57 protein-coding genes and 2 pseudogenes (1 of these 59 only partly in view) are annotated in these 56532 nt (G+C 69.5%); 40 read left to right on the top strand and 19 right to left on the bottom strand.

Features of this window, described 5'->3' with window-relative positions; genetic code table 11:
- From BM362_RS00290 to BM362_RS00280, 3 genes are all read left to right on the top strand, one after another.
- Positions 1–5 carry the final stretch of a hypothetical protein gene (locus BM362_RS00290; protein WP_093571858.1) on the top strand. 355 nt of this gene lie to the left of the window's left edge, so 5 of the gene's 360 nt are visible here — the last part of the coding sequence; its start codon lies beyond the left edge, outside the window; its stop codon occupies positions 3–5.
- A 241-nt stretch (positions 6–246) separates the two neighbouring features.
- Positions 247–570 (top strand): WXG100 family type VII secretion target, encoded by a 324-nt coding sequence (locus BM362_RS00285; protein WP_009072357.1) that lies wholly within the window; start codon positions 247–249, stop codon positions 568–570.
- A 62-nt stretch (positions 571–632) separates the two neighbouring features.
- Positions 633–923 (top strand): WXG100 family type VII secretion target, encoded by a 291-nt coding sequence (locus BM362_RS00280; protein ID WP_067587928.1) that lies wholly within the window; start codon positions 633–635, stop codon positions 921–923.
- A 180-nt stretch (positions 924–1103) separates the two neighbouring features.
- On the opposite strand, the gene BM362_RS00275 is transcribed toward BM362_RS00280, so the two are convergent.
- Both BM362_RS00275 and BM362_RS00270 read right to left on the bottom strand, forming a co-directional pair.
- Positions 1104–1820: a DUF4333 domain-containing protein gene (locus tag BM362_RS00275; RefSeq protein ID WP_093571857.1), complete on the bottom strand. Its 717-nt coding sequence runs from the start codon at positions 1818–1820 to the stop codon at positions 1104–1106.
- Between the two features lie 40 nt (positions 1821–1860).
- Positions 1861–2727, bottom strand: a complete 867-nt coding sequence (locus BM362_RS00270) for a hypothetical protein (protein ID WP_232791834.1) — start codon at positions 2725–2727, stop codon at positions 1861–1863.
- Positions 2728–3017: 290 nt separating this feature from the next.
- Between BM362_RS00270 and rplM the strand changes: the two genes are divergently transcribed.
- The 6 genes from rplM (at position 3018) to BM362_RS00240 (ending at position 8782) form a co-directional block, all read left to right on the top strand.
- The gene (gene rplM / locus BM362_RS00265) at positions 3018–3470 is read left to right on the top strand and encodes a 50S ribosomal protein L13 (protein ID WP_009072361.1); all 453 of its coding nucleotides are present in this window, start codon (positions 3018–3020) and stop codon (positions 3468–3470) included.
- An 11-nt stretch (positions 3471–3481) separates the two neighbouring features.
- Positions 3482–3970 carry a 30S ribosomal protein S9 gene (gene rpsI, locus BM362_RS00260; protein WP_067587935.1) on the top strand — a complete coding sequence of 163 codons (489 nt, stop codon included), beginning with the start codon at positions 3482–3484 and terminating at the stop codon, positions 3968–3970.
- A gap of 246 nt (positions 3971–4216) precedes the next feature.
- On the top strand, positions 4217–5554 hold the full coding sequence (glmM, locus tag BM362_RS00255) for a phosphoglucosamine mutase (protein ID WP_067587938.1): 1338 nt from the start codon (positions 4217–4219) through the stop codon (positions 5552–5554).
- A 79-nt stretch (positions 5555–5633) separates the two neighbouring features.
- Positions 5634–6071, top strand: a complete 438-nt coding sequence (locus BM362_RS00250) for a hypothetical protein (RefSeq protein WP_093571856.1) — start codon at positions 5634–5636, stop codon at positions 6069–6071.
- 27 nt (positions 6072–6098) lie between these two features.
- Positions 6099–6416, top strand: a complete 318-nt coding sequence (locus BM362_RS00245) for a hypothetical protein (RefSeq protein WP_067587945.1) — start codon at positions 6099–6101, stop codon at positions 6414–6416.
- A 2-nt stretch (positions 6417–6418) separates the two neighbouring features.
- On the top strand, positions 6419–8782 hold the full coding sequence (locus BM362_RS00240; RefSeq protein WP_093571855.1) for a hypothetical protein: 2364 nt from the start codon (positions 6419–6421) through the stop codon (positions 8780–8782).
- On the opposite strand, the gene BM362_RS00235 is transcribed toward BM362_RS00240, so the two are convergent.
- Positions 8783–9619 (bottom strand): dienelactone hydrolase family protein, encoded by an 837-nt coding sequence (locus BM362_RS00235; RefSeq protein WP_093571854.1) that lies wholly within the window; start codon positions 9617–9619, stop codon positions 8783–8785.
- A 194-nt stretch (positions 9620–9813) separates the two neighbouring features.
- Between BM362_RS00235 and glmS the strand changes: the two genes are divergently transcribed.
- From glmS to tsaE, 8 genes are read left to right on the top strand one after another with little or no spacing between them, the layout of a single operon-like run.
- Positions 9814–11676, top strand: coding sequence for a glutamine--fructose-6-phosphate transaminase (isomerizing) (gene glmS, locus BM362_RS00230; protein WP_093571853.1), 1863 nt, complete (start codon positions 9814–9816; stop codon positions 11674–11676).
- A 12-nt stretch (positions 11677–11688) separates the two neighbouring features.
- On the top strand, positions 11689–13131 hold the full coding sequence (locus BM362_RS00225) for an NAD(P)H-hydrate dehydratase (protein WP_093571852.1): 1443 nt from the start codon (positions 11689–11691) through the stop codon (positions 13129–13131).
- A 50-nt stretch (positions 13132–13181) separates the two neighbouring features.
- Positions 13182–14006 carry a DeoR/GlpR family DNA-binding transcription regulator gene (locus BM362_RS00220; RefSeq protein ID WP_093571851.1) on the top strand — a complete coding sequence of 275 codons (825 nt, stop codon included), beginning with the start codon at positions 13182–13184 and terminating at the stop codon, positions 14004–14006.
- Complete coding sequence (gene xylB, locus BM362_RS00215; RefSeq protein WP_093571850.1) at positions 13996–15429, top strand: xylulokinase; 1434 nt, start codon at positions 13996–13998, stop codon at positions 15427–15429. The genes BM362_RS00220 and xylB overlap by 11 nt, the downstream gene beginning before the upstream one ends.
- 3 nt (positions 15430–15432) lie before the next feature.
- Positions 15433–16533 carry an ABC transporter ATP-binding protein gene (locus tag BM362_RS00210; protein ID WP_067587965.1) on the top strand — a complete coding sequence of 367 codons (1101 nt, stop codon included), beginning with the start codon at positions 15433–15435 and terminating at the stop codon, positions 16531–16533.
- A gap of 29 nt (positions 16534–16562) precedes the next feature.
- Positions 16563–17684 (top strand): alanine racemase, encoded by a 1122-nt coding sequence (gene alr, locus BM362_RS00205; protein ID WP_093571849.1) that lies wholly within the window; start codon positions 16563–16565, stop codon positions 17682–17684.
- Positions 17681–18769, top strand: a complete 1089-nt coding sequence (locus BM362_RS00200) for an alpha/beta fold hydrolase (protein WP_167545172.1) — start codon at positions 17681–17683, stop codon at positions 18767–18769. The genes alr and BM362_RS00200 overlap by 4 nt, the downstream gene beginning before the upstream one ends.
- The gene (gene tsaE / locus BM362_RS00195) at positions 18757–19221 is read left to right on the top strand and encodes a tRNA (adenosine(37)-N6)-threonylcarbamoyltransferase complex ATPase subunit type 1 TsaE (protein ID WP_425285677.1); all 465 of its coding nucleotides are present in this window, start codon (positions 18757–18759) and stop codon (positions 19219–19221) included. Before BM362_RS00200 ends, tsaE begins: the two co-directional genes overlap by 13 nt.
- Positions 19222–19287: 66 nt before the next feature.
- Here tsaE and BM362_RS00190 read toward each other — a convergent pair whose 3' ends face one another.
- The 7 genes from BM362_RS00190 to BM362_RS00160 all read right to left on the bottom strand — a co-directional run bounded on the left by BM362_RS00190 (position 19288) and on the right by BM362_RS00160 (position 27003).
- On the bottom strand, positions 19288–20691 hold the full coding sequence (locus BM362_RS00190; RefSeq protein ID WP_067587974.1) for an MFS transporter: 1404 nt from the start codon (positions 20689–20691) through the stop codon (positions 19288–19290).
- A gap of 364 nt (positions 20692–21055) precedes the next feature.
- Positions 21056–22372: a carboxyl transferase domain-containing protein gene (locus BM362_RS00185; RefSeq protein ID WP_093571847.1), complete on the bottom strand. Its 1317-nt coding sequence runs from the start codon at positions 22370–22372 to the stop codon at positions 21056–21058.
- Positions 22369–23790: an acyl-CoA synthetase gene (locus tag BM362_RS00180; protein WP_067587980.1), complete on the bottom strand. Its 1422-nt coding sequence runs from the start codon at positions 23788–23790 to the stop codon at positions 22369–22371. Before BM362_RS00180 ends, BM362_RS00185 begins: the two co-directional genes overlap by 4 nt.
- A gap of 109 nt (positions 23791–23899) precedes the next feature.
- Positions 23900–24646, bottom strand: a complete 747-nt coding sequence (locus BM362_RS00175; protein WP_067587983.1) for an ESX secretion-associated protein EspG — start codon at positions 24644–24646, stop codon at positions 23900–23902.
- A gap of 2 nt (positions 24647–24648) precedes the next feature.
- Positions 24649–25908, bottom strand: coding sequence for a hypothetical protein (locus tag BM362_RS00170; protein ID WP_093571846.1), 1260 nt, complete (start codon positions 25906–25908; stop codon positions 24649–24651).
- Positions 25908–26507 carry a DUF3558 domain-containing protein gene (locus BM362_RS00165; RefSeq protein WP_208865082.1) on the bottom strand — a complete coding sequence of 200 codons (600 nt, stop codon included), beginning with the start codon at positions 26505–26507 and terminating at the stop codon, positions 25908–25910. Before BM362_RS00165 ends, BM362_RS00170 begins: the two co-directional genes overlap by 1 nt.
- Positions 26508–26511: 4 nt before the next feature.
- Positions 26512–27003 carry a hypothetical protein gene (locus tag BM362_RS00160; protein ID WP_093571845.1) on the bottom strand — a complete coding sequence of 164 codons (492 nt, stop codon included), beginning with the start codon at positions 27001–27003 and terminating at the stop codon, positions 26512–26514.
- A gap of 493 nt (positions 27004–27496) precedes the next feature.
- Here BM362_RS00160 and tsaB point away from each other — a divergent pair, with 493 nt between their 5' ends.
- Genes tsaB through tsaD form a run of 3 tightly spaced genes read left to right on the top strand, consistent with a single transcriptional unit; the run spans position 27497 to position 29687 of the window.
- On the top strand, positions 27497–28162 hold the full coding sequence (tsaB, locus tag BM362_RS00155; protein ID WP_067587997.1) for a tRNA (adenosine(37)-N6)-threonylcarbamoyltransferase complex dimerization subunit type 1 TsaB: 666 nt from the start codon (positions 27497–27499) through the stop codon (positions 28160–28162).
- Positions 28159–28641, top strand: coding sequence for a ribosomal protein S18-alanine N-acetyltransferase (gene rimI, locus BM362_RS00150; RefSeq protein WP_093571844.1), 483 nt, complete (start codon positions 28159–28161; stop codon positions 28639–28641). The genes tsaB and rimI overlap by 4 nt, the downstream gene beginning before the upstream one ends.
- Entirely contained in the window at positions 28641–29687 is a 1047-nt protein-coding gene (gene tsaD / locus BM362_RS00145) for a tRNA (adenosine(37)-N6)-threonylcarbamoyltransferase complex transferase subunit TsaD (protein WP_067588003.1), read from the top strand. Before rimI ends, tsaD begins: the two co-directional genes overlap by 1 nt.
- Here tsaD and wecB read toward each other — a convergent pair.
- The 3 genes from wecB to BM362_RS00130 all read right to left on the bottom strand — a co-directional run bounded on the left by wecB (position 29668) and on the right by BM362_RS00130 (position 31868).
- Positions 29668–30831: a non-hydrolyzing UDP-N-acetylglucosamine 2-epimerase gene (gene wecB / locus BM362_RS00140; protein ID WP_093572671.1), complete on the bottom strand. Its 1164-nt coding sequence runs from the start codon at positions 30829–30831 to the stop codon at positions 29668–29670. The two genes, tsaD and wecB, sit on opposite strands and share 20 nt — an antisense overlap.
- A gap of 69 nt (positions 30832–30900) precedes the next feature.
- Positions 30901–31080, bottom strand: coding sequence for an LPXTG cell wall anchor domain-containing protein (locus BM362_RS00135; RefSeq protein WP_067588006.1), 180 nt, complete (start codon positions 31078–31080; stop codon positions 30901–30903).
- Positions 31081–31100: 20 nt separating this feature from the next.
- A complete protein-coding gene (locus BM362_RS00130) occupies positions 31101–31868 on the bottom strand; it encodes a choice-of-anchor protein CoaP (protein ID WP_067588009.1) in 768 nt (255 codons plus the stop codon).
- 377 nt (positions 31869–32245) lie between these two features.
- Between BM362_RS00130 and xrtP the strand changes: the two genes are divergently transcribed.
- Positions 32246–32752: an exosortase P gene (gene xrtP / locus BM362_RS00125; protein WP_067588012.1), complete on the top strand. Its 507-nt coding sequence runs from the start codon at positions 32246–32248 to the stop codon at positions 32750–32752.
- Positions 32753–32805: 53 nt separating this feature from the next.
- Positions 32806–34134: an XrtP-associated glycosyltransferase gene (locus BM362_RS00120; RefSeq protein ID WP_067588167.1), complete on the top strand. Its 1329-nt coding sequence runs from the start codon at positions 32806–32808 to the stop codon at positions 34132–34134.
- A gap of 32 nt (positions 34135–34166) precedes the next feature.
- Here BM362_RS00120 and BM362_RS00115 read toward each other — a convergent pair whose 3' ends face one another.
- Entirely contained in the window at positions 34167–36080 is a 1914-nt protein-coding gene (locus BM362_RS00115; RefSeq protein WP_093571843.1) for a peptidoglycan recognition protein family protein, read from the bottom strand.
- A 336-nt stretch (positions 36081–36416) separates the two neighbouring features.
- Between BM362_RS00115 and groES the strand changes: the two genes are divergently transcribed.
- Both groES and groL read left to right on the top strand, forming a co-directional pair.
- The gene (gene groES, locus BM362_RS00110; RefSeq protein ID WP_009072407.1) at positions 36417–36710 is read left to right on the top strand and encodes a co-chaperone GroES; all 294 of its coding nucleotides are present in this window, start codon (positions 36417–36419) and stop codon (positions 36708–36710) included.
- 98 nt (positions 36711–36808) lie between these two features.
- Entirely contained in the window at positions 36809–38422 is a 1614-nt protein-coding gene (groL, locus tag BM362_RS00105; protein ID WP_067588018.1) for a chaperonin GroEL, read from the top strand.
- A gap of 321 nt (positions 38423–38743) precedes the next feature.
- Here the strand turns inward: groL and BM362_RS00100 are convergent, their stop codons facing one another.
- On the bottom strand, positions 38744–39484 hold the full coding sequence (locus BM362_RS00100; protein ID WP_067588021.1) for an SDR family NAD(P)-dependent oxidoreductase: 741 nt from the start codon (positions 39482–39484) through the stop codon (positions 38744–38746).
- Positions 39485–39577: 93 nt separating this feature from the next.
- Between BM362_RS00100 and BM362_RS00095 the strand changes: the two genes are divergently transcribed.
- Complete coding sequence (locus tag BM362_RS00095) at positions 39578–40219, top strand: TetR/AcrR family transcriptional regulator (protein ID WP_067588024.1); 642 nt, start codon at positions 39578–39580, stop codon at positions 40217–40219.
- 6 nt (positions 40220–40225) lie between these two features.
- On the opposite strand, the gene BM362_RS00090 is transcribed toward BM362_RS00095, so the two are convergent.
- Complete coding sequence (locus tag BM362_RS00090) at positions 40226–40528, bottom strand: WhiB family transcriptional regulator (protein ID WP_067588170.1); 303 nt, start codon at positions 40526–40528, stop codon at positions 40226–40228.
- Positions 40529–40775: 247 nt separating this feature from the next.
- On the opposite strand from BM362_RS00090, the gene BM362_RS00085 reads away from it, so the two are divergent.
- The 7 genes and pseudogenes from BM362_RS00085 to BM362_RS00060 all read left to right on the top strand — a co-directional run bounded on the left by BM362_RS00085 (position 40776) and on the right by BM362_RS00060 (position 45725).
- Positions 40776–41681, top strand: coding sequence for a MerR family transcriptional regulator (locus BM362_RS00085; RefSeq protein ID WP_198545480.1), 906 nt, complete (start codon positions 40776–40778; stop codon positions 41679–41681).
- 69 nt (positions 41682–41750) lie between these two features.
- A pseudogene (locus BM362_RS50435) lies at positions 41751–41960 on the top strand (hypothetical protein); the annotation flags it as partial.
- Between the two features lie 21 nt (positions 41961–41981).
- Positions 41982–42806, top strand: a complete 825-nt coding sequence (locus BM362_RS48635; RefSeq protein ID WP_425285688.1) for a hypothetical protein — start codon at positions 41982–41984, stop codon at positions 42804–42806.
- A 131-nt stretch (positions 42807–42937) separates the two neighbouring features.
- Positions 42938–43534 carry a response regulator transcription factor gene (locus BM362_RS00075; RefSeq protein ID WP_020662719.1) on the top strand — a complete coding sequence of 199 codons (597 nt, stop codon included), beginning with the start codon at positions 42938–42940 and terminating at the stop codon, positions 43532–43534.
- A 323-nt stretch (positions 43535–43857) separates the two neighbouring features.
- The gene (locus BM362_RS00070; RefSeq protein WP_067588030.1) at positions 43858–44430 is read left to right on the top strand and encodes a sigma-70 family RNA polymerase sigma factor; all 573 of its coding nucleotides are present in this window, start codon (positions 43858–43860) and stop codon (positions 44428–44430) included.
- Positions 44431–45369, top strand: coding sequence for an anti-sigma-D factor RsdA (locus tag BM362_RS00065; protein WP_067588033.1), 939 nt, complete (start codon positions 44431–44433; stop codon positions 45367–45369).
- 62 nt (positions 45370–45431) lie between these two features.
- A complete protein-coding gene (locus BM362_RS00060) occupies positions 45432–45725 on the top strand; it encodes a hypothetical protein (RefSeq protein WP_067588036.1) in 294 nt (97 codons plus the stop codon).
- A gap of 115 nt (positions 45726–45840) precedes the next feature.
- Here BM362_RS00060 and BM362_RS00055 read toward each other — a convergent pair whose 3' ends face one another.
- Positions 45841–46236 (bottom strand): DUF5319 domain-containing protein, encoded by a 396-nt coding sequence (locus BM362_RS00055; protein WP_009072430.1) that lies wholly within the window; start codon positions 46234–46236, stop codon positions 45841–45843.
- 139 nt (positions 46237–46375) lie between these two features.
- Here BM362_RS00055 and guaB point away from each other — a divergent pair, with 139 nt between their 5' ends.
- The gene (guaB, locus tag BM362_RS00050) at positions 46376–47887 is read left to right on the top strand and encodes an IMP dehydrogenase (RefSeq protein WP_067588039.1); all 1512 of its coding nucleotides are present in this window, start codon (positions 46376–46378) and stop codon (positions 47885–47887) included.
- Positions 47888–48119: 232 nt separating this feature from the next.
- The gene (locus BM362_RS00045; RefSeq protein WP_167545171.1) at positions 48120–48245 is read left to right on the top strand and encodes a DUF3574 domain-containing protein; all 126 of its coding nucleotides are present in this window, start codon (positions 48120–48122) and stop codon (positions 48243–48245) included.
- Here the strand turns inward: BM362_RS00045 and BM362_RS00040 are convergent.
- A complete protein-coding gene (locus BM362_RS00040; RefSeq protein WP_093571840.1) occupies positions 48197–49432 on the bottom strand; it encodes an MFS transporter in 1236 nt (411 codons plus the stop codon). The two genes, BM362_RS00045 and BM362_RS00040, sit on opposite strands and share 49 nt — an antisense overlap.
- 171 nt (positions 49433–49603) lie before the next feature.
- Here BM362_RS00040 and BM362_RS00035 point away from each other — a divergent pair, with 171 nt between their 5' ends.
- The 4 genes from BM362_RS00035 to BM362_RS00020 all read left to right on the top strand — a co-directional run bounded on the left by BM362_RS00035 (position 49604) and on the right by BM362_RS00020 (position 53521).
- Complete coding sequence (locus BM362_RS00035; protein WP_067588045.1) at positions 49604–50743, top strand: GuaB3 family IMP dehydrogenase-related protein; 1140 nt, start codon at positions 49604–49606, stop codon at positions 50741–50743.
- Positions 50744–50867: 124 nt separating this feature from the next.
- Positions 50868–51050 carry a hypothetical protein gene (locus BM362_RS00030; RefSeq protein WP_093571839.1) on the top strand — a complete coding sequence of 61 codons (183 nt, stop codon included), beginning with the start codon at positions 50868–50870 and terminating at the stop codon, positions 51048–51050.
- Between the two features lie 60 nt (positions 51051–51110).
- A complete protein-coding gene (locus tag BM362_RS00025) occupies positions 51111–52817 on the top strand; it encodes a GMC family oxidoreductase N-terminal domain-containing protein (protein ID WP_093571838.1) in 1707 nt (568 codons plus the stop codon).
- A gap of 14 nt (positions 52818–52831) precedes the next feature.
- Positions 52832–53521, top strand: a complete 690-nt coding sequence (locus BM362_RS00020) for a maleylpyruvate isomerase family mycothiol-dependent enzyme (RefSeq protein WP_093571837.1) — start codon at positions 52832–52834, stop codon at positions 53519–53521.
- A 176-nt stretch (positions 53522–53697) separates the two neighbouring features.
- On the opposite strand, the pseudogene BM362_RS50430 reads toward BM362_RS00020, so the two are convergent.
- Positions 53698–53967 (bottom strand): annotated as a pseudogene (locus BM362_RS50430) (ester cyclase); the annotation flags it as partial.
- A 74-nt stretch (positions 53968–54041) separates the two neighbouring features.
- Here BM362_RS50430 and BM362_RS00010 point away from each other — a divergent pair.
- Both BM362_RS00010 and BM362_RS00005 read left to right on the top strand, forming a co-directional pair.
- Positions 54042–54686 carry a TetR/AcrR family transcriptional regulator C-terminal domain-containing protein gene (locus BM362_RS00010; protein WP_067588059.1) on the top strand — a complete coding sequence of 215 codons (645 nt, stop codon included), beginning with the start codon at positions 54042–54044 and terminating at the stop codon, positions 54684–54686.
- A complete protein-coding gene (locus BM362_RS00005) occupies positions 54683–56146 on the top strand; it encodes an FAD-binding oxidoreductase (RefSeq protein WP_093571836.1) in 1464 nt (487 codons plus the stop codon). Before BM362_RS00010 ends, BM362_RS00005 begins: the two co-directional genes overlap by 4 nt.
- The last annotated feature ends 386 nt before the right edge of the window (positions 56147–56532 follow it).

Raw genomic sequence — 56532 nt, 5'->3', positions numbered from 1 at the left:
TCTGAAAGTTTCCGGAAACCGGCTGTGCGTGTGCTAACCACGCTGGTGGACAAGGTTTTTTGGCGAGCACCGGTCAGCCGTTCACCCGGCCGTTGCCGGGCGGTTCCCCGATGGCGCGTTCACGCAAGCAACTACTTGCGAAGAAGTCGCGACAAGTGTGAACCGAACTGGCAATGTCTTCGTCGTAGGTGCAGTGCCGGAAACACCAGCCGGCGCGCACAACCACTGACGAAGGGGGTAGCTCCCATGGCTGCTGGCGGTTTCACTGGGGATCCGAAGGAATTCACCGCGGCGGAAGGGCGCGTCGTCGACGCGACCAGCCGGATGAACAAGAACCTGAGCGACCTGCGCTCCAACATCGAAGCGACCCGCGCGGGCTGGGAAGGCGACGCCCAGCGTGCCTTCGACAACGTCATGCGCCGCTTTGACGACTGCGGTCGCGGCCTGAACGACGCGCTGCACCGCATCGGTGAGCTGCTCCAGGAAGCGGGATCCACCTACGCCAAGAGCGAGGCGGCTCAGCACGAGCACATCAACTCGCTCAACAAGGGCTTCGGCGTTCTCGGCTGATCCAGTCCCTTTCCGTATCAGATTCGCCTTTCTTCCATTCTTTCTTCTGATAGGAGTTCGACATGCCTGACGGCCGCATTGTTGTTGATCCGGGCACCATCCACCGCGCCGCGGAGGACTGCACCTCCACCGGCGGCGAGCTGCGGACGCTCTTCGACAACCTGCAGAGCGACCTCGCCCCGCTGACCAACAGCTGGACCGGTGAAGCGAAGGACCAGTACCACCAGGCCCAGAACGAGTGGAACCAGAAGTTCGAGGAGTTCGGCCAGCTGCTCGCGCAGATCGCCGCCGTGCTGCCGCAGATCGCGGACGGCTACCAGGCGACGGACCGCTCGGTGCAGAACCTGTTCTGAGCCAAGCTCCGAAACCACGGCGGGCCAGGCACCTTCGGGTGTCGGCCCGCCGTTTTCGTTTTCTGGAAAGGCTTTCGCGGAAGCCGCGCCGACGGAATATTCTGGCCAGTCGTCGAGCGCGCGTACGGTTGCCGCCCGGGCGGAAAGCTCCGGTTCCGGAAAGACTCTCGCTGTCGCCGCTTAGTGCGGAGCGCCGACAGAATATTCCGGCTTGTCGTTGAGCACCCGCACGGTCACCTTCTTCGGCTGCCCGCCGACCTGCACCGTGCAGTCGAACGTGGTGCCGTTCTCGATCTGCTGCCCCGACGGGCACGCGACGTTCTTCACGTCCGGCTCGCCGTAGTTCTCGTTGAGAACCCGGGAAACGCCTTCCTGCAACGACTTCTGGTCAAGAGTGTCCCCGCGGAACACTCCGGTCGCCCACGTGATTCCGCCCGCGGCGGCCAGCACCACGACAACCGCCCCGGCGATCAGGAACGGTTTCTTCGACCGCGGTTTTCCTGGCTTGGCGGAGGAAAACGCGCCGAGCCCGCCGTATTCGGACGGCTGGAACCCGCCGCCGTAAGGATTTCCCGGCGGCTGCGGGACCGGGGTCGGCTGGCTGGGCGCCTGCCCTGGTCCGCCGTAGGGCGCGGGCGTCGGCTGACTCTGCGGCTGACCGTAGGGCACGGGCGTCGGCTGACTCTGCGGCTGACCGTAGGGCTGGGCCGGATAACCCTGCTGCGGATACTGCGCCTGCGGAAACTGTTGCTGCGCCGGAGGTTGCGTCCACTGGCCGCGCTGCCAGCCGGAGCTGTCCGCTTCGGCCGGGTAGCCCGGCTGCTGCTGCGGCGCGTTCGTCCCCGGCTGCCACCACTGCGGCTGCCCTTGCGGGTGCTGGTCGGGGGGCTGGGTCATCAGTGCTCACCTCGGAGATCGATCGGCGGAAGGGCGCGCATCAGCGCCCCTGCAGTTCGCCGAGCCTGCGGTAGAAGTCCTGTTTGGCCGCGTCGTCCGCGAGGACGGTGACCTGCGAGGCGTCCGGCACCGTCGGCAGGTCCGAGGAGGTGGCCTCTCCGGTGAACTTGAACTCGTAGCGCAGTTCGACCTTGTGCCCGTCGCCCTCGAACTTGGCTCCCATGGTGAACGCGGCGAGCGAACCGTCCGGCTTGAGCGTGATCGTGCTCGGCACGACGGCCTTGCGCAGTTCCGGCCCGACCTGGTTGAGCACCTTGTCCGGGAGCAGTTCGACGCGCCGGTCGAGGAAGATCGGGAACGGCACGTTCACGGTCAGCTGCTCGGTGCCGTCCGCGGAGCTCTTCGCCCCGCGCAGCGCTTTCTTGTCCGCCTTGTACGCGCTGTCGACCGCGTCGCCCATCTTGCACGCGATCTGCACCCCGCCCCACGCGCACGGCTGGACGAGGCCGGCCTCCGGCTTGGGCATCGAGACCCACGGCGTCGGCGCGAGCGTTTTGTAGGCCGGGCCGAGGTAGAGGTACTCGACGGCGCCGTCGGCCGGGGTGAACGAGTCGAGGAACTCGTTGGGGTTCTTCTGCGACCGGTTGTGCACGATGCGGCTCTCCGGGCTGCCGGTGCGCGCGGAGGTGACGATGTTGTGCAGGTACTTGTCGTCGAACTTGAAGTACCGGTCAGCGGAGTTGGTCACATTGCGCGGCTCGACGATCGTGTCCGCGAGCTTCGACATGGCCTTCTCGAACTTCGCGCCGACGTACGCGGCGGCCTGGTCGCCGTCGGGCAGCGCCGTGCCGGCGCGAGCCTGCCCGCACGCGGTCGCGAGTGCCAGCACGGCGGCGACGGCTCCCACCGTCCGTGCGGCACGGATCGTCCTCGCTCGTGTCTTCAACTGCTGTCCCCAGGTCTCGTCGTACTCGCGCGGCCGCGCGCCGGAATCGTCTCATCCTGGTACGACCCGCGCGGCGGCGTGGTGGTTCCGGGAACCGGTCGGGTACGCTGTGACCGGCCGACGAGGCGTCTTCGCACCCCCGCTGCACAACAGGCGGGACCACAGGGGTATCTTCATATGTCGTTGTGCGTTGCGGCGCGTCAGCGCTCGGCCCGCACATTACCCACACGCAATGACGACGAGGTAGACCCTTGCCCACGTACAGCCCCAAGCCCGGCGACGTCACTCGTGCCTGGCACGTGATCGACGCCGAGGATGTCGTGCTCGGACGGCTCGCGACCGAGGTCGCCACGCTGCTGCGCGGCAAGCACAAGCCGACCTACGCCCCGCACGTGGACACCGGTGACTTCGTCATCATCGTCAACGCCGAGAAGGTCGCTCTCACCGGTAACAAGCGCGAGCAGAAGTTCGCGTACCGGCACAGCGGTTACCCCGGCGGTCTGCGGAAGCGCTCCTTCGGCGAGCTGCTCGACACCAAGCCCGAGCACCTCGTTGAGAAGGTGGTCAAGGGCATGCTGCCGAAGAACAAGCTCGGCCGCGCCATGGCCAAGAAGCTGAAGGTGTACGCCGGCCCGCAGCACCCGCACGCCGCGCAGCAGCCGCAGGCGCGCGAGATCACCAAGATCGCGCAGGTCGCGCAGTGAGTGAGGAACAGTTGACCAGCACCGAGACCGAGGTCGTCGCTTCGACCGAGACCCCCGCCGAGGCCGTGGCGACCAGCGAGTCCGCCGCCGCCCCGCGCCCGTCGCGTGCCGCCGGTGGCAACGCGCAGACGGTCGGCCGCCGCAAGGAGGCCGTGGTCCGCGTCCGCGTCGTGCCGGGTACCGGTGAGTTCAAGCTCAACGGCAAGTCGCTTGAGCAGTACTTCCCGAACAAGGTGCACCAGCAGCTCATCCGCGAGCCGCTCGTGACCGTCGAGAAGCCGGACGCCTTCGACATCTTCGCCAACCTCAAGGGCGGCGGGATCTCGGGCCAGGCGGGCGCGCTGCGTCTCGCCATCGCCCGTGCGCTGGTCGAGGTCGACGCCGACGACCGCCCGGCGCTGAAGAAGGCCGGCTTCCTGACCCGTGACGCGCGCGCCACGGAGCGGAAGAAGTACGGCCTCAAGAAGGCCCGCAAGGCTCCGCAGTACTCCAAGCGCTGATGCTTCGTTCGTGGGCGAACCCTGCTCGCGCCTGACGGCGCTTCGCCGGGCTCACTCCGCGATCACAGTGGGGGTCGAACCCCCAAGCCCCCGCCAGGGGCAAGCCCCTGGACCCCGGCGGCGCACGAGGTCTCACCTCGTGCGCCGCCGGTTGCGTTTGCGGCCCCGGTCGCACCCCTGCCCTTCGGCTGGGCAGCCGAGTCGAGGGCTAGACTTCCGGTCTTGCGGTTCGAGGAGAGGGATCAGATGGCTCGACTGTTCGGCACCGACGGGGTACGCGGTCTGGCCAATGCCGACCTGTCCCCGGAGCTGGCCCTGTCGGTCGCGGCGAGCGCCGCCCGAGTGCTGGCGGCGCACGACCGTTCGCACCGTCCGGTGGCCGTGGTCGGCCGCGACCCGCGCGCCAGTGGCGAGATGCTGGAGGCCGCCGTGGTGGCGGGCCTCGCGTCGGCCGGTGCGGACGTCCTGCGGCTCGGCGTGCTGCCGACGCCCGCCGTCGCATACCTCGTCGGTGCGCTGGAGGCGGACCTCGGCGTGATGATCTCCGCCTCGCACAACCCCATGCCGGACAACGGCATCAAGCTTTTCGCCGCCGGCGGGCACAAACTGCCGGACAGCATCGAGGACGAGATCGAATCCGGCCTCGGCGCGACGGGCGTCATCCGCCCGACCGGCGACGGCGTCGGCCGCGTCACCGATGTCCCGGATGCGCTCGACAAGTACATCGAGCACCTGGTCGCCGCGACGCCGCATCCGCTGGCCGGCCTGAAGGTCGTGGTGGACTGCGCGAACGGAGCGTCGTCCGCGGCCGCCCCGGAGGCGTACCGCCGGGCCGGTGCCGAGGTCGTGGCTCTGCACGCGGAGCCGGACGGCATCAACATCAACGACAGCTGTGGCTCGAACCACCCTGACCTGCTGCGCGCGGCAGTCGTCGAACACGGTGCCGACCTCGGCATCGGTCACGACGGAGACGCCGACCGCTGCGTGGCCGTCGACGCGGCAGGCGAACTGGTGGACGGCGACCAGATCATGGCCGTCCTGGCGCTGGCGCTGGCCGAAGAAGGCGCGCTGGTGAAGGACACCCTGGTCGCGACCGTGATGAGCAACCTCGGCCTGCACCTGGCGATGAAGGCACACGGCATCACGGTCGTCACGACCGCGGTGGGTGACCGCTACGTGCTCGAAGAACTGCGCGCCTCGGGCCTGGCCCTCGGCGGCGAACAGTCCGGCCACGTGGTCCTCCCTGCCCACGCCACCACCGGCGACGGCCTCCTGACCGCGATGCGCTTGATGGCCCGGATGGCCGCGACCGGCAAACCGCTGGCCGAACTGGCCGCGGTGATGAACCGGCTGCCGCAGGTACTGGTCAACGTCCCGGTCGCGGACAAGGCAGCGGTGGCGGGCTCGGCCGAGGTCCGCGACGCGGTCGGCGAGGTCGAAGCCGAACTCGGCGAGGAGGGCCGGGTCCTGCTGCGTCCCTCGGGAACCGAGCAGCTGGTGCGGGTGATGGTCGAAGCCCCGGCCCATTCCACGGCCCAGGCGGCGGCGGACCGGTTGGCCGGGGTCGTGTCCGCGGTCTCCTGACCGAAATATGGTGAATACTCTGCGCCACCAGTGATCCGGCAGGTACATTCCGCAATGCGGGACTGACCGGGGAGGGGCGATGTACAACCAGAGTGAGGTGCCTCCGTATTTCGCCAGAAGCCTGGCGGCGATGGAGGAGGTGCGCGCACAGTACAGCGCCGACCACGAGCGCGCGATCGCCGACGACGAGACCAGGCAGGCCGCGTTCGCGAAGCTTGTCGAGGAACACCGCGCTCAGGACGCCCAGTCGCAAGCCGACCGCGAGGCCGCGATCGCCGCTGCCGCAGCCGAGGGAACCGGGGAAGACCGGGCTGCGTCGGAACAGGCAGAACGGACCGCCCAGCGGCTTGCCAAACAGGTCGCCGAGGACGCCGCGGCCGCCGCGATGTTCCGCGTCGAGGACGACACCGAACCGGTCGCTCCGCCGGCGGCGCCTCCTCCGCCTGCTTCGGCGGCCCGGCACCGGGCATGGGAGGACGACGACTTCTCGGCCACCAACTGGATTGACGCAGAGTAGCCGCGGGCGCGAGGGGAGAGGGCGACGATGGCGAAATTCCACATTGAGCCGGACCAGGTCAAAAAGGTGGCGAACGATGTCTCCACGATGAGCACCTCGTTCAAAGAGATCAAGACTTACACCGCGCAGTCCCAGCTGACGCCAGCGCATTTCGGGAAAATCCCCGGCCTGTCCGAGGCGGCCGGAGCCTACGTCGCGAAGATGCAGGCGCTCGGCGACTCCGCCGCGAAGGGCAGTACTTTTCTCGGCGGTTTCGCCGAGCGGCTCAACACCTCGGTGACTCTGCACAGCGAGAACGAGCAAGAAAACGCCTGGGGCGTCACGAACGCCGGCAAGGGAGCCTGACCGTGACTCCTCCGGCGGACCAGGGCACTGGTCGTCTCGGCGACACGATCATCGCGCCCCTGCAGCCTCCCGCGGACGTCCATCTCGACGACACGTCCGACAACATTCTCAAGCCGCTCGCCGGTTTCCGGGAGAAGATGACCGGCAAACTCGTGCAGCCCTACACGCGGTGGATGCAGCATCCGTCGCGGAACCTCGGGCTGCGGTTCGCCCCGCCGTACGGCCAGGGGGACGAAGAGAACCGGATGCTGAACGAACTCGGCGGGTTCGGATTCGGCTATCTCTGGGGAGCGCAGGGCCGCGCGGCGAACCTCGGCAAGGCGGCGAAGGCCGCGCAGGACGACACCGCTCAGGTCAAGCAGGGCCTGACCGCTGCGTGGCAGGGCAAGGCCGCTGATTCGGCCGCCGAAAAGCTGGACGATTTCAGCAAGGCCTCCGGCGAGTACCTCGGCACGGTCAACGGTTTCAGCCAGCTGCTTCAGCAGCTGTGGCAAACGGTCCGCAAGCCGATCGTCGATTTGGGACAGGTGCCCGAAAACGGCGGACAGGCGCCCAAGAAGTTCCTGGACGCGCACAAACCTGAGGACACCGACGGGCTGCTGATGTTCATGGACCGTCTCGACGAAGCGATCAAATGGGGTCGGCAAGACGACAACGATCGCGAAGTCATCAACCCACGGAGCAGTTCGGAAGTCGCGCGTAACCAAGAGGACGGCACTGGCCCGATCAACGCGCAGGACATCCGGAGCATGTCGGTGGACCTGGACACCGGTTACGACTCCAAGTGGTCCGACATGTTCTGCCGCCAGATGGACGAGTACTGCCAGCAGTACTCGGACGCGATGGACGCCTACCGGCAGTACATCCGCAACGCGCACACGGCCGCGACGAACGCGCTGCGCGCGTTTTCCGATGGCCTGAACGTGCCGACGGATCCGTTCGGCCGCCTGCAACTCGGCGCCGACAGCGGCGGGCAGGACAAGGGATCGTCCGGCCGGAACGACGGCGGTGGCGGGGACACCAAACCGCGCTCCTCCGGCGGCGGGGGCGACACGAAGCCGCAGGAGGCCACTGCGGCGCCGCAGGTCGGTCCGACCCCGGCGCAGCCGCAGACTCCTCCCGCGCAGCCGGAGCCGAACCAGAATCCGGTCACGCACAAGCCGCTCGAGGTGGATCCGTCGACCGGGCAGCCGTACCCGATCGACCCGCGGACCGGGGAAGCGGTCAAGACCGGGCACGAAGCGCCGGACACCGTGACGGTCCAGCACGGCGATCACAAGATCACCATGTCCGAGCCGGACGACCACGGGAAGATGGCGGTCTCGGTCGGCGACGGGACCGGTCACGACAAGGCGTACCAGCTCGATTTCGGCGACCAATCCGACCAGGCCCCCGGAACTGCCGCTGACGCGGCGCAAGGGGACCCGGCCCGTCCTCACGACGGTAAACACGACCCGGCGCAGCCGCACGACGCTGCCGGCGGCCCGGTCCATAAACAGCCGGACGGCACCGCGCCGACGACAGACCCGAACCAGGTGCACCGTCCCGGCCCGGACGGAAAGATCCACATCGAGGACGGCACCCTCGACATCACCGCCGAGCGCCCGAGCGGGCCGGACGGTCCGACCGTGGTGACGGTGGACGACGGATCCGGCGAGCCGACGAAATACACCCTCGACGACCACGGAAAGATCGATCCGGCCACCGGACGGCCGGTCGACGGATTGACCGCTCAGCAGCACGGCGGCGGGGCCGGAAGCCCCGCCGAGCCCGTCGAACACCTTCGCGACGGTCAGCGGGTCGTGGCGGACGGTGGCGTGGCGGCGGCTGGGCATGCCCAGCCGGTGGCCGAGCATGCTGCCGCGATGCCGGGGCAGCCGACGAGCGGGCAATCGGCAGCAGCCGACGGGCACGACCCCGGCGCTGGCGAGCAGACGGGACGGCACCACGTCCAGCCGGTTGCCGCGCAGGCAGACGCGACCCCGGCCTACGGAACGCCCGTGGCGAGCGGTCCGGACGAGTCCACCACGGCGCAGTCGGTGCTGGACCCGTTCAGCAGTGACCCCGGGCTGGGGCATGTCCCGTCGGATCCAGGGCTCGGGGACTCGGCGGTTCCGGCCGGATGGCAGCAGGACGAACCGGGGCACCCGGCTGAACTGGGCACCGCGCCGACCACCACCGACCAGCAGCAAGGCCAGTCGATGGGCATGATGGGCAGCCCGATGATGGGCGGCGGGCAAGGCAACTCCGGCGACCAGGAACGCGGGACCAGCGGTTACCGGGTCGACGGCGGCCTGTTCGGCACCGCGCCGGGCGGCAGCCGGATCAGCGGATCGCTCGCCGAAGAGGACGAGGGGCGGCGCTGATCAGGCAGCCGGTTCCGCATCCTCTGGAACCTCGATCGGCGCGCGCTTCGCGTCGGCGTCCAGCAGCGGCAGGTACTTCTCCGTGCCCGTCAGATGCGTGAGAAAGAACGCAGTGAACAGCGCCTTCGTCAGCTGCTGAGTCGCCCGCTGCGGTTTGCCCTGCAGCAGCAACTGGCTCCAGTGCCGGCCCTCCGTCACCGCCAGGTGGGACGACTTCGCCAGCGTCCGCAGCTGTACCGGACCGGCCCACGCCTGCGCGATCGCGTCCGCGTGGCCGACCGCGGGCGCGACCAGGTCGCCGTCCACCGCCAGGTGCAGGCCGGGGGCACTGATCAGCTTCGCGGCTTCCGTCGCGGGCGGGAACGTCTGCGCCGCGGCCACCGTCGCCACCGCGCGGACCTTCGGGCGGGCGTCGCCGCCTGCTTCGGCGGACTGGGCGGCTGCCAGCACTGCCGAACCGCCGCCGGTGGAGTGGCCTGCCAGGCCCAGTTTCTCCGGGTCGACGCTGATGCCGTCCGGGCCGAGGCGGACTGTGCTGACGACGTCGAGCGTCGTCAGCAGGTCGCCGGCCAGCAGGCGGTGCGACGGGAGCGGGCCGAGCTGGGTCGCGGGGGCCGCGGCGACCACGCCCCAGCTCGCGAGGTGGTGCAGCAGCTGCCGATAGCGGGTGGCCGGCTGCATCCAGCCGTGCCCGAACGCGATGGCGGGCAGGCCAAGGCCTTGGCGCGGGGTGAACACGACGCCGGGCAGTCCGACCAGGGCGAGGTTGCCGCGCAAAACCTCGTGGGGTCCCGGGTGGGACAGCTCCGTGAGCAGCTGTTTGGGCTTGCTGGCCATGCGCGTGACCTTACTGCCCGTGCCCCGTCCCGGCCCGGTGCGCCACCCCGAGCGGTTCAGGGGTCCGCCGCCGCACTGCGCGAAGACCCGGTCAACGGTGGTCCGGGACGTCGCTCGCCCAGCTCAGCGGCACTGAAAACCCCGCTCCAGGGACCGGAGTAGGGGACTGGACTTGTCTCGTTACGCTAGTTCGCGTGTGTGGAATCGTGGGATACGTCGGACACCGCCCGGCTCTGGACGTCGTGCTCGGTGGGCTCCGCCGCATGGAATACCGGGGCTACGACTCGGCGGGCGTGGCGGTGCTGGACGGTGCCGGCGCGCTGACCGTCGAGCGCAAGGCCGGCCGGCTGGCCAACCTGGAAGCCCGGCTCGACGAGGTCGGCCGTGACGCGTTCGAGGGCACCGCGGGCATGGGCCACACCCGCTGGGCCACGCACGGGGCTCCGATCGACCGCAACTCGCATCCGCACCGGGACACCACCGGGCGCGTGGCCGTGGTGCACAACGGGATCATCGAGAACTTCGCCGCGTTGCGCGCCGAGCTTGAGGCCGCGGGCATCGAGATGGCCAGCGACACCGACACTGAAACCGCCGCGCACCTGGTTTCCCTCGCCTACATCGAGGGCGAAACCAAGGGCGACCTGCCGGCCAGCGTCGCCGCGGTCTGCCGGCGGCTGGAGGGCGCGTTCACGCTCGTCGTGACGCACGCCGGCGAGCCGGACACGATCGTCGCCGCGCGCCGGTCGTCGCCGCTGGTGGTCGGGGTCGGCGAGGGCGAGCATTTCGTCGCGTCCGACGTCGCCGCGTTCATCGAGCACACCCGCGAGGCCGTCGAACTGGGCCAGGACCAGCTGGTCGTCATCACCCGCGACGGTTACCAGGTCACCGACTTCCACGGCGACGCCGCGCAGGCCAAGCCGTTCACCGTCGACTGGGACCTGTCGGCCGCCGAGAAGGGCGGCCACGAGTACTTCATGCTCAAGGAGATCGAGGAGCAGCCGGAGGCGCTGGCGAACACGCTGCGCGGGCACTTCGAGGCCGGCCGGATCATCCTCGACGAGCAGCGCATTTCCGACCAGGACCTGCGCGACGTCGACAAGGTCTTTGTCATCGCCTGCGGTTCCGCCTATCACTCCGGCCTCGTCGCCAAGTACGCCATCGAGCACTGGACGCGGCTGCCGGTCGAGGTGGAGCTGGCGTCGGAGTTCCGCTACCGCGACCCGGTTCTCGACCGCGACACGCTCGTCGTCGCCGTCTCCCAGTCCGGCGAGACCGCGGACACCCTCGAAGCCGTTCGGCACGCGCGTGAGCAGAAGGCCCGCGTCCTGGCGGTCTGCAACACCAACGGCGCGCAGATCCCGCGCGAGTCCGACGCGGTGCTGTACACGCACGCCGGGCCGGAGATCGGCGTCGCGTCGACCAAGGCGTTCCTCGCGCAGATCGCCGCGAACTACCTCGTCGGCCTCGCGCTGGCGCAGGCGCGCGGCACGAAGTACCCGGACGAGGTCGCCCGCGAGTTCGCCGAGCTGGAGGCCATGCCGGCCGCGGTGCAGAAGGTGCTGTCCACTGTGGAGCAGACGCGCGAGATCGCGCGGCGGATCTCCGACTCGCGCGCGGTGCTGTTCCTCGGCCGCCACGTCGGGTTCCCGGTGGCGCTGGAAGGTGCGCTCAAGCTGAAGGAACTCGCGTACATGCACGCGGAGGGTTTCGCGGCGGGCGAGCTGAAGCACGGTCCGATCGCGCTGATCGAAGAGGGCCTTCCCGTCGTCGTCGTGATGCCGTCGCCGAAGGGCCGCGCGGTGCTGCATTCGAAACTGGTGTCGAACATCAGCGAGATCCAGGCGCGGGGCGCGCGCACGATCGTGATCGCCGAGGAGGGCGACGAGACGGTCCGCCCGTTCGCCGACGAGCTGATCGAGGTGCCCGCGGTGCCGACGCTGCTGCAGCCGCTGGTTTCCACCGTGCCGCTGCAGGTGCTGGCCGCGGAGATCGCCAGTTCGCGCGGGTACGACATCGACAAGCCGCGTAACCTGGCGAAGTCCGTCACCGTGGAGTAAGGAGCCGCCGCCGTGCAGGGAATCTGGACTACAGAACGGATTCGCGCGGCGGAGGACCTGCTGCTCGCGCGCACTCCGGACGGCGAGCTGATGCGCCGGGCCTCCTTCGGCCTGGCCGCCGAGGTGGCCGGGCTGCTGGCCGAGGACACCGGCGGTGTCTCTGGCCGGCGGGTGGTGCTGCTGGTCGGTTCCGGCAACAACGGCGGCGATGCGTTGTGGGCTGGCGCTTTCCTGCGTCGGCGCGGAGTCGCGGTGGCTGCGGTGCTGCTGAAGCCGGAGAAGGCTCATCCGGCGGGATTGGCTGCGCTGCGGCGATCCGGCGGTCGCGTGGTGTCCATAGCGGACAGTGCACCATGGATCGAACAGGCGGATGTCGTCGTGGACGGCATCATCGGCATTTCGGCTCGCGGCCCGTTGCGCCCGGAAGCGGCCGAACTGGTCGCGCGGATCGAAGCGCCCGTGGTGGCGGTGGATCTGCCGAGCGGTGTCGACCCGGACACCGGCGCGGTCGACGGCCCGCACGTCACCGCCGCGCGCACGGTCACCTTCGGGGCGCTCAAGCCCGTGCATGTGCTGGCCCCGGAGGAATGCGGCGAGGTCGTGCTGGTGGACATCGGCCTGCGGCCCTGGCTGGACGAGCCGGATCTGCACCGCCTTGACCTGGCCGACGTCGCCGAGGTGTGGCCGATCCCCGGCCCGGAGGACGACAAATACACCCAGGGCGTGGCTGGCATCGCGGCCGGATCGGCGACCTACCCCGGCGCGGCGGTGCTCGCGTCCGGGTCCGCGGTCCGCGCGACGGCGGGCATGGTCCGCTACGCCGGGCACGCCGCGGACGTTGTGCGCTCGCGCTGGCCGGAAATCGTCGCGACCGGCTCGGTCACCGACGCGGGCCGGGTGCAGGCGTGGGTGGTCGGCCCTGGCATCGGCACCGGCGGGGAGGGCCGGGAAATCCTGCGGCACATCCTCGGCCAGGGCGTCCCGGTGTGCGCGGACGCCGACGCCACCACGATCATCGCGAACACCCCCGAAGTCCTCGACGCCCGCGACCCGGACACTCCGCTCGTGCTCACCCCGCACGCCGGCGAGTACGAACGCCTGATGGGCCGCCGCCCGGGCGCGGATCGCGTCGCGGCCGCACGGGAGGCGGCGAAGAAGTACGACGCTGTCGTGCTGCTGAAAGGCCACTGCACGGTCGTCGCCGCACCGGACGGCCGCGTCGCGGTGAACACCCCGCGTGGTTCGTGGCTGGCCACCGCCGGTTCCGGCGACGTGCTGACCGGCCTGGTCGGCTCGCTGCTGGCCGCCGGGCTCGATCCGTGGCTGGCCGCCGCGGCTGCCGCGCAGGTGCATTCGCTGGCGGGTGCGCTCGCCGCCGAGGACGTGCCCACCTCCGCGTCCGGCCTCGTCGATGCCATCCCCGCCGCACTCCGGCTGATCCGCGCGACCGCATAGTTATCGAGTTACGTGTTAACTCGGCTCGCGATATCTGGTAAGAACGAGATGTGAGTCGAGACACGCCAGGACGGCCGAAGGCGCGCCCGTCCGACGCCGCGGTGGAGCAGCGGCGGCAGGAGATTCTCGACTACGTCATTGACCAGGGCGAAGCCCGCATCGACGACCTCACCGCCCGGTTCGGCGTGAGCCTCATGACGATGCACCGCGACCTCGACGAACTCGCCGACAAGCGGCTGCTGCGGAAGCTGCGAGGCAAGGTCGAGGCCTATCCGGCGCTCACGATGGAGACCGCCAGCCGGTTCACGCTGCACTCGGCCGAGAAGGAAGCCCTCGCTGACCTGGCGATCCAGCAGGTCGAGCCCGGCCAGGCGGTGTTCGTGGACGACTCCACCACGCTGTTCCCGCTGGTCGAGCGGCTGGCCCGGATCGAGCGCCGCACTGTCATCACCAACTCGCTGCAGGTCGCGCGGCTGCTGGGCACCGGCGTCGAGGTGGTTCTCGCCGGCGGGCATTACGACCCCGAGTACGACTCCTGCTCCGGTCCCGACGTGCTCGCGCTGCTTGAGCGTGTTCGCGTGGACATCGCGTTCGTCTCGGTGAGCGCGGTCGCGGTCGGCAGGCTGTTCCACCCGGTCCGCGACTACGCCGAGCTGAAGAAGGCCGTGCTACGCGCCGCGAACCGCAATGTGCTGGTGCTCGACCATTCGAAGTTCGGCCGCACCGCGACCTACGCGCACGGCACCGTCGGCGATTACGACCTCCTGATCACCAGCGAAGCCACTCCCACCGAGGAGATCGAGGCGGCGCTGAACGAAGGAACGGCGGTCGAGACCGCGGAGTACGTCGAGGAGGGGCAGCCCTATGACAGCTGAGCTGGTGGCCGGGGTCGATTCGTCGACCCAGTCAACCAAGGTCGTGGTCTGCGACGCACGCACGGGCGAGATCGTGCGCACCGGCCGGGCACCGCACCCGGACGGCACCGAGGTCGACCCCGCAGCGTGGGCGCAAGCGTTTGCGGACGCCACTCGCGACGTCCTCGACGGCGTGCAGGCCATTGGCGTCGGCGGTCAGCAGCACGGCATGGTCACGCTCGACGAGGCTGGCGAGGTTGTCCGGCCGGCGTTGCTGTGGAACGACACCCGCTCCGCGCAGGCGGCCAAGGACCTCACCGACGAGCTGGGCGGACCCGGGGTCTGGGCGAAGTCGGTCGGACTGGTGCCGGTCGCGAGCTTCACCGTCACCAAGCTCCGCTGGCTCGCCGAGCACGAACCGGAGAACGCCGACCGGGTCGCACGCGTTCTGCTGCCGCACGACTGGCTCACCTGGCGGTTGCTCGGCCAGCCGGAAACCGCGGTGACCGACCGCGGCGACGCCTCCGGCACCGGCTATTTCTCGCCCACGGACAACACTTACCGCCCCGACGTGCTCGCGCACGCGTTCGGCGGCCGCACCCCGGATCTGCCGACGGTGCTCGGTCCGTCCGACGTCGCCGGGCACACCAGCGACGGCATGCTCGTCTCCGCAGGCACCGGCGACAATATGGCCGCCGCCCTCGCGCTCGAACTGGCCCCGGGCGATGCGGTGATCTCGATCGGCACCAGCGGCACGGTTTTCGGCGTCACCGAGACCGGCGCGGCGGACGCGAGCGGCCTGGTCGCCGGATTCGCCGACGCCACCGGCCGGTTCCTCCCGCTGACCGCCGCCCTCAACGCCGCCCGCGTGCTGACCGCGGGCGCGGCGATGCTCGGGGTCGACCTGGCCGAGTTCGACCGGCTCGCGCTGGCCGCCGAACCGGGCGCAGGCGGCCTCACGCTGCTGCCGTACCTCGATGGCGAGCGCACCCCGAACCTGCCCGGCGCGACCGGTTCGCTGCACGGTCTGACCAGGGCGAACATGACGCCGGAGAACGTCGCGCGGGCGACCGTCGAGGGCATGGTCTGCGGGTTGGCCGCCGGACTCGACGCGGTGCGCGCGCAGGGCATGGCCGTGAAACGCGTGCTGCTCATCGGCGGCGGCGCGCAGTCCGCCGCGGTGCGGGCGATCGCGCCGATCGTGCTCGGCCTGCCCGTCGTGATCCCCGAGGTCGGCGAGTACGTCGCGCTCGGCGCCGCCCGGCAAGCCGCCTGGGCGCTCGGCGGTGCCACCGAGCCGCCCGCGTGGGCCGGGACCAAAAACCAGCTCGTCTTGGGCGAGCCAGCCGGGGCGCTGCGCGCCGCGGGCATCGAGATCCAGCAACGCCACCTCGACGCGCGCGAGGCCGCGCACGGGGTTTCCGCGAAATTGGGAGAGGACTGACCGATGGCCAGCATCACCTACGACAAGGCGACCCGGCGCTACTCCGGGACGGAGCGTCCCGCGGTCGACGCGCTGGACCTGGAGATCGCCGACGGCGAGTTCCTCGTGCTGGTCGGGCCGTCGGGCTCGGGCAAGTCCACCGCGCTGCGGATGCTCGCCGGCCTGGAGGACATCGACGAGGGCGCGGTCTGGATCGGCGACCGCGACGTCACCCAGCTGCCGCCGCGTTCGCGCGACATCGCGATGGTGTTCCAGAACTACGCGCTGTACCCGCACATGTCGGTCGCGCAGAACATGGGCTTCGCGCTGAAGATCGCCGGGCGGCCCGCGTCGGAGATCAAGCAGAAGGTGCTCGACGCGGCGAAGCTGCTGGACATCGAGCAGTACCTGGACCGCAAGCCGAAGGCGCTGTCCGGCGGTCAGCGGCAGCGCGTCGCGATGGGCCGTGCGATCGTGCGCGAGCCGCAGGTCTTCCTGATGGACGAGCCGCTGTCGAACCTCGACGCGAAGCTGCGTGTCTCGACCCGTACGCAGATCGCCGCGCTGCAGCGCCGGCTCGGCGTCACCACCGTGTACGTGACCCACGATCAGGTCGAGGCCATGACGATGGGTGACCGCGTCGCCGTGCTGTCGGACGGTCTGCTCCAGCAGTGCGACACCCCGCGCGCGCTGTACGACCGGCCCGCAAACGTTTTCGTCGCGGGCTTCATCGGCTCCCCGGCGATGAACCTGGTCGCCGCGAAGCTCACCGCGGACGGTGCCGAGGTCGGCGGCGTGCAGGTGCCGCTCAAGCCCGAGGTCCGGTCCGCGGCCGACGGCGACATGGTCACCATCGGTTTCCGCCCGGAGTCGCTGGAGGTCACCACCGACACCGACGGCTCGCTGCCGATCAAGGTCGAACTGGTCGAGGAGCTGGGCTCGGACGCTTACGTCTACGGCAAGCTCGGCGCCGGCGTCGAGGAGAGCGCCGAGGGTTCGTCACGCAACGTGGTCGCCCGCGTCGACCCGCGTACGCCGCCCGGCATGGGCGACACCCTGCACCTGCGGATCCGTCCGGACGAGCTGCACGTGTTCTCCGGCACGTCCGGGCAGCGTCTCTCCTGAGCCGATAGCGTGGGAAACTGGCAGTCGTTATGACTGCCAGTTCTCCGCACGCCGAGACCGTGGTCGATCTCGGCGCAGTGCGCCACAACGTTTCCCTGCTGGCCGCCCGGGCCACCGGCGCGGCCGTGATGTGCGTGGTCAAGGCCGACGGATACGGCCACGGCGCGGTCCCCGTCGGGCGCGCCGCGGTCGAGGCCGGGGCGAGCTGGCTCGGCACCTGCTCGCTGCGGGAAGCCCTCGACCTGCGGGCCGCGGGCCTGTCCGTGCGGCTGTTCAGCTGGCTGGACGTGCCGGAACTGGATTTCGCGCCCGGCATCGAGGCGGATATCGACCTTGGCGTCAGCTCGCTCGGCGAGCTGGCCCGGGTCGACGCCGCGGCGACGCGTGCCGGAAAGCGCGCCCGTGTGCACCTCAAGATCGACACCGGGCTGAGCCGCAACGGCTGCCCGCCCGCCGACTGGCCGGCACTGGCCGAGGCGGCGGCCACGGCGCGCGGTGTCGAGGTCGTGGCCATCTGGTCGCATCTGGCCTGCGCTGACGAGCTGGGGCACGCGTCGATCGACGCACAGGCGAAGCTGTTCGCCGAGGCCTACGACGCGGCGCGTGCCGCTGGTCTCGACCCGATCCGGCATCTGGCGAACTCCGCGGCCACGCTCACCCGGCCCGACCTGCATTTCGACCTGGTCCGCCCGGGTATCGCGATGTACGGCCTCAACCCGGTGCCCACCGACGACGACCTGCGTCCGGTGATGACCTTCCGTTCCACCGTGGTGCTCACCAAGCCGCTGGCGGCTGGCGAGTCCGTCTCCTACGGGCACACCTGGACCGCGCAGGAGGACACCACGCTCGCGCTCGTGCCCGCCGGATACGCCGACGGGGTGCCGCGCACGCTGTCCGGCCGGATGGACGTCTGGCTGGGCGGGAAGCGGCGGCCGGTCGTCGGGCGGGTCTGCATGGACCAGCTCGTGGTCAACGTCGGCAACGAGGACGTGCCTCAGGTCGGCGACGAGGTCGTGCTGTTCGGATCAGGCCGCTCCGGCGAGCCGACCGCGCGCGAATGGGCGGACAAGCTCGGCACCATCGACTACGAGATCGTCACCTCGATGTACCGGCCGCGCGTGCACCGCCGATACGTGGGGGAGCGGGAGTGACTCCTTCGGCCCGGCTGTGGGCGATTGCTGGCGGAGTCGGAGCGGTCGTGACGGGTGCGGCAGCGGCAGTCGTCGCTTCGCAGCAACGCAAACCGACCGAGGACCCGTTCGCCGAGGAGCCGCTAGGCGAGCTGAAGCCGGACAGGACGTCCACTGTCGCGGCTGAAGACGGTACGCCGCTGTCGGTCGAGGAGATCGATCCTGAGGACGGCGAGAAGCCGGAGCTGACTCTCGTCGGCGTACACGGCTTCGCGCTTTCACGGCGCTCGTGGCACTTCCAGCGCCGCGACGTCGCTTCGCTGCGGCTGCCGCGCGTACGGCAGGTCTACTACGACCATCGCGGCCACGGTCTGTCCGGCGAAGCCTCCACGGAGACGTCGACGATCGAACAGCTCGCGCACGATCTCGACAGCGTGCTGCGCGCGATAGTGCCCGAAGGACCGATCGTCCTCATGGGACATTCCATGGGCGGCATGGTCATCATGGAGCTGGCCGCGCAACGGCCAGACCTCTTCGCGGACCGCGTGTGCGGAGTTGCCTTCATCGCGACCGCGGCGGGCGAAGTGGGTGCGCGCGGGTTGCCGAGGCCGTTGCTGTCCAAGTACAACCCGCTCACGCGCGGCGTCGGCGAGCTGGCCGGGTGGCAACCCGGGTTGGTGGAGTTCGTGCGCGCAGCCGGTGGTCAGCTGACCCGGCAGGCAGTGCGCCGGCTCGCGTTCGGCAGCCGCGACGTCTCGCCGCGCCTGGTCGACTTCATGCTGGAAATGCTCGCGGTGACGCCGGTGCGCGGGCTGATCAACTTCGTGGACACTCTCGGCAGCCACCACCGCTACGCTGTGCTTGCCGGGCTGAAACACGCGCAAGTGCTGGTCATCGGCGGCGATTCGGACCGCTTCACGCCGTTCGCGCACGCCGAGCGCATCTTTGAAGAGCTGCCGGACGCCGAGCTGGTGCGCGTGCGCGGAGCCGGGCACATGGTGCAGCTCGAACAGCCCGAGCTGGTGAACAGCCATCTCATCGACCTGCTGCAGCGCTGTGGGGGCAGCGCCGCGCCGAACCGGCGAAACTGGTGGTGGACAAGGTGATTCTGGAAACCCCCGAGGACACGATGGCCTTCGGGCGGACGCTGGGCGCGGCCCTGCGTGCGGGCGACCTGGTGCTGCTGGACGGTCCGCTCGGGGCCGGGAAAACGACGCTGACCCGCGGGATCGCGGACGGTCTCGGCGTCGGCGGCCGGGTCAGCTCGCCGACCTTCGTGCTGGCGCGGGTGCACGCCGCGGGGGCGGCCGGGGTCCCGCTGATCCACGTGGACGCGTACCGCCTCGGCGGCGACCTGTCCCAGTTGGACGACCTCGATCTGGACACTGACCTGCAATCGTCCGCGGTGGTCGTCGAGTGGGGCGAGGGCAGTGCGGAGCGGCTGTCCGAGAACCACCTGGTCATCCGCCTGACCCGGCACGACGACGACACCCGGACCCTCGTGCTGGAACCGCACGGCTCCTGGACCGCCCGGGTCGACGAGCTGCAAGCGGCCTGAAAGCCGGGAAGGACTCCTTGCCGGAATCAGATTCCCGCAAGGAGTCCTTCACCGCTGGTCAGGCGATTACCGCCCGGCCGTGGCTTCCTCGCTGGCGGACAGCGAAGGAGCCGAGCCCGGCAACGGTTTCCTCGCCGTCTCCTTCAGCTTCAGCAGCGTGAGCACGCCGACCACGCCGGCGATCATCAGGTAGTACCCCGGCCACTTGAGATCCCCGGTGGCCAGCACCAACGCGCTCATCACCAGCGACACCGTCCCGGCGAACGCGGACACGAAGATGTTGAACGAGATCGACAGCCCCCCGTAGCGGACCTCGGTCGGGAACAGTGCGGGCAGCGTGGACGGACAGGTCGAGGAGAAGCAGATCAGCAGCAGGCCCATCAGGACCAGGCCGAGCAGCACCGAGATCAGCGAGCCGCTCTTGAGCAGCAGCACCATCGGCAGGCCGAGCACGATCAGCCCGCCCGCGCCGACCCACAGGATCGGCTTGCGGCCGTACTTGTCGCTGAGCTTGCCGAGCAGCGGGATCAGCAGCACGCCCAGCCACAGCACGCCGATCTGCAGCCATTCCGCGGCGGTGGCCGAGATCGCCTGTCCGCCGTTCTCGGACATGGTGCGGTCGTCCTTGAGATAGGTCGGCATGTAGCTGGTGAGCATGTAGTTGGTGACGTTCCAGGTCACCACGAGCCCGCCGGCCAGCAGCATCGTCGGCCAGTACTTCGAGAAGATCGTCCGCACCACGTGCTTGGCCTCGGAGTCCTCGCGCTTGCCGGACTCGTCGAGCAGCTGCTGGAATGCCGGCGTCTCCTCAAGCTTGGTCCGCAGGTAGACCCCGACGATGCCGAGCGGGAGCGCCACCATGAACGGGATCCGCCAGCCCCAGGTGTCCATGAAGGCCGGGGTGGAAACCAGCGGGAGCACCGACGAGACGGTCGCGCCCAGCGCGTACCCGATGAAGGTGCCGAACTCCAGGAAGCTGCCGAAGTAGCCGCGGCGGCGGTCCGGGCTGTACTCGGCGATGAACGTCATCGCGCCGGCGTACTCGCCGCCGGTGGAGAAGCCCTGGAGAACCCGGGCGCAGACCAGCAGGATCGGCGCGGCCAGCCCGATCGAGGAGTACGACGGGATCAGTCCGATGAGGAACGTGCCGGTGGCCATCAGGATGACCGTCACCGCGAGCACCTTGGTCCGGCCGATCCTGTCCCCGAGCGGGCCGAAGAACAGGCCGCCGAGCGGACGCACCAGGAACGCCACGGCGAAGGTCGCGAACGTCGCGAGCTGGGCCAGCGCGGGATTGCCGGGTGGGAAGAACTGCGCCTCGATGGTGGTGGAGAGGTAGCCGTAGACCCCGAAGTCGAACCACTCGGTGATGTTGCCGACCGCGGCCGCGCCGACCGCCCGGCGCATTGTCGCGTCGTCCGTGACGGTGGCGCCGCCCGACGGCCCCCTCCCGTCTGCTGCCTCTGTCACATCGCTCCCTTCGCGTTTGCAGGACTCCCTGCGCAGAGCCCCCGACCTCACCTACCGCGAGCAGCCCAAAGCCTAACGTGATACGTCTCACTCCCGCTCGGGGGTAGCGCAGGTAACGCAGACCGGGGAGCATGCGTTATAGCAGGTAGATACCTGTAAAACCCCATCAACTCGCACACGTCGGCCAGCGGATCACCCGGATTCGCCGACGGTATCGACGTGTGCAACCCGTGAGGAGGAGCCGCAATGACGGCAGTATTCGTGGCCATCGCAAGCTGTGCAACCGCGGGAGTCGCTGTAGCGGCCACCCTCGCGTCCTACGCGCAGCGCAAGTGGCGGGTCCGCGCCGTCGAGGCGTGACCCGTCAGGACTCGACGATTCCGAGTGCCAGGCCGAGGCCGACCAGATCCTGCGGGCGCAACCGCAGCTGGTCGGCCACGGCCGGCACTTCGGTCATCGGGCGTTTCAGGATCGCCGCCGCGGCTTCCGGGGAAGTGACCGAGAAGTAAGCGTCCGGGGCGATCCACGTCGCGCCCGAAGCGGCGAAAGCCAGCGCGCCACCCGAACCGCCCTCGCCGATCACCAGCGTCGTGACCGGCACCGCGGCGGTGGCGATCGCCTCGAACAGCTCCGCGATCGCTGGTCCGATCCCGCCTTCTTCCGCTTCCGTGTCGTTTGCCGCGCCGGGAGTGTCCACCAGAGTCAGCACCGGAATCCCTAACCGGGACGCCAGCCGGACGAGTCGCGCTGCGGTGCGGAAACCGGCCGGACGCGTCGCGGTGCCGCACTGTGCTGCGTACGCGATCGCGCGGCCGTCTCGCCAACCGAAGCCACATTGGACGCCTTCGTCCACGTGACCGGCACGGTCGCCTTGTACGTTCTCTCGCCAGTCGAAGTACGCGTCGAGGTACTCGGGTGCACGCGCTCGCGAAGAAGCGCGCGCCGCACGTACGGCGTCCCAGCCGGTTTCGGGCAGCGCGGTGTCGCGACGGGCGTTCGGCGGGGGAGCAGGCTCTGTCGACGGCGAAGCCAACAGCTGTAGCCAGCGCGCGAGTACGTCTCCCAGCTCCGCTGTTTCAACGAGACGGTCGACTTGGCCCCACTCAAGCTTCGCTTCGACGGTGTACGCCTCTGCCGGAGACGTTGCAGGCCGTACGCGGGAGCCTGCGAAGCCCACTTGCGCGTCCGGCAGTCCCAACACGACGTCGGAACCGGCGCCGAGCGTCGCCCAGCCGCCGCCGGTCGAGGGGTCGCGGAGAACGGAAATCTGCGGGATGCCCGCCGCGCGTGCTTCCGCGGAGGCGCGCGCGATTCGTTGGAGCTGGGAAAGCGCGCGCATGCCGTGCTGCATCCGGCTGCCGCCAGTCGCGACCAGCGAAACCACTGGCAGTCCACGCTCTTTCGCGTGGGCGAAGGCGGCTTCGACGCGGTCGCCGGTCTGCTGTCCGATCGAACCGCCGAGGAAACCGAACTCCCAGGCGATCAGCACCGTGGGCACGTCGCCGATGCGCGCTTCCCCGACGACCACCGATTCGGTTTCGCCAGTGCGCGCGGCGGCTGCGGCGCGAGCCTCCGGATACCCCGGCCAGCCGAGCGGATCGTCCGCCGGGGTGTCCGCGACGGGCAGATCGGTGAACCCGGTGGAGAGGCCGGCCAGCAGCTCGCGCGCGGTGGTCCTCATCCCAGCGCTCGCTTCATGACTTTGCCCATGTCGTTGCGCGGCAAGGCATCCAGGTATCGCACGACGCGCGGCCGCTTGTGCGGGGCGAGCAGCTTCGACACGTGGCCGGCGAGGTCTTCCACCGTCGGGCGTTCGCCGTCCGGCACGACCCACGCGACGATCCGCTCGCCGAGGTCGTCGTCCGGTTCGCCGGTCACCGCCACCTCGGCGACGTTCGGATGTTCCAGCAGCGCGTTCTCGATCTCGCCCGCGCCGATCTTGTAGCCGCCGCTCTTGATCAGGTCGGTGGCCTTGCGGCCGACGATCCGGACGTAGCCGTCGGGGTCGCGGGTGGCCATGTCGCCGGTGCGGAACCAGTCGCCGTCGAGCGCGGCGGCGGTCGCGTCCGGGCGGTTGAGGTATTCGGTGAACAGATTCGGCCCGCGGACCTGGATCTCGCCGACCACGCCGGGTTCTTCCACCGCGGCCCCGGACTCGTCGACCAGCCGAAGCTCGACCCCGGCGAGCGGGACGCCGACCGAACCCGGCTTGCGCTCGCCGTCGGCGCGGACGCTGGTGTTCATCAGGGTTTCGGTCATGCCGTAGCGCTCCACGACCTGCTGTCCGGTCGCGGCGGTGATCCGCTGGTGGTCGTGCACCGGCAGCGCGGCCGAGCCGGAGACCAGCAGCCGCGCGGACTTGAGCGCGTCAGCGAGGGCTTCGTCGGCCGCGACCGCTTCGGCGATCCGGTGATACATCGTCGGGACGCCGAACAGCATCGTCGCGCCGTTCGCGAGTTCCTCGGTGACGCCTTCGAGGGAGAACCGGCCAAGGTGGCGGACCGAGCCGCCGCGGCGCAGCGGACCGAGGATGCCGAGGATCAGGCCATGGACGTGGAACAGCGGCAGGCCGTGGACGAGCACGTCGTCGGCCGTCCACTGCCAGGCGTCCTCAAGCGCGTCGAGTGTGGTCGCGATCGCGCGACGGGGGAGTACGACGCCCTTGGGCGGACCGGTCGTGCCCGAGGTGTAGACGATGAACGCGGGCGCTTCGGCGTCCGGCTCGCCGGCCGGCGGCTTCCCGTCGCCCGCCAGCGGAATGTCGTGTCGCGGCAGGTCAAGCGCGGCAGGCAGTTCGACGCCGGGCTCGGCGAGCACCAGCGCGGGCTCGCTGTCGGCGAGGATATGGCCGAGTTCGCGTTCGCCGATCTTGGGGTTGAGCGGCACCACCGGAACCCCGGCGAGCAATGCGGCGACCACCGCGACGCTGGTGTGCGGCGTCGGCGTCGCCCACACCGCGACCCGGCGGTCTCGCGGCAGCTCGGCGGCCAGCGCCCCGGCGACCGCGCCGAGTTCGGCGTAGCTGAGTTTTCGGTCGCCGAAGCGCAGCGCTTCCTTGCCGGATCCGGCGGCGACTGCGGGAAACAGCGGATCGGGCACTTTCGCGGACCTCCTGCGTCACCGGCACCTGGAACCGCACCGTACCGCCTTGTGGCGGTCGCCACCTGCGACGCGATTCACAGCTCCGGATTGTCCGGGGTACCCAGGTTCAGGCGAGATTGTCGAGCAGCGCGCGCACGCGCTCGACCATCGTTTCGGGCCGGGCCGGTGCGACGTTCACGTACCGCTCGCCGCCGTCGGTTTCGGAGAACGAGAACAGGTAACGCCCGTGCTCGGTGTCGTAATACGTGCAGATGTCGCGCCCGCTGATCCGCCGCCCGCCGAGCCCGTCGCGGACCCCCGCGGTGATCTGCCCGCCGCCCACCCTCGGCAACGCGGCGACGTCAAGCAAATGCCGCACATCCTGGCGGGCCGGACCGCCGTCGATAGCCAGGTTCAACGCCGATTCCGGCACCGACACCGCCTGCCCCTGCGCAGGCTGGACGCGCGGCAACTCCCGGATCAGATCCTCGGCCAGCGCCTCGGCTCGGGCCGGCCGCACCACCACCGTGCTGGTGGAGGGCATGTGGCAAGCGAGCACCCCGTCCTTGCCTAGTGCCGCGACAACCAGCCGATACCGCCGATCCCGCCCGCTCTCGACGGTCGCCGAAAGTTCGCTGGCCCCACGGCACAACACGGTCATGGTCCGGACGAACGTCTCGTCCAGACCGCCGCGACCCCACACACCTTGGTCGGCCATGGCGCTCACCGCGGCTTCGCGGTACGCGCGCGTCTCCTCGGGGTCGCGCCAAAGCGGGTCGGGCGCGAGCGCCGCCGGGAGCGAAACCCCAGCCAGTTCCGCCGCGAGGGGCAGGCAGTCGGCAGGGAGCACCAGCTCACGGGCGAGCACGAGCATCGTCAGAGCCCGATCACCGGCGGAACCGCCTTCGGAAGGTCCCCGATGAGCGCGGCGTCGGGATCCTGCTCGACCAGGTAGTCGGCGGTCTCGTGGACGAGGTCTTCTTCCCCTTCGCCCTTCTGGCCGCGACCCATCGCGCCCGCACCCATGCCCGATGCCCCGGCACGCCCGGTGGCTCCCGCCGCCGCTCCGCCTCGCGCGGTCCCTTCTGCGTTGCCGAAGGGACCAGTGCCGGTCCCCGCGCCTCGGCCGACGTTGCTGCCCGCGTTCCCGCTGCCGTTGCTGCCCGCGTTGCCGCCGCCGGTTCCCGGGATCCCCGGTGTGTACAGACTGCTGCCGCCCCCGCCGGTGGCGTTGGGGTTGCTGCTGTTGAACGACCAGGAGTTGGGATTGCTGGTGCTGTTGGGGTTGTTGGTGCTCGTCAGGTCCGGCGGAACGTAACTGGACGTCCGGGTGTCGTCGGGCAGGTTGTTGTGCGGCGGAACGTATTTGCCCGGCGTCTCCGGCGGATTGCTGTGCGGCGGAGACACCGGGCCCCACCGGTGGGTGTCCGAAGGCGGCAACGTTCCCGGCGGCCCAGTGCGATTGCCGGAGTGGTCGCGGTGGGTGGTGTCGCTGCCGGTGCTGCCGCCGACGTAGCCGCCCTCGGAATGGGTGCCGCCGGGGCCGCCCGGGGTGTAGTGCGTGGGCAGATGCGCGGTGCCGGTGCCGCCGGGCTGGGTAATGGTGAAGTCACCGCCAGCGGAGGGGAGAGCCAGCTGCCCGTATTGCGACGGGTCCGCCCAGCGAGCGGAGTTGTCCGTCGATTCCTGGTGGTACGCGTTGTAGCTTTCGGTGACCGCCTGCGCTTTCTGGTTCCAATCGTCGATCTCGTCCTGCCGATTGGAGAGGAACGAAAGAGGAGTTCCGGAAACCCAGTCGTCGGAGGGTTTGTCGCCGACGTCGCCGATGTCTTGGATCTTGCTGTGCAATTGCTGGAAGGAGCCGCCCTGACCGTGGTAGAGCTCCTGCGCCTGCTGGAGGTGCTGCCCGCTGACCTGGGAAGCCTGCACGAGCGGGCCCGCACCAGCGTAGGCCTGACCGGCGGAGTCTCCCTGCCAGTACTGGCTCATCTTGCCTTGCAGCTGCCGCATGTCATTGGCGATTTCCCGGTGCAGCCGCGCCAAGTTGGAGGTCTGGTCGGCGCCTTCGTACATGCCGGCCGGTCCTTGGCCCTTTTTGACCAGGCTGACGATTTGCTGAGGGGTGTATTCAGTCATCATGCGCCTGCCTTGATGGTCGTGACAGCAGCAGTGGCGGCCTTTACGGCCAATGAGCACGGGTCGGCGTAGCTCGGCGACGATTTCTGAAGGATGACTGACGAGGTGAACGCCTCGTCATCGGTGACTCCGACCGCGAGCTGACATCCGCCGCGGTTCCGGTCGTCGAGATTGCTGAAGAACGCAGACGGGTATCCGGCGATGTCGGGGCCGACCTTGAAATAGCCGACGGACGAAGTGGCGGTGTTCTCGTAGACCGTGCTCAGTCCGCCTTGGTGCGGCACGAAGCCGATGGTCAAGCCGCTGTCGTCGGCGTCGAACCAGTTGCAGATCGGTGCGGCGTTGCCGTCCGACTGTGAATGACGGACCGAATTCAGGATCTCGGTCGCCTGCGCCGGGGTAAGCACCGTGCAAGGATCCTGTTCGTACTTTCCGACGGCCAGCGGGTTGCTTACGCGCGGTGCCTGCGGTCCGCTGCTGACCGGAGCCGAGGGAGTGCCTGATGCGGCAGGCGCCGGGGTGCCTGGATTCGACGAGCAGGCGGTGGCGGCGAGCAGCAGGACTCCGGTCGCGGCGGCGACGGCAATGGTCTTCGTCACCAGGTCATCCTTGCCTGTTCATGCCGTCGGTGTTCGCGTGGTCTTGCTTCTCGTACTTGTCGACGGCTTCTTTGAGCTTGTCGGCGTAGCTCTTGGCGTATGTGTACTGCTGCTCCAGACTCGCCGAGTATGCGCTGGCATGCTGGTCAGCCGCCGTCTTCTGAAGCGTGCTGGCCGAGTCGTCGGCAGGCTTCCTCAGCGTCGGCAGCGCTCGGGCGAGCTGCCGGGCCTTGAAGAGCTTGTCCGCGACGCCCTGCCACTCCGGCAGGAGCGCTTTCATCGCCGCGACATCCATGTTGAACCCGCCGCCCGCCGCCGCGGCGTTGACCTTCGCGTCTTCAGCCGCGCGCTGCTGGTAGACGCGCACGCCGTTGGAGTTCATCGCTTCGCCGAACTGCTTGTCCTGGCGGTCGCGCCTGGCCTGCTCTTCCGGGTCGACATACCCCGCGCGACCGTCCGCCGGCTGGCTGCTGCTGGACGACTGCCCATTGCCCACGATGACGCTTCCCCTCGCTCCCGGCGGCACTGTCTGCGACTGCCGATGCTCTGACTGAGCTTAATCGGTCGAGGTTCCGCGTGCGGACAAAATCCCCCAAGCCGGGCAGGTGTCAGGAACCTGCCCGGAGGGTGGCGACGACCGGCGTTGCCGCATTCAGGGCGACCGCGCAGGGGTCGTCTTTTGGTAGACGGTGGCGAGGCCGCCCTTCCCGGGGAGCAGGACGATGGCGAAGAAGCTGTTTCGCGGTCGTTCTAGGTGCAGACCGGGGCTACCTGGCCGGCGATTTTGCGGTTGCGGACCGCGTTGAAGACCTCGGCGGCCTGGGGAGCAGAGCACCAGGGTCCTGTTCGTATTTCCGCACATTGAACGGCTGGGTCACCTGCGGCACCTCAGGTGGCACAGCTTCGTCACGGAACGTATCTTCCTGGACCACGAAGACCGCCCCGCCCGCTCCCCGGTCCCCTTCGGACCAGAGCTATCCTGGGAAATCGTGCTGGTATTGGCGATCGACACGGCTACTCCGGCGGTGACGGCGGGCATCGTCGCCGTCGACGAGGCTGAGCTTGTCCCCCGGGCGGATCGCGTCACGGTGGATCCTCGGGCGCACGGCGAGCTGATCGCCCCGCATGCGCTGGCTGCTGCGGAGGAGGCCGGGGTCACGCTCCGCGAACTCGACGCGATCGTGTGCGGCGTCGGGCCGGGCCCATTCACCGGGCTGCGGGCTGGCATGGCCACGGCGGCTGCGTACGCGCACGCGCTCGGCATTCCGGCGTACCCGGTGAGCAGTCTCGACGCGATCGCGGCTGACGTCGTACGCACGGAGAAGCCGTTTCTCGTCTTCACGGACGCGCGGCGCCGCGAGGTCTACTGGGCTGCGTACGACGCTTCGGGTGCGCGCACGGACGGTCCCCACGTACAGCGGCCCGCGGACATCGAGACTGACATTCGTGTCGCGGCGGGCGACGGGGCGTTGCAGTACGCGGCAGCGGTGGGCGTGGTGCCGATCGAGCCGCGGTTTCCGTCGCCGGCTGGGTTGGTGCGCGTTGCGCGTACGGCGCTTCTTGAGCGCGCTGAGCCGGAGCCGTTGACGCCGCTGTACCTGCGTCGTCCGGACGCTGTCGAGCCCACGGCGCGCAAGAGGGTGACTGCACTGTGAAGCTCGACCAACTGCGCCGCGCAGACGTCGCGAGGTGTGCGGAGATCGAGAAGATCCTCTTTCCCGGCGACGATCCATGGAGTGCGCGTGCGTTCCATTCCGAGCTTGACCAGGGGCATTACTACCTGGCGGCGCGGTCGGATGACGGGGAGACGCTGCTCGGGTACGCGGGGCTCGCGGTGGTCGGACGGCGCGGTGACTACGAAGCGAGCGTCCACACGATCGGTGTCGTGCCCGAGGCTCAAGGGCAGGGCATCGGCAAGGCGCTGCTTCGTGCGTTGCTGACGCGTGCTGACGAGTTGCACGCGGCGGTCTTCCTCGAAGTGCGCACGGACAACGACCCCGCTGTGAACCTGTACGAGGCGCACGGTTTCCAGAAACTCGGCATCCGGAAGCGCTACTACCAGCCTTCCGGTGCGGACGCGTTCACCATGGCCCGCCCCGCGCAGGCCCCGGCACGAGACGAGGTGGCCGGCTGATGGCGCGCGTCATCATGGGTATCGAAAGTTCCTGCGACGAGACCGGGGTCGGCCTCGTCCGGCTGCACGACGACGGCACGGTGGAACTGCTCGCTGACGAGGTCGCGTCCAGTGTGGACCAGCACGCTCGCTTCGGCGGTGTCGTACCGGAGGTTGCCAGCCGTGCGCATCTCGAAGCGATGGTGCCGACGGCGGAGCGCGCGTTCGCCACGGCGGGGCTGAAACTCTCCGATGTGGACGCGATCGCGGTGACGGCCGGACCGGGTCTCGCTGGTGCCTTGCTGGTGGGCGTTTCGGCGGCGAAGGCGTATGCGACCGCGCTTGACGTGCCGCTGTACGGCGTGAATCACCTTGCCGGCCACATCGCGGTGGACACGTTGCAGCACGGCCCGTTGCCGAAGCCGGTGTTGGCGTTGCTGGTTTCCGGCGGGCACACGCAACTGTTGCGAGTGGACGACATCGCGTCGGGCATCACCGAACTCGGGTCCACTGTGGACGACGCGGCGGGCGAGGCGTACGACAAGGTCGCGCGTGTGCTGGAGCTGCCGTATCCGGGCGGGCCGCCGATCGACAAGGCGGCCAAGCAGGGCAACCCGAAGGCGATCGCGTTTCCGCGCGGGATGACCGGTCCGCGCGACGCGAAGTTCGACTTTTCCTTCTCTGGCTTGAAAACGGCGGTGGCACGCTGGGTGGAGAACACCGAGCGCACCGGCGACCCGGTGCCGGTGAACGACGTCGCGGCGTCCTTTCAGGAAGCGGTCGCGGACGTGCTCACCGCGAAGGCGATCCGTGCCGCGCGCGAACAGAACATCGGTACGTTGGTGATTTCGGGTGGCGTGGCAGCGAATTCGCGGCTTTCGGAGTTGGCGGCGGAGCGGTGCGCGGAGGCTGGCATTGAGCTGCGCGTGCCGCGGCCGCGCTTGTGCACGGACAACGGCGCGATGATCGCGGCGTTGGGTGCGCACGTGGTGGCGGCCGGTCGATCCGTGGCACCGCTGGACTTCTCAGCGAACCCGGGGCTGCCGGTCAATGTTGTGTCCCTTTAGGACTCACGAGAGCGGCGGAGCTGACGGACACCCCCAGCAACGCCTCGATCGCCGAAGCTGATTGCGCGGCGGCGGAACCGTTTCCGTACGGATTAGCTGACGTGGCAGCGTTAATCTCACCGCGGAGAATGCGTGCGGCGGTGTCGGCGATCAGCTCGGTGTCGGTGCCGACCAGCCAAGCGCAACCGGCTTCGACGGCCTCCGGGCGTTCCGTGGTGTCACGCAACACCAGTACCGGCGTGCCGAACGTCGGCGCTTCCTCTTGGATGCCACCGGAATCCGTCAGCACGAGCGAGGCCAACCGCAGCGCGCGCACGAGGTCTGGATACTCCAGCGGCTCAGTGACGGTCACTCGCGCGACTCCGCCCAGCACCTCCTCGACCTGTTCCCGCACAGCCGGATTCGGATGCACCGGGAACAGCACCTGCACGCGCGGATGGGCATCGACGATCTGGCGCACCGCAGTCAGCGTGCGCGTCAACGGTTCACCCCACGACTCGCGGCGGTGCGACGTCACCAGCACCAACTGCTCGCCTGCTTCGGCGATTCCCATCTCCAGCAAGGCAAGCGCCGGATCGCGCGCGGGCAAGTCGCGCGCCGCCACCGCGAGCACGGCGTCGACGACGGTGTTGCCAGTACGCGTGATCCGCTCCGAAGGGACGCCCTCGGCCAGCAAAGCCGCGCCCGCGGCCGCCGTCGGGACCAGGTGCAGTGCGGCGATCCGCGAGATCATCTGCCGCGTTCCCTCCTCGGGGAACGGCGCCGCCAAGTCGTGCGTACGCAGTCCGGCTTCGAGGTGCACCACTGGAATGCCGAGCCAGAACGCGGCGAGCGCGCCGGCCAGTCCGGTGGTGGTGTCGCCTTGCACGACGACCGCCGACGGCTGGTAGCGGCGCAGCGCGGCGTCGAGCGCGGGCAGCAGGCCGGACACCAGTTCCGCCTGCGTGCCGGACACCCGCGGCGGCACGTCGAGCCACGCGTCGATCCCGACCTCGAACGGGGCCAGTGCCTGTTCGACCATGCCTTGGTGCTGACCGCTGTGCACGACCAGCGGCCGCAGCCCGGGCCGGGCCTCCAGGGCCAGTGCGAGCGGCGCGAGCTTCACCGCCTCCGGGCGCGTCCCGGCCAGCAGCATCACGTCCAACGTTTTCACCCTTTCGAGTGTCCCGGAAATCCGGGCTGCCGACGGGAGCACGCCGGCAGCCCGGATTCTTCAGCCGTCCAGGCGGGAGAACCGCCGATTCCGGCGGCGGACGGCGATCAGCGCGGCGATCCCGAGGATCACCAGCGCCACGCCGACCGCGAGCCACCAGCCGACGTCGGCGCCGGTGGCGGCGAGGGTACCCACCCCGCCACCGGCGACGCCGACCCCGGCGCCAGGCATCTTGTACATCGATCCATCACCTCACCGGGTCAGGCAGCCGAACGACGCCGGGAGACGCGCAGGCCGACCGGCACCGCGATCGCGGCGACCACGCCGAACCCGATCCACATGCCTGCCCCCGAGGCGAGCGGCATCGGCGGAGCGGCCGGGCCGCAGGTCGCCGACGACAGGATCACGTCGCCCGAGCCGAGCGCGCCCAGCGCGTCGCCGCCGAGCAGCTTCAGGTGCAGGGCGTTGACGGTGAGGCTGCCGTCCTTGTTCTTGATCTGCTCGTTCAGGATCAGCGTCGCCACGTGCAGCGGGCCGACCTGGACCTTCAGTTCGGTGTTCGCCGCCGGGTTGGCGTCGACCTTGCCGAGGCTGCCGAGGCTGGCGCCGGCCAGCGTGCTGGAGCCCTTGACGCCTTCCTGGGTCGCGGTGCAGACGGCTTCGACCGCCTTCACCCCGACATTGCCGACCGCGACCTTGAGCAGCGGCAGCCCGACGTCGGCGACGGACGCTTTCGCCGTGACCGCGCCGGAGTTGTCGTCGCGCACAGCGGACGTCTTGATCACGCCGGTGGTCAGCACGCCGGGCACGTTCGCGGAAACCGCGGTGCTTTCGGTCGGGCCGTTGGTGTTCGCGGCCGCGAGCGGGCCGAGATGCACCGCGGGCTGGCCGAGCAGCGTCACGTTGACGTCGACGCCGTAGGCCGACCCGTCGCCGGGAGCGGCGCTGGCCGGAGCTGCTCCGGCCAGGGCGATGCTCGCCACGACAGCGGCGAGCAGGCCGCCTCGTCGCACGAGGTGTCTCTTCACTGGTCCTCCGAATTTTCTCAGGGCGAGCCGCTGCGCGGACTAAACCCGCTGAGCAAGAGTCGGCACGCGGATCGGTTATCGGCGGACGTTTCCGAAATAGCACAGCTTTTTCGCTGAATCACCAGATCGGGTGATAATAAATTCGACTTTCCCCAGGTCGTGTGAAGTATCACCCTAACGGACTAGCAAGCTTGCGTAAGAATATGCCGAAAGCTGCTCGGGTGTCCCCGGAAAGGGGCTGCCCGGCGAAGGGCGGAAGCTGCCGCGGACACGACCGTGGCCGGGTCCGCCCTGGTTCCGCTGGGTTTCTTCTTGAGAGGGTCGTCGTGACAGCAGTCAACGCGCCGGTGTCAGGCGCATCCCGGTTTCCGCTGCGTATGGCGGTGCTCGGGGTGCTCGCCGCGGGGGTGGTGCTGGTGCTCGTGGAACGCGGGTACCGGGAACTGGAGGTGCGACTGGCCGGGGTGATCCTCCGGGTTATCACCTCATCGGGGGTCTATGTGGCCGGAAACCGGGAATCGGTCTACTTCGGGTTGTCCGGCGATACTCCATTCGGGTTGCGGATGACTCCGGAATGCTCGTCGGTTTTCCTTCTTCTACCGCTGCTATTAGTGACCGCCGCACTTCTGTGGTTCCGGCCACAGAATGCCCGGAGGCTGTTTTTCTCGCTGGGAATTTCCGCGATCACGGTGATTCTGGTTAATCAGTTACGAATTCTCACCATCGTCGGGCTGGTCAACGGGCTCGGCACCGACGAGGGCTACTACTGGGGCCACACGCTGCTCGGCTCGCTGGTCAGCGTCATCGGCGGCGCGATCTCGCTGGTGCTGTTCGTGTGGCTGGCGACGAAGAAGACGAAGGCCGAGAAACGGGCCGCGGCGTGAGTGGTTCCGGCCTGAAGATCCTGCTGTCGGTCACGCAGGCGTTCGCGCTCACCATGAGCGTCGCGTTCCTGGTGTACGTCGTGGTGATCGTCGTGCCGTACCTGCGCCGCAAGCCCGCTCCGGTCGGCGACCCGGCCGACTTCTCCTGGCACTTCTTCGTCCCCTGCCGCGACGAGGAGGTGGTGATCCGCGAGACGGTGAAGTACCTGCGCAGCACCTTCCGCCGCGCGCACGTGTGGGTCGTGGACGACGACTCCGACGACCGCACCGCCCGCGTCGTGCGCTCGGTGTGGCGGCGCAACGGCGGCTACGACCCGAATCTGCACCTCGTCGCCCGTCAGCGCCCAGAAGCGCGTACGGGCAAGGGAGACGCGCTCAACGCCGCCTACCGCGAGCTGGACGACTGGCTCGGTCCAGGCGCGGATCGGGACCGCGTGGTGGTCGTGGTGGTCGACGCGGACGGCCGTCCCGCGCCGAACTGTCTCGAAGTGTGCGCGGCAGACCATCTGTTCGGCGACGAAACCGTTGGCGCCGTTCAGCTCGACGTCCGGATGAGCAACTTCCGCAGCCGTCCGCCCGGCCGCACGTGGTTCTCCCGCGCCTTCGGACTCAAGCTCGCCCAGCTGCAGGACTTGGAGTTCCGCACCGCGATCGCGGCGATCCAGACCTCCCGCGGCTTCACCGGCACGATCTCCATGGGCGGCAACGGGCAGTTCACCCGGCTGTCCGCATTGGACTCGATCGCGGGCGGCGAACTGGCCCCGTGGCGCGGTTCGCTGCTGGAGGACTTCGAACTCGGCGTGCACCTGCTCACCGCGGGCTGGCGCACCGGGTTCACGCCGGATTCGCATGTGGCGCAAGAAGGTCTGTACAGCCTCCGCCGGTTCCTGGTGCAGCGCACGCGCTGGGGTCAGGGAACCATGCAGTGCATGCGGTACCTGCGCCGGATCTGGGACTCGCCGCACGTGTCCACTTTGGGCGCCGCGGAAATGATGTACTACCTGGCGCAGCCGTGGATGCAGCTGCTCGGCTCGCTGCTGTACCCGGTGCCGTTCATCCTGCTTCTGGTGAGCACCGCGGGCGATCCCGGCCAGGTGTGGACGTGGTTCACCGGCGGGGCTTGGATTCTTTTCGCGATCTACGGTTCGTTCGGGCTGCTGCCGTTCGTCGTGTGGGGTCCGATTTACCAGATGAAATGCTTGCGCAGCAAGAATGTTGTGCGTGGGGTGGGGATGGGGCTGCTGTACGCGGCTTACATCTACACCTTCTACATCACGTCTTGGCGGGCGTTGTTCCGGCTGGTGCGCGGGCGTAACGGGTGGGCTAAGACTCGGCGTAATACGGAGGCCGGCGCGGGGGTCAAGGTGGCTCTGGACTCGTGAGTGGCGATCCCGGTTCTCGCCGGGATCGCCACTCACGAGGGTTCGAGGTCGACGTCGTCGCGGCTGACGTACGCCACGCGGTGGCCGAGCTGGATCTCCACGTACTTCGCCTTGCCCCGCACGACCTTGTTGGTCGCGACGTCGAAGGACGCCGAGTAGTACTCCGAGCCGGTCAGCCCGCCGACCGAGTACTTCTGGCCCGCGCCGAGCTGGTACGGCAGCGGCATGAGCTCCTGCACCGGAATGTCCTTCGGATACGCACTGGCCTCCGGGTACGCGCTCCCGTAGACCGGCACGGTCGGCTTGCCCTCCTTGGGCGTCGCGACGAATCCGTCCGCCGGATACGCGGTCGGCGCGTCGCCCGGGTTGCGGAACCAGCCCTTCTGGCCGAGGTACCAGATCGCGGTCCAGTCCCCGCGGGTGTCCGCGACGGCGTACTTCTGCCCGGTGGCCGTGCGGCTGCCGATGTCCGCGACGTCCATTGTGGATGGTTCAGCCCCGTGCAGGCCCGCATCGGACAGCAGCGGCGCGGACTCGCTCGGCGCGGTGCGCAGCACGACCGATCCCGAACTCCGGCCCGGGCAGGGGTTTCCGGACCCGATCTGGTCGCAGCCGGTGAACGCCGGGCGGTTGGCGGAGAACTGCGGATCGATCATGACCAGACTGGAATCCGGTTCGCCCTCGTGCTCCAGGGGAGCGCCGAGCAGGGCGAAGTAGTGCGCCCAGTCCCAGTACGGACCCGGGTCCCAGTGCATGCTCTTGATCTTGTCCGCGTTCGGGCCGGGCACGTTGTCGTGGCCCAGGATGTGCGCCCGGTCCAGCGGAACGCCGAAGCGGTGGGCGAGGTAGCGCACGAGCTTCGCGGACTGGCGGTACATCGCCTCGGTGAACCAGGTGCCCTGCGCGGCGAAGCCCTCGTGCTCGACGCCGAGGGATTTTTCGTTCAGGTACCAGTTCCCGGCGTGCCAGGCGACGTCCTTGGTCGGCACGTGCTGGGCGACCTGGCCGTCTGAGGAGCGGACCGTGTAGTGCCACGCGGTCTGACCGGGGGTCTGGGCCTGCTTCAGCACCGAGTCCCAGGTGCCCTCGGTGTCGTGGATGACGATGTAGTCGATCTTCTGGTCGCGCGGCCGGTCGGCCTTGTCGTAGTTGCCGTAGCTGTCGCCGATCTTCTGGAACGGCGCGGGCGCCGATTCGCAGGACAGCGACCTCGGGCACTCGGTGGCCGGCGGCTTCCCAGCACGCAGGCCGAGGCGGTCCGCCTGCGCGCGGTCCGGCGTGAGGCCGAATGTCGCGGCGAGTTTGACGGCCTGGCCGTCGTCGGTCGTACGCGTGACGCCGCTGGTGATGGTGGCGAAGACCTCGTTGGCGAAGGTGCGCGCGCCGGTGACGTCCTCGGAGCCGCTGTATCGCGCGACGGCTCCGTACCAGTCCTTCGCGTTGTCGCTCTTGACGCCCAACTCTCGCTGGTACTCGGCCAGCAGCGCCGCGCCGCCGCGGATGTTCGCTTCGGCGTCCGTACGGAGCTTCGCCGCGTCGGTGTGCAGCAGCTCAGCGGCCTTGTCGATGGTTTGGCTGCCGGGCGGGGGAGTCGGAGCTTCGAGCGTCCGCAGGCGCAGGGGCGGACGGGAGCCGTCGCCGCGGGGGTCTTCGCCGGGGTGGTCGAATTCGCTGGTCCGCAGGCCGGTGGTGCGGACGTCGGTGAGGTGCATCGGGCCGTACCCGGCGGCGGTGCTGGGCGCGCCGGAGTGAGTGTCCCAGCGGGATTCCAGGTACGAGACGGCCAGCAAGACGTCCACCGGGACGCCGTATTCGGAGGCAGCGTCGGCGAAGGCCCGCTGGCGGGCTTCGTTGGCGGGCTGTGCGGAGGCGGGCGCGGAGACCGCGACTAACGCCAGCAGCCCGGTGGTGGCAGCGGCCAGCCGCCACGGGAGTGAGCGAAGCATAGGAGGACTCCAGGGGTGGGATGCCTGTCTGTGCGGATCCAACCAGTCGCCGGGGGACTTGGTGGGGATTATCCGCCCGGATGGGGCGGCGATGTCTTGGCCGTCTGCCGCCCCGCGGAAGGCGCTCGCGCGCGACCCGGAGCAAACGGGCCGGTCAGCGGCTTTCGTCTCACGTTTCGGCAGGTCCGGCGGACCCTCCTTGCGAAGCTGGCACTCACATGGCTAGAGTGCTAATCGAACGGCCCGGACACGCCCCGGCACCCGCGACGGCGGGGGTGGTATGAGCCGTAACCAGTCATCATGCCGACGCTTTCGACGACCGTGGAGGTCAACCCGGTGAGCGTGAACATCAAGCCGCTCGAGGACAAGATCGTTGTCCAGACGAGCGAGGCCGAGGAGACGACCGCCTCCGGCCTCGTCATCCCCGACACCGCCAAGGAGAAGCCCCAGGAGGGCAAGGTTCTGGCCGTGGGCCCGGGCCGCATCGACGACAAGGGCAACCGCGTTCCGCTGGACGTGGCTGTCGGCGACGTCGTCATCTACTCCAAGTACGGCGGCACCGAGGTCAAGTACAACGGCGAGGACTACCTGATCCTCTCCGCCCGCGACGTGCTGGCCGTCATCAACTGACGCGTCACTCGCAGCGCAAGGACGCCCCGGGCCCCGCTCATGCCGGGGTGCGGGGCGTTTTGCGTCGCACGACAACCGAAAGGTAAGCGGAAAGCGTTATGCCCAAGCAGATCAGTTTCGACGAGGACGCTCGTCGCGCGCTCGAGCGCGGGGTGAACAAGCTCGCCGACGCGGTCAAGGTCACCCTCGGCCCGCGCGGTCGCCACGTCGTCCTCGACAAGAAGTTCGGCGGCCCGACGATCACCCTCGACGGTGTCACCGTCGCTCGTGAGATCGAGCTCGACGACCCGTTCGAGAACCTCGGCGCGCAGCTCGCGAAGAGCGTCGCCACCAAGACCAACGACGTCGCGGGCGACGGGACCACCACCGCCACGGTGCTGGCCCAGTCGCTGGTGAAGCACGGCCTGCGCAACGTCGCCGCCGGCGCCAACCCGACTTCGGTCGGCAAGGGCATCGAAGCGGCCGCGGAGAAGGTCATCGAGGTCCTCAAGGCCAAGGCCACCCCGGTCAAGGGCCGCGACAACATCGCCCAGGTCGGCACCGTCACCTCGCGGGACGCGACGATCGGCCAGCTGCTCGGCGAGGCCGTCGAGCGCGTGGGCGAGGACGGCGTGATCACCATCGAGGAGTCGTCCACGCTGGCGACCGAGCTGGTGATCACCGAGGGCGTCCAGTTCGACAAGGGCTTCCTGTCGGCGCACTTCGCGACCAACCCGGAGGACCAGAAGGCGATCCTCGAGGACGCCTACATCCTGCTGAGCCGCGAGAAGATCTCGGCGCTGGCCGACCTGCTCCCGGTGCTGGAGAAGGTCGTCGAGGCGAAGAAGCCGCTGCTCATCATCGCCGAGGACGTCGACGGCGAGGCGCTGTCCACCCTCGTGGTGAACTCGCTGCGCAAGACGATCACCGCGGTCGCGGTCAAGGCCCCGTTCTTCGGCGACCGCCGCAAGGCCTTCCTGGACGACCTTGCCGTCGTCACCGGCGGCGAGGTCATCTCCGCGGAGATCGGCCGCAAGCTGTCCGAGGTCGACCTCGGCTCGCTGGGCAAGGCCCGCCGGGTCGTCGTCACCAAGGACGACACGACGATCGTCGACGGCGCGGGCACCAAGGACGCCATCGCCGCGCGGACCGCGCAGATCCGCAAGGAGATCGAGACCACCGACTCCGACTGGGACCGCGAAAAGCTCCAGGAGCGGCTCGCGAAGCTCGGCGGCGGCGTGGCCGTGATCAAGGTCGGCGCGGCCACCGAGACCGAGCTGAACGAGCGCAAGCACCGCATCGAGGACGCCGTGGCTTCCACCAAGGCGGCCGTCGAGGAGGGCATCCTGCCCGGCGGCGGTTCGGCGCTGGTGCACGCGGTCAAGGAACTCCAGGGCGATCTCGGCCTGACCGGCGACGAGGCCACCGGGGTGCGCATCGTCCGCGACGCGCTCACCGCCCCGCTGCACTGGATCGCGACGAACGCGGGCTACGAGGGCGCGGTCATCGTGAACAAGGTCCAGGAGCAGGGCTGGGGCCAGGGCTTCAACGCCGCCACCGGCGAGCTGACCGACCTGATCGCGGGCGGCATCGTCGACCCGGTCAAGGTGACCCGCTCGGCCGTCGCGAACGCGGCGTCCATCGCCCGGCTGGTGCTCACCACGGAAAGCTCCGTGGTCGAGAAGCCGGTCGAGGAAGAGCCGGAGGCCGCTGGCCACGGGCACTCGCACTGACGCGGATCAGCCTCTGCGTTGTTGCGGCGGGGCGGCATTCCCTTCGGGGAGTGCCGCCCCGCTTTCCGTCGTGGGGCAGGTGCTTCCGCATGACCGGCAGGCTGGGGAACATTCTGCCCAGCTCTGCGAGACCCGCTCGCCCGAACATCGCGGCCGTTCCGGTGAACACGGCCGGCGGTGAAGTCTTCAGCGCGGCGACATCGACGGGGTGGCCGTCCAGCAGTGCGATCCCGATGCCAGCTCTTCGCCCCGACCCGGCAAGCGGACGGCGTACCGTGCGGTGGTCGCGCTAGAGGTGCGTCCGGAACCGCTGAAAGCCGATCAGGCGGTGAACCCGCCGTCCACCGTGATCGACGTCCCGGTCAGATACCGGCCCTCCGGACCCGCCAGGTAAGCCACCGCGGCCGCGATGTCCGACGGATTTCCGTAGTGCCCCAACGCGATATGCGCCAACTGGTCCGCGGAATGCGGTCCGTCCGCCGGGTTCATCTCGGTGTCCGTCGAGCCCGGGTGGACCACCATCGCCGTGATTCCGCGCGGCCCCAGGTCGCGCGCCAGGCCCTTGGTCATCCCCGTCAGCGCCGACTTGCTCGCTGAGTACAGGCTCAATCCGACGAATGGCGCGCGCTCCGCCAAATCGCTGCCGATCGACACGATCCGCCCGCCCTGCTTCATGTGCCGTACCGCGGCCCGGGCCGCCACCAGCGGGGCCTTCACGTGGATCGCCAGCGTGCGGTCGATCATTTCCGTGGTCAGCTCTTCGACCGGTGCCGACGGGAACACTCCGGCGTTGTTCACCAGCACGTCCAGCCCGCCCAGTTCGGCCGCGGTCCGGTCGGCCGCGCTGGTCACCGCGTCCGCGTCCGCGGCGTCTGCCCGCAGAGCCAGACCTCGCCTGCCGAGTTTCTCGATGGACGCGACCACGTCCGCCGCCCGGTCCGCGGCGCGTTCGTAGGTGATCGCGACGTCCGCGCCGTCCTCGGCCAGCCGGAGTGCGATCGCCGCGCCGATGCCGCGGCTTCCGCCGGTGACCAGTGCGACCTTGCCGTCCAGGGTGCCCATGCCCCACCTCTTTCTGTAGTGATGACTAAATAAATAGCCGCGTACGATGGGTCGGGTCAAGACTTCTGTATCGCTCACTAAAGAAGGTGGTTCATGTCACCCCGTGGCCGCCCGCGCGCGTTCGACCGCGAGCACGCGCTCAACCAGGCCATGCTGGTGTTCTGGGAGCGCGGCTACGACGGTGCGTCGCTGGCGGAGCTGACCGAGGCGATGAGCATCAAGCCGCCGAGTCTGTACGCGGCCTTCGGCGACAAGGAGGCACTGTTCCGCGAAGCGATCGAGCATTACCAATCCGCCTACGGGCGGCACACGATGCGCGCGTTGACCGAAGAGCCGACGGCGCGCGCGGCGGTTGAAGCGATGCTTCGCAACAACGCTTGCGCGTACGTGGAACCGGGGCATCCGAAGGGCTGCATGGTCGTTCTGGCGGCTACCAATTGCACGCCAGCCAATGCCTCCGTGTGGAAGTTTCTCGCTGCTTCACGCGACGAAGTGCGACGTCAGCTTCGTGAGCGCCTTCGTCGTGGAGTGGAAGAAGGAGACCTCGCGGCCACTGTGGACATTGACGCGCTCAGTGCGCTGTACGCGACTGTCTTCTATGGACTGACCATGCAAGCGCGCGACGGTGTCAGCCTCGACTCGCTGATGACAGTCATCGACCTCGCGCTCTCGCTGTGGCCCGGAAACGGCGGAGGGGCGGCGTCCACAGTGGACACCGCCCCTTCCGCGCCGTGATGAAAGTCAGATGCGCGCCATGGTCAGCGCGCGTTTGTCCTGCTTGATGATGTGGTCCCGTTCCGATTCGGACAGCCCGCCCCAGATGCCGTAGGGCTCGTGCACGGCGAGCGCGTGCTTGCGGCACATCTCCAGCACCGGGCACGACAGGCAGATCGCCTTGGCCCTGGCCTCGCGCCGTGCCCTCGCTGGTCCCCGCTCTCCGTCTGGGTGGAAGAAGGATCCGCTGTCCATCCCCCGGCACGACCCCTCCAGCTGCCAGTCCCACATGTCTGCGTTGGGGCCGGGGAGCCTGCGCGTGTCTGCCATCCTGACCGCCTCCGTCATCCGGTCGATGCCATTAGCTGCTCTGCTGTGGTGCCGATACTCCATTCGGTGCAACGGCGGTAACGTTAGAAGCGCGCCAATAGTTGTTCAATAGATCGGCGGCGATTCAGCCGTTAGGCATCCCCCAGATGTGTGAGCAGGGCTTTTGGCTCGGGTTGCCGGGACCGCGGACGGGCTGGATATTGACCGGGTGGGATCCGGATCAGGCGATGGAGAACCCACCCTGCCGGTGGCCTCGGTCGCCCGCCGGCTCGGTGTCGCGCCGTCCACCCTGCGTACTTGGGACCGCCGCTACGGTCTCGGTCCCAGTCGCCACACTGACGGCAGACATCGCCGTTACGGCAGCTCTGACATCGGCCGTCTCGAACTCATGCAGCGCGCGCTCCTTCGCGGCGCTTCGACGGCGGAGGCCGCACAGTACGCGTTAGAGCAGATGCCGCGCGCGGACTTCGTGCCAGCGCCTGCCGAGCCTGCTGAGGCGACGGAGACGAAGACAGCGGCTGACGACGTCGAAGTCCCTTCGCGGCTCGCGCGTCGTCTGAGTACTGCTGCGTTGGCGATGGATGTCGGCGCGGTACAGCGAATGCTCGTTGACGCTATTCGCGAGCTGGGTGTGCTTCAGGCGTGGGCTGGCGTGATCGACCCCGTTCTCACTGCGCTCGGCGCGCGGTGGCGAGGCGTGCACGCGGGTGCAGAAGTGGAGTACCTACTCGCTGAGTGCGTGTACGCGGCATTAGTGCGCGCGACGCCGGTCCTCGACGAGCCTCGCAACCAACGGCCGGTCCTTCTCGCGTGCGTGCCCGATGAACGGGACAACATGCCGGTGTACGCGCTCGCCGCCGCTCTTGCGGGTCGAAGGATCGGCGCGCAGCTCTTCGGCATTGCGCTGCCACAAGAAGTGTTGTCGGTAGCGGTGCGGCGAAGCGCGCCCGCTGCGGTGGTGTTGTGGGCGAATCGGGCGAACGCGGACCCTCGGCTCTTCGCGCGCGTGTCTCGCGGACGGCAGCGGACCCGGTTGTTCGCCTGCGGCCCCGGCTGGGATCCGGCGCTGTTGCCGCCGAAAGTCGAGTTGCTGGCGGATCTTTCCGCGGCGGCCGACCGTGTGGAGCACGTTCTTGTCGGTGCTCCACGCTAGAAAGGGCGAGTGGACGAAGAAGCACTGACGGCCCTCGCGTTCGGCCCGGACGCCGGCCCGGCGGACTCGATACCTCGCGACGGCTCGCCAAGGCAACGCCTCCTGGCGGCGATCGTGCTGGGTGCCCGCGGCCGGTACGCGGCGGCCGCGGAGTTGCTCGACCCGCTCCGGCGCGGCCGGAATCCGCTGACAGCCTCGCTGGCGGCGAGCACCCTGGCGTCGCATCGGCGGCAGCTGGGCGCACACATGGTGGCGCGGAGGCTCGATGGGGAGGCGCTGCTGGCAATCGGACTGCGCGGAGTGGGGGAGCGCGGGGCAGCGACAGCTGGCGGCGGCCCGGGATTGGCTGGTAGCGGCCCGGGATTGGCTGGCGGCGGCCCGGGATTGGCTGGTAGCGGCCCGGGATTGGCTGGTAGCGGCTTGGCCGCGGCCGGTTCGGGTTCGCGTGGCGTTGGCTCGGGCCCAGCTGGCACCGGAGCGGATTCGCCTGTCCCAGGATCAACATCGGCCACCACCGGTTCCCCGCCTGCCACCGCGAGCCCCAGCACATCCGCCAGCCAGGGCAGCCTCGTCGAGTCCACCGAAGACCCCGACGGGCTCGATCTCCAAGGTGCCCGAGCCGACGCCTTCCTCGGCCTAGCCGCTGACAACCTCGCCCTCGGCCGCATCTCCGCCGCCCGCCGCCTGGCCGTCCGAGCCGCTCAAGCCGACCGTCGCTGGCGGGCGACCGTCCGCGGCGGCTGGGTGGGCGCCGAGATCGAGCTTGCCGCCGGACAGCCCGAAGCGGCCGTCGCCCCGGCCCGCCTCGCCTATGAGACCGCCGTCGCCCGGCACGCTCGACGACACATCGTGAAGTCCGGCATCGTCCTCGGCGTCGCGCTGCTCGCCGCCGGACAGGACGGGGCGCGGGAACTCCTCGTCGCAGCCGCCGCGGACGCCGAAAAATATGAACTCGATTCACTTGGTTGGGTGGCGGACCGCGTCGCCGCTGACGTGGACCACGACCGGGCCGAGGAGTATCGATTCAGGAGCCGCCAGGTGTTGCACGCAGTGTTACGGCGCGCGGATCCTTGCGTGATGCGCATCGCACACGAATCGCCGTGGGTGCCTATCGGACCCGGGTAGGCCTGCGGGAACGGGCGTTCCGGCATCCGGGCTAAGAAACTTCAAAAAAAGCCACCGGATCGTGTCAAGGTTCGGGCTAAAGCGTCCGATAGGGGAAGTGGAATGTCACCCGGCTGCAGGAAGGAAACCCCGTGACGACGGTCTTGATCTGCGACGACCGACGCAGTGTCCGCGAAGGGCTCACCCGTGTGATGTCCGCGGTGCCTGGGGTCAGTCGCATCGACTGCGTAGCGCACGGTGACGAGCTGCTGGCCCGGTACACCCGTCAGCCGGTCGACGTCGTGCTGGTCGGAACGCAACGCGCGGTCCCGACGGGCGTCGAGGCAACCCGCCGGCTCGTCTCCGCGAACCCCCAGGCGAACGTCATCGTCTTCGGAGCCCCGGACGACGCGGGCAGCATCGCGGCCGCCATCGCCGGCGGAGCGCGCGGCTACCTGCGCTGGGACGCTTCGCGGCCCGAACTGGTCGCCGCGCTGGCGCACACCCTGGCCAGCACCTCGGTGCCCGCGCCGCGGCAGCCGTCCGACCCGGGCGTGCAGCTCACCGAGCGCGAGCTGCAGGTGCTGCGCGGCATGAGCCAGGGCAAGAGCAACGGCCAGATCGGCCGTGAGCTGTACCTCTCCGAGGACACGGTCAAGACGCACGCGCGGCGGCTGTTCCGCAAGCTCGGCGTCCGCGACCGCGCGCAGGCAGTGGCGCACGGCTTCCGCCGCGGTCTCGTGTCCTGACCGAGGCGGAGCAAGCCAATACGGGACTTCCGATCCGATTCCCGCGGTGACGAACGGGCCAGGGCAGCCAAGCCCTGGCCCGTACCTGTTGTCCTGGCCCCTGCTCCCGTGCTTCGCCCGCGTCCCCACCGCGTAACGGCACTGCCCCAGCCTGTCTGCCTGCGACAATCGCCGCCCGGCCGCGCCCGGCGCGCCGGTCACCACCTCTGGCGGTTGTCTGGTAGGACTCCGACGGTACGGTAGCTGTGACCGGCGCGGGACGGGGACGACCACGCGCCGGATTCTTTGCACGCCTACACGTAACGCTGGGACTGTTGTCTGCGATGGCCACTGTGGGGGATGGACTGGACGAGCCGGTCGCCGCCGCTGTCGAGGGAGACCCTCAGGCAGTAGAGCGGTTGCTGGCCGCCATTCGTCCCCTTGTGGTGCGGTATTGCCGCGCCAGGGTTGGCAGGCAGGAGCGTTCGTTCGCTTCGGCAGACGACGTTGCGCAGGAGGTGTGTCTCGCGGTGCTTACGGCCTTGCCTTCCTACCGTGACCAGGGCCGCCCCTTTCTGGCGTTCGTCTACGGCATCGCCCAGCACAAGGTCGCCGACGCGCACCGCGCCGCGGCGCGCAACCGGGCGGAGCCGGTCGCCGAGATCCCCGACGAGATCGAGGGCGGCGTCGGTCCGGAGCAACGTGCTCTCCAGGGTGAGCTGAACGAGCGGATGGCGCAGTTGCTGCAGGTGCTGCCGGACAAACAACGGGAAATCGTCGTTCTGCGGGTCGTGGTCGGGCTGTCGGCGGAGGAGACGGCGGACGCCGTCGGTTCCACGCCGGGTGCCGTCCGCGTCGCTCAGCACCGGGCGCTCGCCCGGCTGCGCAAGGTGCTTGCCGCCGAGGAGGTGATCTGAGTGACCGATCGCGAAGACCGGGACAGAGACCTGTCACCTTCCGCGCAGGCCAGCGGCCTGACCGGGTACGAAGCGGAAGCCGACGGCGACCTCACGGCCATCCAGGCCGACGACGCGCTCCTCGACGCGCTCGGCGGGACCGATCCGGTTGTCGCCGACGGGCTCGGAGACCAGGAACTGAACGCGCTGCTGCTCGCGTGGCGCCGCGACATCGACAGCGAGCCGCTCGCCGAGCTGGTCGACGTCGACACCGCGATCACCACGGTGAAGACCGCCACGCTGGCGCGCAAGTACCAAAGCCGCGGCCGTCGCCGCCGCTATCTCGTGCCGGTGGCCGCCGCGTGCGCCGCCGCCGCGATCGCCTTCACCGGCACCGGCCTCGCCGCCCGGGACGCCCAGCCCGGCGACACGCTGTGGGGCCTCACGAAGGTGCTTTACGCCGACCACGCCCGCTCCGTCGAGGCCGCTGCCGCGGCGAAGCTCGACCTGGAGAAGGCGAACCTGGCGCTGGCTGACAACCGGCTCGCCGACGCCCGGCGCGCGCTCGCCGACGCGCAGGCCGCGCTCACCCAGGTCACCGACGCGGACAATCGCAACCAGCTGATGCAGCAGCACCGCGAACTGGCCGCGCAGCTCGGTCAGCCGACGGCCCCGCCCACGGACCAGAAGTCGTCGACGTCGCCTGCTGTTCCGCCGGCGCACGACCCGGTCAGCAGTGCGGCGCAGCCGCCGGGCCAGTCGACCTCGCTGCCGGGCACCGGCCACACCAACAACCCGCCGCCGGTCACCTCGGTGACGCCGCTGCCGCCGGTCACGTCCACGCCGAGCTCGCCGCCTCAGTCGCCGAGCGCCACCCCGAACGATCCGGGCACGGGCAGCAGCCCGCGCAACGAGTCGTCGCAGGGGGTACAGGCCCCGAACGGCACCAGCGGCTCCTAGCTTTTCCGAAGGTCCCGGCACGGACAGTGCCGGGGCCTTTTTCGTATCGACGGGGAGGCGCGATGCTGGTTTTCGGAGAGCCCTACGAGACCGCGAGCGGAACAGTGCTGGTCACTGTCACGCGGCAGGGCCGCCGAGGCGGGCCGGGGCATGCGGTCGGGCTGTACACGGTCAACGCGGACGGCGTGACGTGGACGCCCGCGACGGATCAGGGCCGGATCGCGCTGATCGGCGCGTGCACGGGTTTCGTGGCGGCGGCGCTCGCGACACTGGCCGTTGTGCGCCGTCCGCCGTGGCCGAACCTGACCGAGCGGGCGATGATCGCCCAGGCGGAGAGCATGAAGCACCGACGCTGACCAGGGGTTGTCCACAAGTCGACACAGCTGGGGACAACTTGTCCGCGCCCACGAAGAAGGTCCTGGTGGCCAAGCTCACCAGGACCTTCTTTTCAGGCTCTTCAGGGCCGAACGCTCAGTACGCGCTTTCGTTCGCGGTGACCCCGTCCGCGAAACCGCGGCAGTAGTCCCAGCTCACGTAGTCGGTCGGGTTCGGGTCGAACGCCGGCTCGTGCGGGCGCATCCGGCCGTCGGACAGCAGCTGCTCCAAGCTCGCGCGCAGCAGCGTCCAGTCGTGATAGTGGGGTTCGTCGCACTCGCCGCAGTCGACCACGATGCCGCGAACCCCGCGAGGCTCCAGCAGAGCCTGGTATACGGCGAGATCGGACAGGTCGGCCAGCAGCTCGGTGCGCTCGTCCGCGCTGATCGGCTCTTCCAGGTGGTCGTCGGGGTCGGGGATGGCCCGGGCCGGATCGTCCGGGTCGTCCGCGAACGGATCGGGGGGCAACACATCGTGCGGCACGGCCTGCACGCTACCCGCCGGGCCACCCGCCCGGGCCAGGGCCCCGGCCCGGATATCATGCGGGGAAGGCCCGAGGCCCCTCGGCCCACGCCAGGCACCGCTGCCCGCGACTCCAGCCCACTCCCGCCAGGAAGGCCCTTCGCCCCTCATGACCAGCGAAAGCATCACCCCCGCAGTGCCCAGCAAGTTCGCGATGCTCGGCTTGACCTTCGACGACGTGCTGCTGCTGCCCGCGGAATCGGACGTGGTGCCCAGCGCGGTGGACACGAGCACGCAGCTCACCCGCAACATCAAGCTCAACGTTCCGCTGGTCTCCGCCGCGATGGACACGGTCACCGAGGCGCGGATGGCGATCGCCATGGCGCGGCAGGGCGGCGTCGGCGTGCTGCAGCGCAACCTGCCGATCGAGGAGCAGGCGGCGGCGGTCGAGGTCGTGAAGCGGTCCGAGGCGGGCATGGTCACCGACCCGGTCACCTGCTCCCCGGACGATACCCTCGCCGAGGTCGACGCGCTGTGCGCGCGGTTCCGCATCTCCGGCGTCCCGGTCACCGACGCCTCCGGCGCGCTCGTGGGCATCATCACCAACCGCGACATGCGGTTCGAGGTCGACCACACCCGCCTGGTGAGCGAGGTCATGACCCGGACGCCGCTGGTGACGGCACAGGTCGGCGTCACCGCGGAGGCCGCACTGGGGCTGCTGCGCAGGCACAAGATCGAGAAGCTGCCGATCGTCGACGGCGCGGGCAAGCTGCGCGGCCTGATCACGGTCAAGGACTTCGTGAAGACCGACCAGTACCCGAAGGCCTCGAAGGATCCCGACGGCCGTCTCATCGTCGGTGCCGCGGTCGGCGTCGGCCCGGACGGTCACAAGCGCGCGATGGCACTGGCCGAGGCCGGGGTGGACGTGCTGATGGTCGACACCGCGCACGGCCACTCCCGGGCGGTCGTGGAGACCGTGCGGCTGCTGAAGAAGGAACTGGGCGACACCGTCGACGTCGTCGGCGGCAACGTCGCGACGCGGGCCGGTGCGCAGGCACTGGTGGACGCGGGCGTGGACGGCGTGAAGGTCGGGGTCGGCCCGGGCTCGATCTGCACCACGCGGATCGTCGCGGGCGTGGGCGTGCCGCAGATCTCCGCGATCTACGAGGCGGACCAGGCCTGTCGTCCGGCGGGCGTCCCGGTGATCGGCGACGGCGGCATCCAGTACTCCGGCGACATCGCGAAGGCCATCGCCGCGGGCGCGTCCACGGTCATGCTGGGCAGCCTGCTCGCGGGCACCGCGGAATCGCCGGGCGATTTGATCCTGGTGAACGGCAAGCAGTTCAAGGTCTACCGCGGCATGGGCTCGCTGGGCGCCATGCAGTCGCGTGGCGAGGCGAAGTCCTACTCCAAGGACCGCTACGCCCAGGACGACGTGCTCAACGAGGACAAGCTGGTGCCGGAGGGCATCGAGGGCCGGATCCCGTTCCGCGGCCCGCTGTCGAACGTCGTCCACCAGCTCGTCGGCGGTCTGCGCGCGGGTATGGGCTACGCGGGCGCGGAGACGATCGCGGCGATGCAGGCGGCGCAGCTGGTCCGGATCACCGCGGCCGGGCTGAAGGAAAGCCACCCGCACGACATCACGATGACCGTCGAGGCTCCGAACTACACGACCCGCTGATCGACCCGGTTCGCCCGCTCCGCCTCCCCGCCACACCGGATCTCCCGGTGACGGCGAGGGAGCGGGCGAATGCGGTTTTCCCGGAGGTTCGTGCTGACGGCGGTGGTGCTCGGGGAGGGTCGGCTTCCGCGGCCGCGGCGGATTCGCCGGACAGTTCCTTGCGGAAGCGCACCGAGCTGTACTTCGGTACCGCCGAACCGCACGGCGGCGAGGTGACCGGGAGCATTCGATCGTGCGGTATCCGCCGACGAACCAGCACGCGAACGGCGACCTCGAACAGATCCGCACCGACTACCAGCATCTGTTCGATCAGGAATCCGTGCTGTGGACCGATTCCACCGCGCGCGTCTCGTTCTGAGCGCGGTTCCAGCCGAGCAGCAGCAACGGCGTCGCCAGCATCAACGCGCCCGCCAGTCCGAGCGCGCCGCGCGTGCCCAGCCACGTCGCCACCAAACCCCACAGCAGCGTCAGTCCGGCGGTGCTGGCGCTGCTGCTGATCCGCCACGCGGACAACATCCGGCTCACGTAGCCGTCTTCGGTCTCTTCGAGCCGGTAGGTCGCGAGGACGGTGTTGTACGCCGCCGCGCAGACGATCAGTCCGAACTCCACCGCCATCACCCAGAACAGCCCGCCGATACCGGGCGGCACGAACGCCAGCAGCACGACCCAGCATGTCCGGACCGCGGCGAGGATCGGCAGCAGCCGCACCCGGCCGTAGCGCGGCACCAGGTCGCGGGCGAGCCGGGAGCCGGCCAGGCCGCCGAGGCACGGGATGCCGAACGCGAGCCCGTACTGCCAGGTCGGCAGGTCGAGTTCGCCGAGCAGTAGCACCGCCAGCACCGGCGAGGTGGCCATGATCAGGCCGTTGACCAGGCAGGAGTTGAGGAACAGCATCCGCAGCCGGGCATGCCGGAAGAGGTAGCGCCAGCCCTCGGCGAGGTCCGCGGCGCGGAAGGCGGCGGGGCGGGCTGGTTGGGGCTCGCGGGTGCGGATCGTCGAGAGCGAGAGCGCGGAGAGCAAGTAGCTGAGCGCGTCCAGGATCACAGTGGCCAGCGGGCCGAAGAATCCGATTGCCGCGCCGCCCGCTGGCGGGCCGAGCGCGGTAGCGGTCCACAGTGTCGTCTCGAACCGGCCGTTGGCGGTGAGCAGGTCTGGACCAGCCGCGAGTGATTTCAGATACGCGCCGCTCGCCGAGGTGAACGCGATGTTCGCCGCGGCCACGAGCACCGATACCGCCACGAGCTGGGCGAACGTCAGCAGGTCCAGCAGGTACGCGGGCAGCAGTGTGAGCAGGGCGGCGAACCGGACGAGGTCCATGGCGATCAGCACCGGTCGTTTCCGCCGGAATTCCACCCATGGACCGAGCGGGAGCGCCGCCAGCGAACCGACCGCGAGCCCGGCTCCGGCCAGCAGCGACACCTGCGCGGCACTGCTGTGCAGCACCCGCACCGCGATGATCGAGAAGGCGTCGAGGGCGAAGTAGGTGCCCGCGACGCTGACCGCGTACGCCAGCCACAGCCGGTGAAAGTCCTTGCCCAGCGCCAAATCCGTCCCCCTCGCTCAGCCGGGCAGCCAACCATCCGCTCGCGCCGGTGGCAAACAACCGCGCGCACAACCGGTGGTTGTCGCCACCGCAACGGTCCCCCGCGCGCAGGTAACCCGGGTCGACTCGCGACAATGGACAGTGAAGGCGTCAGGCGCGAGAAGGGACATCACGTGCGGGATCTGGTCGAGATCGGCATGGGCCGCACGGCGCGGCGGGCGTATGACCTCGATGACGTGGAGATCGTGCCGTCGCGGCGGACGCGGTCGTCGTCGGTGGTGTCCACTGCCTGGCAAATCGACGCGTACCGGTTCGACCTGCCGCTGGTCACCCACCCGACGGACGCGATCGTGTCGCCGGGGACTGCGGTGGCGATCGGCGAGCTGGGCGGCCTCGGCGTGCTCAACGCCGAAGGACTGTGGGCCCGGCACGGATGCGTCGAGGAGGCGATCTTCCGCCTCGTCCGCGCGGCCGAGGACAGCGAAGACCCGACTGCGGTCGTGCGCGAGCTGCAGGAGCTGCACGCCGCGCCGGTCCGGCTCGACCTGCTGACCGAGGCGATCAAGACGGTCCGCGAATCCGGCGTGACGGTCGCCGCGCGGGTCAGCCCGCAGCACGCCGCGGAGCTGACGCCGGACCTGATCGCCGCGGGTGTGGAGATCCTGGTCGTGCAGGGCACGATCATCTCCGCCGAGCACGTGCAGCGCGACGCGGAACCGCTCAACCTCAAGGAGTTCATCGGCCGCCTCGACGTGCCGGTGATCGCGGGCGGCGTGAGCGACTACCGCACCGCCATGCACCTGATGCGCACTGGCGCGGCGGGTGTCATCGTCGGCCACGGTTACACCGAGGGCGTCACCAGCACCGACCGCGTGCTCGGCATCGGCACCCCGATGGCGACGGCGATCGTGGACGCGGCCGCCGCCCGTCGCGACTACCTCGACGAGACCGGCGGCCGCTACGTGCACGTCCTCGCCGACGGCGGCATCACGACGTCCGGCGACATCGCGAAGGCGGTCGCCTGCGGTGCGGACGCGGTCATGCTCGGCGCCCCGCTGGCGACCGCCTCGGACGCCCCGGGCCAGGGCCTGTACTGGACCGCTGCGGCGGCGCACCCGTCGCTGCCGCGCTCGCGCGTGGTGGCCGGCCCGGACTCGGACTACGCGGTGGACCTGAAGACGCTGCTGTTCGGCCCGTCCTCGGACGCGGAGGGCGTGGTGAACCTGTTCGGCGCGCTGCGCCGCGCGATGGCCAAGACGGGGTACTCGGACCTGAAGGAGTTCCAGCGCGTCGGGCTGACCGTGCGCGGCTGAGGCATTTCGCGAAAAAGGCCCCCTTCGCGGGGGCCTTTTTTGTGCCGGAAGGTCCGGAGCGCGCCCGTCTCCGTTATACTTTCGTTATCTTTGGAGTTCGGTGTCGCGCCTGAAGGGTGAGCGGATGGCACTGCTGGGGGAGTCCGCGTCGACCTGGTGGCTCGGCGGCATCGTCGTGGGCAGCCTGCTGATCCGGCTGCTCGCGCTGGTCGTGGCGTTGCGCGGGACGGAACCGGCGGAGTGGCCCGCCATCATCCGGGCACTCGGCGAGCTGTTCCGGTTCGGGCCGAGGCGCAAGACCCGCTGAGGTAACTCGTCAGTAACTTAACTCTGGCCTGGCGGCTCCCCGAGGGTTACGCTCTTTCCTGTGACTGCCAGTAACACCACCACCGCGCGGCAAGAACCCGACTACGACGTCCTCGTGGTCGGTTCCGGGTTCGGCGGCAGCGTCGCGGCGTTGCGGCTGACCGAGAAGGGCTACCGCGTCGCGGTGGTCGAGGCGGGCCGGAGGTTCGCCGACGACGAGTTCGCCAAGACGTCCTGGGATCTCAAGCGCTACCTCTGGGCCCCGCAGCTCGGCTGTTACGGCATCCAGCGCATCCACATGCTCAACGACGTGATGGTGCTGGCGGGCGCGGGAGTCGGCGGCGGTTCGCTGGTTTACGCGAACACGCTGTACCGCCCGCTCAAGCCGTTCTACCAAGACCGGCAGTGGGCGCACATCACCGACTGGGAAAGCGAACTCGCGCCGCACTACGACCAGGCCAGCCGCATGCTCGGCGTCGTCACGAACCCGACGATCACGCCGTCCGACGTGGTGATGCGCGACGTCGCGAAGAAAATGGGCGTCGAGGATTCGTTCCATGCCACACCGGTCGGGGTGTATTTCGGCAAACCGGGCGAGACGGCGAAGGATCCGTTCTTCGGCGGAGCAGGCCCGGACCGGGTCGGGTGCACCGAATGCGGTTCGTGCATGACCGGCTGCCGGGTCGGCGCGAAGAACACGCTGGTGAAGAACTATCTGTATCTCGCGGAGAAGGACGGCGCGCAGGTCATTCCGCTGACCACGGTGACGTCGGTAAGCCCGCACAGCAAGGGTTACGAGATCACGCTGCAAAAGACCGGCACGCGTTCGCGGCGGTTCCGGACCACGGTCACCGCGGCGCAGGTGGTGTTCGCCGCGGGCACCTGGGGAACGCAGAACCTGTTGCACCGCATGAAGGACACGGCCGCGCTGCCGAAGCTGTCGGGCAAGCTCGGCGAGCTGACCCGGACGAACTCCGAGGCGATCATCGGCGCGGCGCGTACCGCGGTGGACCCCGAACAAGACTTCAGCCGCGGGGTCGCGATCACCTCGTCGATCCATCCGGACGAGAACACGCACATCGAACCGGTGCGTTACGGCAAGGGCAGCAACGCGATGAGCCTGCTGCAAACCGTGGCCACCGACGGGTCTTCGAGCGTTCCGCGCTGGCGGCAGGCGCTCACGTTCCTGATCAAGCACCCGGCGCAGTCGGCGAAACTGCTGAACGCGTACCGGTGGAGCGAGCGCACGGTGATTCTGCTGGTGATGCAGAGCCTCGACAATTCCATCACCACCTACACCCGGCGCGGCCTGTTCGGACGGCGGAAGTACACGTCGAAACAGGGCCACGGCGAGCCGAACCCGAGTTTCATCCCGGCCGGGCACGAGGCGAACGTCCTTACCGCGGAACGGATCGGCGGCATGCCGGGCGGCACCTGGGGTGAGGTTTTCGACATCCCGCTCACCGCGCACTTCATCGGCGGCGTGCCGATCGGCGACAGCGCCGACTCCGGTGTGATCGACCCGTACCACCGGGTTTACGGCTATCCCGGACTGTCCGTTGTGGACGGATCGGCGATCACCGCGAACCTCGGGGTGAACCCGTCGCTCACCATTGCCGCGCAGGCCGAGCGGGCGTTCTCGTTCTGGCCCAACAAGGGCGAGGCCGACGAGCGGCCGGAGCAGCGCAGCGGGTACACCCGGATGGAGCCGGTCGCGCCGAAGAACCCGGCGGTTCCGGCGAACGCGCCCGCGGCACTGCGCCGCTGACCTAAGATCGCCCGGTGACCACTGCGGCGCTGGACCGGATCCGGGAACTGCACGACGAATGGGCGCGAGTCGCCGAGGCCATGCCGGCCTCGGCCTTCGGTGAGCCGAGCGCGCTGCCCGGCTGGACGCGCGCGCATCTGCTCACCCATCTCGCGCGTAACGCCGACGCCCTCGGCAACCTGCTGACCTGGGCGGAAACCGGGGTCGAGCGGTCGATGTACGGCCCGGGCAACGCGCGGGACGACGACATCGAGGCTGGCGCTGGCCGTGCTCCGGCGGAGATCGCGGCCGACCTCGTGGCGTCCGGGAAACGGCTGACCGACCACGCCGCACGGCTGCCGGAGGAGGCGTGGTCGGCTCCGGTCCGGCACCGCCGCGGCGGTGCGCTGACCGGCGCGGACGTGCTCACCCTGCGGTTGTCCGAGACCACGATCCACCTCGCCGACCTCGACGCTGGCCACGATTTCGACAGCGTCACCGCAGTGCTCGGCGACCATCTCGAAGCGGTGACCGGGACGCTGATCCGGATGTGCCCGCGTCCGCTGCCCTCGTTCCGCATCACCGACGGCGTCCGCACTTGGACCCTCGGCGAAGGCGGTGACCTCGTCACGGGCACGCCGGGCACGGTGCTGGCCTGGCTGACCGGCCGCGGCGACGGTTCCGCGCTTTCCGGGCCGGTGCCGGAGATGGCGCCGTTGATCTGATTCAGCTGGACTGCCGGGCGGCGGCGAGTTCGTCGTCGTCGCCGACGATGCCCAGTTGCCGCAGGATCGCGAGCCGGTCGGTCTGAATGTCGAGGTCGCAGATCCGCCCGTCGGTCACCCGCGCCAGGACGAAACCGCGCCACGTTCCGCGGTTGCCGGTCGCGAAGCCTCTGCGGTAGTCCGGTGTTGGTGGCGGTGAGCGTCACCGTGGCGGCGGCCTGGTCGCCTTCGGCGAGCAGCGAATCGACGGCGACGCGCAGGTCGGGGAACGCGGTCAGCATCTGCGTCCAGCCGGTGCGGAAAGCCGCGAGCCCGCCGGTCGGCGCGTCGACCACGACCGGGCCGGATTCGGTGACGTCCTCGGCCACCACGGTGTCCAGGTCGCTGAGGTCGTGGCTGTCGACGATGGCGAGAAAGCGGCGCAGAACGGTCTTGGGGTCGGTCATGGCTCCTCGATTCTTACGCTGTAAGAGACGAGAGCAGTGGTACCTTACGATGTAAGAAACGTCAAGGGGGGCCAGTGTCCGATCGGAGGGCCCGGCCGCGCGCCGGGCTGACCAGGGAGCGGGTCGTGGACGCCGCGCTCGCGTTCGTGGACGAGCACGGCATCGCCGCGCTGTCGATGCGCAAGCTCGGCACCGAACTCGGCGTGGAGGCGATGACGCTCTACCACTACGTGCCGAACAAGGAAGCGCTGCTCGACGCCCTCATCGACCGGCTCGTTCCGGCACTGGCCGCGATCGAGCCGGAACCGGGCGAGTCCGGCCAGCGCTGGCTGGGCCGGGTGGCCCGGGCGTACCGGGAGCAGCTGCTCGCGCATCCGGGCGTGCTGCCGCTCGCCGCGACCCGCCCCGCGGTCAGCCCGGAGTCGCTGCGGGTGGCCGAAACCGCACTGCGGCTGCTGGAGTTGCCGCCGGCGCGCGGACTCGACATGGTGAACGCCGTGATGACTTTCGTTCTCGGCCACACGCTCGCCGAGGCTGGCCGCACCCCCGGCACACGGTCCGATGTGGACAGTCTGGCGCACCTTGACGAGGAACGCTTTCCGCTGCTCGCGCAAGCGCTGCGGGACGGTCCCCGGCACGGCGAGCGGTTCGCATTCGCCCTTCGGGCATTACTGGCCGGACTTTTCGCAACCCACTCACGGTCTGAGGCGTCTGAATGAACATGACATTGGGGAGAAGGACGTTCTTGCGCGCCGCCGGGTTGACGGCGGTCGGCGCGGTGGCCGCGGCCTGCACCGCGAAACCGGGACCGTCGGTGCCGCAGACCAGCCCGACGACGAGAGCGTCCGTCCCGCCGAGCACCAGCTCGAAGCCGTCCGGGCCGCCGGACTGGAACGCATTGCGCGGCAAACTCTCCGGCGACCTCGTACTTCCTTCCGAGGGCGGATTCGCCACCGCGAAGCGGGCGTTCAATCCGCTTTTCGACGGACGCAATCCCGCTGCGGTAGCGAAATGCGCGAAGCCGGAGGATGTGCAGGCCTGTGTCGAAGCGGCCGGCGGGCGGATTCCGCTCGCCGCGCGCAGCGGCGGGCACAGTTACGCCGGGTATTCCGCGCCGGACGGCGGCCTGGTGATCGACGTCGGCGGGATGGCCGGCGTGGAGGTCCAAGGCGACCAGGTGGTGATCGGCGCGGGCGCGAAACTCGGCGACGTCTACTCGGAACTGGCGAAGGCGGGCCGTTGCCTGCCTGCGGGTTCGTGCCCGACTGTCGGCATTGCCGGGCTCGCGCTCGGCGGCGGAATCGGCGTACTGACCCGTAAATACGGGCTGACCTGCGATCGGCTGCAGTCCGCGCGGATCGTCACGCCGGACGGCAAGCTGCGCACGGTGAGCGCGCAAGCTGACGACGACCTGTTCTGGGCGCTGCGTGGCGGCGGGGGCGGAAACTTCGGCGTGGTCACCTCGTTCACCTTCACCACCGTGGAAGCGCCGACCGTCACGGTGTTTTCGCTGAAGTTCCCGTCCGGTTCGGCGAGCGACGTGGTCGACGCGTGGCAGCGCTGGCTGCCGAGCGCTCCGCCCGAACTGTGGTCGAACTGCGTGGTTTCCGGCGGCCCGGGCGGGGCGTGCCGGGTCGGCGGCGCGTTCGTGGGCAGTTCGGCTGGCCTGACGTCGGCGCTCAGCGGATTTTCGGTGACGCCGTCCAGCCGCACGATGAAAACCCTCGGCTACGGCGCGGCGATGAACTACTTCTCCGGCAGTTCCGAGCGGCAGACCTTCGTGGGGTCGTCGCGGATCATCACCGATCCGGTCGAGGGCGGGAAGATCGCCGATCTCGCTTCCGGGCACAAGGGAATGGACCTGCTGATCGACGGCCTGGGCGGCGCGGTGGGCGACATCGCGCCGACCGCCACGGCGTTCCCGCACCGGAAGGCGCTGGCCAGCATTCAGGTCTACGCTCCGGCCACCGCGAGCAGCCAGGACACCGCGCGCAAGTCTGTGTCCACTGTGGTCGCTGGACTGGCGGACGCGGGCGCGCGCGGCGGCTACGTGAACTACATCGACCCGGACCTGCCGGACTGGAAGTCGGCCTACTACGGCGACAACGCGGCCCGGCTGGACCAGGTGGCGAAGAAGTACGACCCCAACGTGTTATTCAAGTTCGCTCAGTCTGTGTGAGGGGCTTGTGAGTGCCTATGCCGGTTAGAACCGGCATAGGCACTCACGACACCCCGCTCATCGCCTAACCCCAGTACGAAACGGCCCCGTCCGGACCAGCGGCGCAGCCAAGACCGCCCCGCCCCGCCGAAGGCGCAGCAAGTCAGCGTCCGCCGACCTCGCCCCGCTGTCTGTGAAGGGAACCCTGAGAGACTCTGATTCCGTCAGGGTTCCCCTCACGGACCTTGGTCAACGGGGTGCGGCCCGGCGCTGGGGTCGGCCTGGGTGTCGTGAGTGGTTATCCCGGTTAGAACTCCAGCTGTAGTTCGTGATCTTGCTGGAGGGGGTTGGTGAGATGGGTGCGGCCACCGCGTGATCATGGGTGTTTGTGAGGACAACTCAAGATC

The organism is Amycolatopsis rubida (genome assembly GCF_900115345.1).
Taxonomy (GTDB): domain Bacteria; phylum Actinomycetota; class Actinomycetes; order Mycobacteriales; family Pseudonocardiaceae; genus Amycolatopsis; species Amycolatopsis rubida.
The sequence above is the reverse complement of the archived record's forward strand: the minus strand, read 5'-3'. Positions and strand labels throughout refer to the sequence as shown.

Coding starts and splice junctions, on each gene's coding strand:
- BM362_RS00285 (WP_009072357.1), top strand. CDS start 247: ATGGCTGCTGGCGGTTTCACTGGGGATCCGAAGGAATTCACCGCGGCG.
- BM362_RS00280 (WP_067587928.1), top strand. CDS start 633: ATGCCTGACGGCCGCATTGTTGTTGATCCGGGCACCATCCACCGCGCC.
- BM362_RS00275 (WP_093571857.1), bottom strand. CDS start 1,820: ATGACCCAGCCCCCCGACCAGCACCCGCAAGGGCAGCCGCAGTGGTGG.
- glmM (WP_067587938.1), top strand. CDS start 4,217: ATGGCTCGACTGTTCGGCACCGACGGGGTACGCGGTCTGGCCAATGCC.
- BM362_RS00250 (WP_093571856.1), top strand. CDS start 5,634: ATGTACAACCAGAGTGAGGTGCCTCCGTATTTCGCCAGAAGCCTGGCG.
- BM362_RS00245 (WP_067587945.1), top strand. CDS start 6,099: ATGGCGAAATTCCACATTGAGCCGGACCAGGTCAAAAAGGTGGCGAAC.
- BM362_RS00235 (WP_093571854.1), bottom strand. CDS start 9,619: ATGGCCAGCAAGCCCAAACAGCTGCTCACGGAGCTGTCCCACCCGGGA.
- xylB (WP_093571850.1), top strand. CDS start 13,996: ATGACAGCTGAGCTGGTGGCCGGGGTCGATTCGTCGACCCAGTCAACC.
- BM362_RS00210 (WP_067587965.1), top strand. CDS start 15,433: ATGGCCAGCATCACCTACGACAAGGCGACCCGGCGCTACTCCGGGACG.
- alr (WP_093571849.1), top strand. CDS start 16,563: ATGACTGCCAGTTCTCCGCACGCCGAGACCGTGGTCGATCTCGGCGCA.
- BM362_RS00185 (WP_093571847.1), bottom strand. CDS start 22,372: ATGAGGACCACCGCGCGCGAGCTGCTGGCCGGCCTCTCCACCGGGTTC.
- BM362_RS00175 (WP_067587983.1), bottom strand. CDS start 24,646: ATGCTCGTGCTCGCCCGTGAGCTGGTGCTCCCTGCCGACTGCCTGCCC.
- BM362_RS00170 (WP_093571846.1), bottom strand. CDS start 25,908: ATGACTGAATACACCCCTCAGCAAATCGTCAGCCTGGTCAAAAAGGGC.
- tsaD (WP_067588003.1), top strand. CDS start 28,641: ATGGCGCGCGTCATCATGGGTATCGAAAGTTCCTGCGACGAGACCGGG.
- BM362_RS00135 (WP_067588006.1), bottom strand. CDS start 31,080: ATGTACAAGATGCCTGGCGCCGGGGTCGGCGTCGCCGGTGGCGGGGTG.
- xrtP (WP_067588012.1), top strand. CDS start 32,246: ATGGCGGTGCTCGGGGTGCTCGCCGCGGGGGTGGTGCTGGTGCTCGTG.
- BM362_RS00120 (WP_067588167.1), top strand. CDS start 32,806: ATGAGCGTCGCGTTCCTGGTGTACGTCGTGGTGATCGTCGTGCCGTAC.
- BM362_RS00115 (WP_093571843.1), bottom strand. CDS start 36,080: ATGCTTCGCTCACTCCCGTGGCGGCTGGCCGCTGCCACCACCGGGCTG.
- groL (WP_067588018.1), top strand. CDS start 36,809: ATGCCCAAGCAGATCAGTTTCGACGAGGACGCTCGTCGCGCGCTCGAG.
- BM362_RS00100 (WP_067588021.1), bottom strand. CDS start 39,484: ATGGGCACCCTGGACGGCAAGGTCGCACTGGTCACCGGCGGAAGCCGC.
- BM362_RS00095 (WP_067588024.1), top strand. CDS start 39,578: ATGTCACCCCGTGGCCGCCCGCGCGCGTTCGACCGCGAGCACGCGCTC.
- BM362_RS00090 (WP_067588170.1), bottom strand. CDS start 40,528: ATGGCAGACACGCGCAGGCTCCCCGGCCCCAACGCAGACATGTGGGAC.
- BM362_RS00070 (WP_067588030.1), top strand. CDS start 43,858: ATGGCCACTGTGGGGGATGGACTGGACGAGCCGGTCGCCGCCGCTGTC.
- BM362_RS00060 (WP_067588036.1), top strand. CDS start 45,432: ATGCTGGTTTTCGGAGAGCCCTACGAGACCGCGAGCGGAACAGTGCTG.
- guaB (WP_067588039.1), top strand. CDS start 46,376: ATGACCAGCGAAAGCATCACCCCCGCAGTGCCCAGCAAGTTCGCGATG.
- BM362_RS00030 (WP_093571839.1), top strand. CDS start 50,868: ATGGCACTGCTGGGGGAGTCCGCGTCGACCTGGTGGCTCGGCGGCATC.
- BM362_RS00005 (WP_093571836.1), top strand. CDS start 54,683: ATGAACATGACATTGGGGAGAAGGACGTTCTTGCGCGCCGCCGGGTTG.